Consider the following 56738-nt stretch of genomic DNA (forward strand, 5'->3'; position numbering starts at 1 on the left):
ATAGTTGTATTTTGTTTCGCAACATAAATCTACAACTATAGGGTGAAACCTTCGGGCGGTAACCCTTATTTTATTTTTTGTCGGTCAGTAGTGAAATAAAATCAAACCTTCCTAACACGGGCAACTCCCAGCGACAAAACGAACAATAAGGGAGAATGGTAAAAATCGCCGGCGATTTTTACCATTCTCCCTTATTGACATCGTGTTACAGCAAACAACCTTCACCGTATTTCAAACAATCCATCGCCAATGCAACCGGGCTGAACAACCTATGTTTGCATCATCAGCGTTGTCATCAATCCCTTGATGGGTGATCAACTTAAATATCATCAGAAAAAATCCAACTCATGAAAAGAATTGTTGCATTATCGTTTGCAGCCCTAATGTTATTTGCAGGCTGCCAAAAAGAAACCGAACAGGACGAACTGATTGAAACAGGCACCGCAAGTTTAAAGGCAGCCACCACCGTCACCACCGAAGCTGCGCTTAAAAGCGCCGTTGCCAACGCCAAACCCGGCGATGTGATCACCGTCAGTGGCACCATCTACCTCACCAGCACGCTTCAATGCCTCAAAAGCGGAACCGCTTCGGCCAAAATCAACCTCTCGGGCGGCACCCTCAATTGCTCCAAAATGACCTCGGGCTGGGGCGTAAAAGTGAATGGCAGTTATTGGAACATTACCAACATGAATATTTGCTATGCCCCCGATTGCGGACTGGTATTCCAGACAGGGGGGTACAATTACGTCAACAAAGTCAACACTTTTGGAAACAAAGATTCCGGCCTCCAGATTTATAACGGTTCACACAACAACAGCATCAACAACTGCGTGTCGTACGACAACTACGATGTGGCCAACGGAGGCGAAAACGCCGATGGCTATGCCTGCAAACTGTCGGCCGGAAAAAACAACCAGTTCAACTACTGCACGGCTTACAACAACTCCGACGACGGATGGGATTTGTATGGACAGCCCTACACCGTCACCATTAAAAACTGCAAAGCCTACAAAAACGGTTACGGCACCAATGGCGATGGCAACGGCTTCAAACTGGGCAGTGCCGGACAAGTGGTTCCTCACACAGTCACCTACTGCAACTCATATAATAACATTGGATGCGGTTACGACGGCAACGGCAACACCGGCCACATCACCATTACCGGCAGCACCGGGTATGGAAACGGGAAAAGTTTGTTTTATCGCATCTACTAATTTTAATTACGAACGCTGACGGTCAACACAACATTAATTGAATGAGCGATGAAACAATCGCCACTTCCAATAAGAAACAACGCAATATCATTCATCAAGGGTCAACGCAGAGAAGCAGCACACAACGCTTCTCTGCGTTTTTTTACATCATCACGGAATGCTCACCCCAAACAACACCTCGCCAAACCAGTTTCCCGATTGCGGCAACCAGGCCTGACGGTAACCAATGTTCACCGGGTAGATGAATCGAAACAAGTGCATATCGGCACGCAACTCGTACCCCAGCGAATGATAATCATTGGCCAACTGCTGCATTTCGCCCGAAGCAGCCTCTTGAAGCTCCCGGCGGGCATGCGAATAATCATAAAACAAATTGGCACGCAAGCGCTTCACATAACTGATGCCCCCCAATGACACATCGGGATAACACAATGGCAACTGATAATCGCCTTTGAACGAATAAAGCCTTTCGGCATTGGACGTGGCAAAACCACGTGGCATGCTCACGATGCTCGAATAGGAATACGCCTGCCGGTAAATTCCATTAAGATAGGTGTCGCCCATGCTCTTGTACTGAAAACTATTTTCGAGGCGAATGGCATGATGGCGCCCGATGCCGGGCAGATACAACCGGGTAAACAAGGCCGTTTGTGCCCCCCGGTCGATGGATCCACCCGTATTGACCCGATGATTGAACTGCACCATTTGCCCCCAGCGGGTGGCCACATCACGACTACTGCCCCGGCGCAGGTGATGAGCGTACACATCGAACTCGAGTCCCTGAAACAGGTAATCGGGCTGCGACACCGTGTAGGTATCACCGGGCACAAAGCGATTATTGACCACTTCGCCATCGGTGCGCACATATTGGTAACCCTCACTTTTGTAGAAAGTAAAACGCGCCGACGGTTCCAGGCGACGATACCATGCCCCGCTTGATAAATCGAGTGGTAGGCTCACCCCGGGCTTCAACTGAATGATGTTTTGCGATGCATGCGCCGACAGGTAATAGACCTTCCCCGACGAGGTGTAATACCCCTCCATGTCAATATCTTTGTCGCCCCCCTTCACATCGAGCGAGAGCACGGGCAACCAGCCACGCCAGCTCAGCAACAGGTTGTATTTCTCACTTTGGTAGTTGCGGTCGCCGTTATAGCCGGCAGTCACTGTGAAGGTGCTGAGCAGGTTTTGCGACATCACCGACACACCCCGACTTACGCGCGCCTCGTCGGTATTGACCAGAGCCGGGGCCCAGCTGTGTACATTCAAAAGGTTCCACTTGCAGTAAGGCTTGGAGATGTAGGTGGTGTCGAGCGAGTAATCGAACGCCGGCACCCCGGGTTCCTGACGAAGCAACGGCTCGTGCAGGGCGATGCTTTGAAACATCTCGGGGCTTGCAACCGATTGGCCGGTGTGGGTACGCACCACCTGCTGTCCGGTGGCCGTGTATAAATTATACACCAACGTGTCGCCCATGGTACAGGGCGCCGATGCCCCAAAACGCGAACGCGTGTGCTGCCAAATCACCGGCACTGAATCGCGCAAGGCAACGGAACAAATCTCCTCCTGCCCCTGCACGGTAGTGCTAAAATAAACGCGACCATTGCCCACGTGCAGGTGCCGTATCTCATGACGTACGGGGTGAAGCAACGTGCGCCACTGCCCCGAGGCCACATTCAGCAACGAAAGTTGTTTACCCTGCTCCGTCAGCACAACGGCTGCCAACTCATGCCCAGTGTCGCACCAGGCCATCGACAAAGGCATCTGCCGCCCCAAGGGGAAAGTGGCCGTGACCCGCCGACCGGCCACATCAAACAATTCAACAGCGCAGCGGTTACTGTCGCTCACGCACACCCAAGCCACCTGCCTGCCGTCGGGCGAGAGGGCGGGCGTAAAGTATTTGCCGCGCGAAGGCGACAGCGTCCATGCCTCGAGCGAGGAGAGATTGAGCATGCGGACGATGGAATTTTGAGCATTGCCCCAACGGGGATGCACACGGTACTCGGACCACACCATGCGGTTGGCCGCCACCGAAAAAGGTTCGGCAGTGCGCACCCCGGGAATGAGCAACGAGGACGAATGCCCCTGCGCATCGACCCGCACAAAACGCCCCTCATCGGACGGGCCGGTGACCTCGGCAATGAACGAACCATCGGGCATCCATTGGGGAAACAGATAACTTCGGTAAAACGACGCCCCGGGACTCACCCTTTCAGCCGGTGTGGGCTGCACAAGCGTATCGAGCCGATGCCACTGCACCGCCAACGAATCGAACACACTGCGATAAAGCCGCGTTTTGGAACGTCCGGTTTGTTGACGCAACTGACGACTGAACTGAAACGGCCACCAGCTATTGCGCGCCACCCCGTCGACCACCTGAGTCCAAACCGAAGTACCATATTGCCCTCGTACGCCGGCCACCAGATGATAACCCATTTCGTAGTAATTGGGCACAAAATGGCGGTACGACCCAAAGTAGGCCTTGTCGTAACTGTAGATGCCCAGATCGGTCACCTGAGCACGGAGGCGCTGCTCAAACCAGGGCATGCGCCCGCGTCCCGACTCGGAGTGGAGTGTCTCGGCCAGGGTGGCATCGCCCTCGAGAAACCACATGGGCAGGTGCAACCCCAACATGCCGCCCGCGGCCTGTTGTCCAAAACCATAATACAGGAATCGGGTAAACCCCTGATTCATGCGGTCAATTTGCACCACGTGGCGATATTCGTGCATGCCCAGTTGCTCGAGCCAATCAACCGAAATCTGCCCGGTGCCGCCCGTGGGATAGAGCTCCATGCGGCGGGGCGCCCAGGCCACAAAGCCATTGGCATAAGCCGAGCGGCCGTGCATGAGCACCTGAAAATGCGCCGGCACATGATTGGCCGAGAAGCGGTTGACACCCCGGATGCCATCGAGCACCACTGCCAGGCGACGGGCATCGGCCTCCATCTCCGAAGGAAAAACAACGGTAAAATGCGGGGTGGCGATTTGCCGCCAACGGATGGATGCCGGGTCTTCGCCCGAGGTATAATACTGTGAATGCACAAAGGAACAGATCCCCAACAGGGCGACAATCAAAACCGGAAAACGCATGAATGGTTGAATTTAAGAGTGCTAAAGATAACGCTTCGCATCATTCATCGGGTCACAGCAACCGACACTTTTCAACCAACGTGCGGAAAAAGGGAAGAAGGGAAGAAGGGAAGAAGTGGAGGAGTGGAAGAGTGGAGGAGTGAGAAAGTACAAGAGTACAAGAGTGCAAAAGTACGATATGAAAAAGTACGATAGTGCGGGGGTACCGGATTTCATCCTCGAGACGATGAAAAGGTGATGACACAAATTGGCGCATCATGGTTCATATTATTTACATCATCAAAAAAATACTTCAAAACCCCAAGACTCAAAACAACCTAACCCCTACAATGATAACACATCTGCCCCCAAACAGCAATCCCCGTCCCCACTCTCCTCTTTGCCGCAAAAACAACCTTATTTTTAACCATTGAGATGTAGAATATTCTCATAAAAAAGTGGTTATTTCGCACCTTGTATCAAACATTTAAAACAGACTGACAGAAATGAGGAAATGGCGTATTGAGGATTCTGCAGAACTCTACAATATCAACGGCTGGGGGGTGGATTATTTCCACATCAACGAGGACGGCAATGTGACCGTGACCCCTAAGGCCGGTGCTGCAGGGGTCGATTTGAAAGAATTGATGGACGAGCTCATGGTCCGCGATGTTTCAAATCCCGTGTTGGTTCGTTTTCCGGACATCCTGGACAACCGAATCGAAACCATCTCAAAATGCTTTAAAACGGCGGCCGAGGAGTACGAATACAAAGCACAAAACTTTATCATCTACCCCATTAAGGTGAACCAGATGCGCCCCGTGGTAGAGGAAATTGTGAGCCACGGCAAGAAGTTCAACATCGGTTTGGAGGCCGGGTCGAAGCCCGAGCTGCACGCCGTGATTGCCATCAACACCGACCCCGATTCGCTCATCATCTGTAACGGTTACAAAGACGAAAGCTACATTGAGCTGGCTCTGCTGGCGCAAAAAATGGGCAAGCGCATTTACATCGTGGTGGAAAAACTCAACGAGTTGCGCCTGATTGCCAGTGTGGCCAAACGCCTGAAAATACGTCCCAACATCGGCATCCGCATCAAGCTGGCCAGCTCGGGCAGCGGCAAGTGGGAAGAGTCGGGAGGCGACAGCAGCAAGTTTGGTCTCAGCTCGAGCGAACTGCTGGAGGCGCTCGACATCCTCGAGAAACACAAAATGGAAGATTGCCTGCAGCTGATTCACTTTCACATTGGCAGCCAGGTAACCAAAATACGCCGCATCAAAAACGCCCTGCGCGAGGCGGCCCAGTTTTACGTGCAGCTGCACAAAATGGGCTACAAAGTGAGCTTTGTGGACATTGGCGGCGGACTGGGCGTGGATTATGACGGCACCCGCTCGTCGAACAGCGAAAGCAGCGTGAACTACACCATTCAGGAGTACGTCAACGACTCCATCTTTTCGTTTGTGGATGCCAGTAACAAAAACAACATCCCCCACCCCAACGTCATCACCGAATCGGGACGCTCGCTCACGGCGCATCACTCGGTGCTGATATTCGAAGTACTGGAAACGGCCACCGTGTCGTCGTGGCAAGACGATGAAGAGATTGCCGACAACGACCACGAACTGGTGAAAGAACTCTACTACCTGTGGGAGAACCTCAACCAGCCCCGCATGGTGGAGACCTGGCACGATGCCCAGCAGATTCGTGAAGAAGCGCTGGACCGTTTTAGCCTGGGTCTCATTGACCTGACCACCCGCGCCAAGGTAGAACGCCTGTTTTGGTCGGTGGCACGCGACATACAGCAAATGGCCACCGAAACGCGCCACGCCCCCGACGAGTTCAAGCACCTCACCAAGATGCTTTCCGACAAGTTCTTTTGCAACTTCTCGCTCTTTCAGTCGCTGCCCGACTCGTGGGCCATCGACCAGATATTCCCCATCATGCCCATTCACCGGCTCGATGAGAAACCCACCCGCTCGGCCACGTTGCAGGACATCACCTGCGACTCGGACGGCAAAATCGACAACTTCATCTCGACCCGCAACTTTAGCTATTACCTGCCGGTGCATTCGCTCAAGGGCAAGGACAAATACTACATTGGCGTGTTTTTGGTGGGCGCCTATCAGGAGATTTTGGGCGACCTGCACAACCTGTTTGGCGACACCAACGCGGTGCATGTGACCGTGGACAAAGAGGGTTACGAGATTGACCAAATCATTGACGGCGAATCGGTGGCCGAAGTACTCGAATACGTGCAATACAACCCTAAAAAGCTGGTGCGAACGGTCGAAACCTGGGTGACCAGCTCGGTGAAAAACGGCATCATTTCGACCGAAGAGGGCAAGGAGTTCCTCTCAAACTACCGCTCGGGATTGTATGGTTACACCTATTTGGAATAGACACCGGTTAAACGCTGAGACGCTAAGTCGCTGAGAGGTCGTCGAGAACATCTTGCTTTTAAACCAAAATGCCGATCGCTCATCTTCCTCGGCAAAACCAACGAAGAACTGACGCTGAGTGGCAGTGAGTGAAGATGAGAACCGGTGAGAAGACGAAAAACCAGCTAAAGCGTCATGTCGTTCTCGCAGAGGACTTTTTAAACCCGGACAGGGTTCAACAACAATATCCCCTTAAACGCCAAACGCCGGAAGTGATTTCCGGCGTTTGTTGTTTGAGACGAAAGCGATGAGCAGGCATCAACCGGGCCACAGCAGGAGGAAAACAGCCACCACCACACCGATGCCGGCAAAAATGAGCCCCCGACGAAACAAAAGGGTGCCGGGCTTGTACATCCACAACGACGAGACGGCCAAAAACAACAACAGCACACCGTACACCAAGCCGGCCCAATGCACCAAACTTCGGCTGGCCGATTTGTGCAAGGTGTTAAACTTGCGCAACACGTCCGGCAGTTCTTTGGACGTATAACGGATTTCGCCGGTGGCAGCATTGTAGGTGCCCTGCTCAAACTCCATCACACTGCCGTGTGTGGCAGTGATTTTAAAGTGTCGTTTTCGCAGTACCTGCCCCAACGCTTCGGCATCCAAATTGGGATCAATGGTTTTTTCGACGGTGACTTCGCGCTTGAGAAAATCGGTGTCGCGATAAATGAGCACAATGCCGCTCAGGGCATAAATTACCGTGAGCCCCAGCACCAAAAATCCAATGTCGCGGTGCAACAAACGCATGATTTGCTGCACACTCTTTTTTTGTTTCGTTTCCATTAACGCAATTCATGTTTAAAGTTCAACGGTTTTAGATGTCAACGCAGCGCCATTCCTGCTGTGTCACCCAACAAAATATATTCAAATGAGCATTGGCACACGCCATTTGTGCAGTTTCAGAAGGGTAGCTGTAGAGATTTCCCTGGCTTGATGAATCCTAAATGGGGGCGATGCACATGGCAGAAGCCCCCCACCTCATCCCCACAATCTCCCTTTGGGCAGCCATTTGACCATGAACGGAGCAAAGCGATCGACAGCACCGAGGCTTTCGAACGCACTGAGTCGGGCGATCGGCTCACACTGAGTCGAGCGATCGGCTGACACTGAGTCGGGCGATCGGTTGTCTGCGAAAGCCACGCTAACGGATGGAGACAACCTCCGGGTGGAGGCGTGGTGTTCCCGGCTGATTTGTCATCAGTGACGTTGACGGATGCCGTGCTTCCAAATTCAAAGAATCGACAAAACTCGCCCCGCGCTTTAACGGTAATCAACCTCATCAAAAAAAAGAATGCCCACCCCGGTGAACCCTTCCCCAACGCCAATTGTTCATTCATAAAACCCAATGCCATGCGCCCCGCAACTGCTTTGCTCGCCCTGTGGCTGCCCCTTGCCGCCTGCACCACGGCTCAAACACACACCACGCAAACGCCCACAGCCATGAAACACGACACCACTTTTACCCTCCGCCCGCTCACGCCCGACGAACAACGCGTCATTCTGCACAAGGGCACCGAGATGCCCTTCACGGGGCAATACACCCGTCACCGCGCCAAAGGCACCTATGTGTGTAAACAATGCAGCGCCCCCCTCTACCGCTCGGCCGACAAGTTTGACGCCCACTGTGGCTGGCCCAGTTTCGACGAAGAAATTCCCGGCGCCGTGCTGCGCCTGCCCGATGCCGACGGCCACCGCACCGAAATTGTGTGCGCCCGATGCAAAGGCCACCTGGGTCACGTGTTCACAGGCGAAGGATTCACCCCTAAAAACACCCGCCATTGCGTCAACTCCATCTCGCTGGGGTTTGTGGAAGAGTGAAATTGGGTGGGATTAAACGCTAAGACTTCCAGTCCAATCAACACATCTTCAACACTCAAATTTGATGAAGTTTACAATCATTGATTATCCATAGATGCCTCCAAACCTCTTCCAAGTGAACTAAAAAAGCAGATGGTGACAACAGATAGAGGATTGGCACTAACGTGAGCTAATTGAAGGTCTCATTCTTTACTTAAATGCAAGGAGTTACAAGCCTACTCTGCGTCTTGGCGCCTTTGCGTTTAAAGAGTACCCCTCATTCCATTTCAACCACCGGTAATTCCATCCAAAACGCCCCGGCAAAATCGCGTTGCACCACACCGCGTATCACCTCCCGGGTATCGGCAGCCATGGCCTGCGGTGCCGGGGGATATTGATTAAAGATGATGCCGGCCAACGGCATGCCACGTCGGTGAATGGCCTCGAGCGACAACAGCGTGTGGTTGATGCTGCCCAGCCGCGCCGAAGTGACCAGCACCACCGGCCACCCCTGTTGCGCCACCCAATCGATGAGCAACAGCCCGGGCGCGAGAGGCTCCACGAGGCCGCCAACACTCGGTACAGACAGGGCATGCCCTGTCTCCCGAACTCGCGTGAGGGGCACCATGAGGCCGCCAACGCCCTCCACCACCACCCGATCGTAGTCGCCACTCAAACGCGCAACACACGCCTCAATGTGCGCCGGATCAATAACCTGCCCCGCCAAGGCCGCCGACAGATGCGGCGATGCCGGAAAAGGAAAGAGATACGGGCAGGTATCGCCCCGCACATCCTCGGGCAGCAGGTCAATGCCCATCAGACGACGATGCGTCACAATGTCGTCGCTCATGCCCGTGCAGCCCGTTTGAGCCACCTTCATGGTGATTACGCGATGCCCCTGCTGCATCAGTTGACGGGCATAAACCCCCGTAGCAATGCTCTTGCCCGCATCGGTGTCGATGGCCGTGATGAAATGAATCATGTGGTTGGGTTTTTAATGATGATGAATTTTAAACGCGGAGACTTAGCCCTGAAGGGGCGAGAGCCGATTTGCTTACGCACTTTTGGCGCTTCCCTAACGGCATTCATCCATCGGGGCTGCGCCCGATGCTTTTGCCGGCGCCCCTATGGGGCTTCACGAAACGACATTATTCCCTACGCGACAGGGCATGCCCTGTCGCTACATAAAAATGGTTCAACGAAACGTCTCCGCATCTTTGCGTTGAATATCCATCCCGTCATACCCCTTCGCCCGCCACACGCACACCAACGGATGATACGTGAGGGGAAACCCCTGCGGCGTTTCATACTGCTCGTACCCCCGGCAAAAACGGCTGAGTTGCTGCTTGCACCACACCGTGCGGGTCACGCCCCCCACGCCGGTGGCTTTGATATGACGCAGCACCGCCACCGGATCGGCAAAATACCGCACCTCGTGCCACTGCCGCATGACCAGCACCTCGTAACGAGCATCGGCCATTGCCTGCCACGCCCCGGCCGTGTGGTACGTCAGCCCGCTGCCGGTGAGGGCACGTATCTCGCAGTAGTTGTCGGGGCCAAAAGTCGAAAAGGCAAACACCCCCCCCGGCACCAGCGCCGCGGCCACCTTGTCGAGCATGGCCGGCACATCGGCAAACCACTGCAGGGCGGCACCGCTCCACACCACCTGACACCCCTGCGGTAACGCCATCGCCCCCGCGTCGCCCCCCGCAAACCGAAACCGCCCAATGCCCCCCTGCGCCGCCAGGTGTGCCAGGCACGGCTCGTGAGATGCCACCAAGTCGTTGGCCACCCACTCCTCGGGGCGCCATCGTGTCAGCCACTCGCGCGTCAGCATCCCCGTGCCGCATCCAAATTCAAACCAGCGCCCCCCGCCCGTCACATAAGGCGACGCGGCATCCACCAGGCACGCGGCCATCTGACGCTGCACCACCGCATGGGTGGCATAGGTATGAGCCGCCCGGGCAAAACGCTCGGCCACCGGCGACAACGTTTCAATGCCCATCTTCAACCAGTTGTATCAATGAATCCCAAAGGGGATAATCGAAAAACACAAAATGGCTTACCCCGGTCACCAGCGTATCCACCCGCTCCTGCCAAAATGCCACCTGATGGATGGCCGGAAAAATGCGATCGTGATGCCCGATGAGCGCCCGGGTGAAGATGACGTTCTCCGATGCCGTCAACAGCCCGGCAAAGCAGGTCAGCTCATCGTGCACCGCATCGAAGGGACGGTGAAGTGCAGCTTGGAGGATATGCAACGTGTGCGCCTGATCGAGCACCATGCGGCGGTTGAACTTCTCCACCCCGCGCGGCGACAGCCCCTCGAGGGTGCCGTTGAAAATGGCCACGGGAATGCCCTCACGGTCGTCAATGGGATTGAGCGTGCCGTTGACAGCCAGGGCACCTGCCAACCGCCCGTCCAAATGGGCACACAACCGGTTGGCCATCCACACCCCAAACGACCAGGCCACCACCGCCACCCGGGAGTATTGCGCCAGCACCGCCTCAAAGTCGTCGGGCAAACGGGCATCGCGGTAATCATAAAACATCCACACGTCGCAATCGCGCGCGCTCATGTGCGTGAAATAAGCCGGTGAGCTGCCCCATCCGGCAAAAAATATCACCAGCCGCGATCGGTTGGCTCGATGTAACCAATGGTTTTGCATCTGTTTATAATTAGCCTCCTAATCCCCCGAAGGAAGACTTTGGAGTTGTTTCGTGATTTTTATTACACCTTCGTGTCTACAATATCTCGGTTGAGTTATCTGCTTTCAATGTCGTGAAGTTAAGCCCTGAAAGGGCGATAAGCAGTAGCGTTGGGCATCGCCCAACGATGAAGGCAAACTCAATCTCAGAGCCCTGAAAGGGCGCAAGCTTACGCCCTTTCAGGGCTTGAGTTTGTTTTCTTACATTTAACCCGACCCTATTGCTGGCGCCCCATTGGGGCTTCACGAAACGACATTGTATCTGCTTTTATAATTTAAACGCAATACGATAACCTAACTCAGCGCCTTTGCGCCTCAGCGTTATTATTTCTTGAAACCTCCAGCAAAGTCTTCAACACCCCTGCCATGCGGCTCAGATCATCGGGTTGCAGATTGGCCGTAAGCGACAGTCGCAGCCGGGCCGTTCCCGGAGGGACAGCAGGCGGACGAACCGACAGCGCCATGAATCCCGCATCGAGCAACCCGTCGGTGACCCGGGTGGCGGCATGGTTGTCGCCTATCATCACCGGCAAAATATTGCTCTGCCCGTCAACACTCACCCCGGCATGCCCGGCCAACTGCTGCACCATCGTCGCTGTTACCCGGCGCAACTGCTCCCGCAGGGAATTCATCGCCCTAATGCGCTCGAGCACCAGCAACGACCAGGCCATGTTCACCGGGGGCAGGGCAGTGGTAAAGATGAGTGTGCGGCATCGGTTGATGAGCAGTTGCTTCACCGTCTCATCGCAAATCACGTATGCTCCCACCGATGACAACGCCTTGCCCATAGTGCCTACCAGCAGGTCGATGTGAGGGAGACATCCCGTCTCTTCGCCAACGCCCAGCCCGTGCTCCCCCCGCGCTCCCACGGCGTGGGCCTCGTCCACCATCAGCAGGGCATCGTACTGTTGCTTGAGAGCCACCAGACGGGGCAAATCGGCCACATCACCATCCATACTGTACACCGACTCGGTGACGATAAACACCCTCCGGGAACGGTGACGATGCTCCCTGAGCAGAGCCTCTAACCGTTCGTAATCGAGATGGCGGTAACGCACATGCGTGGCCTCGCTCAGGCGGATGCCGTCGATGAGACTGGCATGCACCAGCTTATCGGACAATATCAGGTCGTCCTTGCCGGTGAGGGCGGGCAAGATGCCCATGTTAGCATGGCAGCCACTGTTGAAAAACAGGGCACTGCGCCCATACATGCGCTCCAGCTGCGCCTCCACCCGCTCGTAATAACTGTGGTTGCCGGTGAGCAGGCGTGACGATGAGGCCGAAAACAGGGCGTCGCCCATCGCCGGCAACACCTGCTGCACCCACTCGCGCTGCAACGCCGCATCCACAGCCAGCCCCAGGTAGTCGTTCGACGACAGGTTGACCACGGGGGTGCCGTTTAGCAGTGCCATGCCACCCTCTCGGGCATCGGTGTGACGCATCTGGCGTAACAACCCTGACTGTTGCAGGGTCGATAATTGATCGGAAAAATGATTCATGGTTCAATATTTTCGTAGAGACACGGCATGCCGTGTCTCTACCGTACAATTTCCACCACCGCCCGCGTCAACATGCCCAATTCGGCATCGCTAATCACCAACGGCGGCATTAAATATACCAACCGGCCAAATGGACGCACCCACACGCCGGCATCTACAAACTGTTTTTGAATGACGGCCATCGCCACGGGTTCGTGCAGTTCCACCACCCCAATGGCGCCCAGGCATCGCACGTCGGCCACGCCAGGCATTTGTCGGCAGGTCGACAAACCGGCCTCCAATTGCGACTCAATCGCCTTCACCCGTTGTTGCCAGTTCCAGCTCAACAGCAGCTCAATGTTGGCATTGGCCACCGCGCACGCCAGCGGATTGCCCATAAAGGTGGGGCCGTGCATAAACACGCCCGCCTGCCCCTTCGAGATGATCTCAGCCACCCGACGGGTGGTGAGCGTGGCCGCAAAACTCATCATCCCGCCCGTGAGGGCCTTGCCCAGACACATGATATCGGGCGACACCCCGGCATGCTCACAGGCAAACAGACGTCCCGTGCGGCCAAAACCGGTGGCTATTTCATCGGCAACGAGCAGCACATCGTGGTGCAGGCACAGGTCGGCCAAATGGGTCAGGTATTGGGGATGATAAAACCACATGCCACCGGCTCCCTGCACCACCGGCTCTACAATAAACGCCGCCAACTCGCGGCCATGACGCTCGAAAAAACGATTCAACGACGTCACACCCCCCTCATCCCACGGGGCATCCCAGCGCGCAACAGGTCGCTCCACGAAATAATGCACCGGCAGACTGCCATTAAAAAGCTGATGCATGCCCGTCACCGGATCGCACACGCTCATGGCATGCCAGGTGTCGCCATGATAACCGCCCCTCAGGGCTGCAAATTTGTTCCGGGACGCCATGCCCTGCGCCTGCTGGTACTGCAAGGCCATCTTCATGGCCACCTCCACGGCCACCGAACCCGAATCGGAATAGAATACCCAGTCGAGACCGGGAGGTGTGAGTGCCATCAGTTTCTCGGCCAACGCCACCGCCGGCCGATGCGTTATGCCGCCAAACATGACGTGCGACATGCGGTCGATTTGCGCCTTCATGGCCGCCGTGAGCACCGGGTGGCTATAGCCATGAATGGCCGCCCACCACGACGACATGCCATCCACAAGTTCGCGACCATCGTCGAGCACCAACCGGCACCCATGAGCCGCCGCAACCGGATAAACCGGCAACGGATGCGTGGCCGAGGTGTAGGGATGCCATATATGATCGCGGTCGAATTGTAATAGGTTGTTCATTTTTTGAAGTAGCAAAGTGGCAAAGAAACAAAGCGACAAAGTGAAGAAAGTGCAAGAGAGAGATAGTGCAAGAGTGAAAAAGGGAAAAAGTGCAGGTTGCATCAAAAAAAGACGAAACAACCCAAAGTCCCCCTTCGGGGGATTTAGGGGGCTTTTTCCCTCTCCGGCTGTTCATGCGTGTCACGCACCCGGGCAAACAGCTGCTTGTCCTGCTCGATGTTAGAGCCGATGGTGGTGAGGTAGTCGCCCACCAACGCCGCACTGATGCCGCACCGCAGGGCTTGTTCCTGAATGTGGGCAATGAGGTGGCGCCCCCCGGCAAAGCGAATCTGCGCCCTGGGGTTGATGAACCTGAACAGGGCGATGGTGGTGAGCACCTCCTCGTCGGTCAGGGGCGACTTGCCGTACAGGGGCGTCCCCTCAATGGGGGTGAGGATGTTCAGAGGGATGGAGTCCACACCCCACTCGCGCAGCTTCAGCGCCATCTCAATGCGCTGACCCATGCTCTCGCCCATACCGATGATGCCACCGCTGCAAATCTTCAGCCCCGCCGCACGTGCTTCGGCAATGGTGCGGGCTTTCTCGTCGAGGGTATGGGTGGTGCACAGCGTGGCAAAAAGCGAAGGCGCTGTCTCGATGTTGCAATGATAATGGGTCACCCCCGCCTCGTGCAACGCCTTCAGCTCCTCGCCCCGCAACAGCCCCATAGAAGCACACAAATGAATGTCGGAACGTTGCCCTATCTCTCGATAGATGGCACAGGCCTTTTGAACATTGCCTCGGCTCAATGCCCGCCCGCTGGTCACCAGCGAGAAACGGTTCACACCCTGACGGCTGTTTTCGAGCGCCAGTTGCACGGCCTCGTCCTGATTCACAAAGCCATACTCGGCCACCCCCGTCTGAAAGTGCTTCGACTGGGCGCACCACTTGCAATCCTCGGTACATCGCCCCGACTGGGCATTCATAATGGAGCACATATCGATGGCCTCACCCGCAAAATGCCGGCGAATGCGGTCGGCAGCCCCATACAGTGCCTCTTTGTCAGCCACACCGGCCAATGCCAGGGCCTCGGCTGCGCTGATGTCACCAACATGTAGAACCCGGTCACACAACTGTTCTATTTGAATTTTGTCCATATTTTTCAATTATGCTACAATGTTGTTTCATTAATGATATTCGAATAAAAGAGAAGAAGACAAATAGACTTGAGACAGATAGATTAGACTAAAGAGACGATGAGAACCGATCAAAAAAACATTCTTTGTCTCATCATCGGTCTTACGATCTGACATCTTCTCATCTCAATAAAAAACCATTCATCCAACTCATTCCGTTGTCCTCCCTTCGGGGAGATTGGGAGGGGCTAAAAAAAAAGCCCTGCCGGAAAAAATCCAACAGAGCCACATCACTATATCTTTCAAATAACAAGAGAATCGAATCACCAGCCACTTTGGCAGCAACGGGCACCACAGACAGCATCATCCACACAGCAACGGCATTCACAAGGGTTTCAACACCCGTCGTCATCACCTCCGGTTCATCAGAGGCATCGCCCACCGTGGCTTGAGGCTGCAGCACCACAGCCCCCTTGCGTTCCTTGCACGCAAAGGTATCCGACACGGCCAGCTTCAACACGGCAATGCGCACCAGCCTGCCCAGCGAGGCAAACACGGCATACCCTTTCCGGCTCCACTGGCGGAAATTGACCACTCCACATTGTTGACGTATTGCATTAACCATGCTGCAAAAATAGGAACAAAAAACCACACCACTCAACCACAGACCATAAAAAAAGCTGCATGCATCATCTGCACACAGCTTTTATATGTCGATTCAACAAAGAATCTTAGAACTTGAAACCGATTTTAAACATAGGGTTCGAAAGAATCCCGATGGTATGATTATCGGCATCATAAGCCTCTACACCGGCCATGGGCATCATTTTATTCACCGAATAGAGGTAATTAAAGGCTTTGATTTCAAAACCAATAAACATCCCTTCGGCCACATAATAATCGACTCCCCCAACCAAACTACCACCTAAACCGAAAGTTTCGAAAAAGCGAGAGCTCAACTCAACTCCGGCAGCGGTGGTCGGGTCGCTATCCGGCGCATAAAACTGGTGACGGCCATAATTGAACGAAGCCATGGCACCTGCATAGGGAAACACACGCTGTGAACCAACCGAGAAATAGTAATCACCACCGACATTGGCAACAAACCGATGTGTGGTTGTGGATTCAATTTCACGATACGAGGGCAATACGACGTTGTCAACACCGGCTTCCTGAAGTTTCTGCTGGGTATTATAATCGACCAGATCATAAAGATTCAAACCGGGAACAGCATCCTGAGCAGGTGTCAGGTCAATCATGCCCATCCCACTCAAGCGAACTGCTATTTGATCGGTGACAAAGTACTTGGCTTCCACTCCAATCATATTGACAAGACTATTGCTACTTGTTGAAACAGTTGTGGCAAAAGGAGTGTTTAAATAATAATCACCATTGTAGTAATTACTATTAACAGGACTTCTTACATACTGCAAATTATCAAACGACTCAGCTCGTCCTAACTGCATGGACACCGAAATATCACCTGCAGCCGGGCCAAAACCGTTTTGTGCAAAAGACAACGAACCTGTTCCCAGTGCTAAAAACAGTATTGATATTAACTTTCTCATAAGGAATTCAGGATTTTAGTTCATTAAATCAATTAAATGGGTGGCGGAAAACTTCCGCCACTTATTCCCAAAATCCTCAAATTACTTAATAGCAGCCTCCATCAAACCATAGTAGCGAGCCAATTCCAACTTATAAGCAGCCAATGATTGTTTGTAACCATCTACTTTAGCTTGAAGAGTGGCTTTACTGGCATTATTAAATACAATACCATTGTTGGCTTCTTTAATTAACTCATTTGCATCTGTAATTTGCTTGTTAATTGCTTCTACAGCAGCTGCCAGTGCACTCACACCATCTTCCAGAGCTTTGTAATCAGTAGAAATCCCTGCGGCAAGATTCTCTAAAGAAGTAACTAACGTTCTCAAATCTGTGTTTTTGTTACTCAACGCGACATAGGCAACATTTAATTCAGTATAAGCATCCAAAACAGCTAAATAAGCCAACCGATTAGTTTCTTCTGTTGTTACAGCAGCAGCAAACTTGGTTTTCAAAGAAGCCAACAGAGTCGTTGCGCTGGCTTTTTTCGATTCGTTCTCAGTTTTCTTAGCTGTTTGCTCTTCAATAATGGCATTATTAGATGATGCAGCTGCAGTTGCAGAATTGATAGCAGCCTGAGCATTTGCTACCTCAACAACAGCCTCGTCAAATACGGTTTTGGCTTTAGCATAAGCAGGTTGCTTCACATTATTCAAATCATCAGTTGCTGTTTGCAAAGCAGTTTGCGCAGCAGATGCGGTTGAGGTCGCATATTGGGCATCATAAGCCATTGCAGCATCATACTCTTCCTGACGCTGAACCACCAATGCTTTAGCAGTTTTATAGGCAGCTTCGGCTGTTTGATAAGCAGAAGTGTATGTAGATAATTTTGAATTCCAGGCATTGTAACGAGCCTGAGCATCAGCCAAAGTCTGGTTGTTGGTTAAAAGAGATGCTTTAGCTACATTAATGGCAGCAATATTGCTTAAAATTTGCTGCTCGTAATAATAAACTGAGTACGAAGGAATCGAAACGCTATTAACACCATCAAAAATCGGACTATTAGAAAGACTGCTACCAGAAAGGAAAACGATTGAAGTGTTCAAAGAACTGCGTTTATTTTGCGATGCAATATATACATCATAGGCTTCTTCAACGTCTTCGTACATTTTATTAACTTCAGCATTTTTCTCTTTCATTGCTCCTTCTGTTTGCTTCTGCTCAGTAACGGCAGCACTCAATGACGCAGCAACTGTAGAAGGATCTGCCACAGCCGTTTTGTAAGCATCCAACACAGCTTTTTTGTTATCGTGCTCAATTTGCTTGTACTTTTTATTGATTTCGAAACCAACAATTGCACGTTGTTGTTGGGTAATCACATACTCATTTGTGATATTGTCCCAGTTATTGATGGTTTTCTCATCATTGGCAATGGTGGTTTCAAGATTAACGATAGTACCAACAAGTTCCTGATATTTTGTCATATATCCTTGCAATTCTGCACTTTGAAAATCGGCCTGATCCTGAATCGCTTTAATCAAATCTACTTTTGCTTTCTCTAATTTAGCATTGATATTGGCAATTTCAATTTCATGTTGAATCTGAATCTTTTGCTGTTGCCAAGCAATTTGAGCTTTCAAAGTATCGGATACCGCTTTATACTTTTCCATATCCAAGGAATCCTCGATGGCTGTGTATTTTTGTAATAAATTTTTATAATACTTGCCATTTACATCCTCTAAAACTGATTTAGCATTCGCTAACACACTTTCAGACTGCGCATCAATCAACCCGGCCTGAGCCTCACGAAGGGCTTTCACGCCATCACTTTCTTCGTTTTTCACACAAGAAGACAAAACAACTGCACTCAGGGCAGCCATTCCGATCATTTTTTGAATTTTCTTCATACAGAACTAAATTTTTTAAGTTTAAATTTTTTGTTTTGCTTAAAGCGAAGCAAATGTATCAATATCCGACATTGACTCCAAATTTTTATTGATAAAACATGAGTATTTGATGATAAAATTCGCAAAACTGACAACAAACACCCCTTTGACATCACCCTTGCAACAAACTGACAAACAACATCATTAACACACAACCGTTACTAAAACAAATGGCTCAAACCCCTTAAAACACAACAAAATAACAACCAAATACAATAACCATAATAGCACTTTAAAATTTAAAAAAAACAACATATTTACACAGCGATACAAACACAATGCCCCTTCACATCAATCAAGCCCATCGCAATCGCAACGGGCTTGATTGATGTGAAGGCACTTTTGGATTTTTATGAGCAATCAAAGGGATCAACATCATTTAGCCATAAATTCGTGCCCTCGAGCCGGGCGGGCTCTTACAGGCTATTTGGCAGTCGTTTGTTTTCAGCAATCCTCATGACTTAGCGTCGCTGTGCTCCGCCGAATATGCAACAACCCAATATGTATTGAGTGTGGTTACGCACGACATAGTACAACAAATCAACAACGATTGAGCGCCACATGACATGATAGAGGGGTCTTCATCGTGCCAACTTCACACCATTTTCGATACCGCTTCGACTCCGGGTCGAAGCGGTATCGAAGCGGAGTCGAAGAACTGTCGAAGCAGTCCCGAAGCAGACCCGAAGAAAGGGCGAAACAGATGCGAAGGAACTCGATTAAATATCCACCGTGGGGCTTAAATGGTCATCTGTGTTTTTGCAAAACACAGATGATGAGTCAATTCACGGGCGTGCTTCATGACAGTAATATTACTGTCATTTGGTGTGCGGAAGAAGCCAATGATATTTGCATCACCTCTCGAGTACGGAGAGTATGTAATAGGATGCATTAACGAACAGGACTGCCAATTTCGAACATTGTATAAAATTCAACGTCAATGTCGTTCGGCTAACCTTACTCGTTTGAAATACTGTAAAATTTTTGAAAATTCAGTTAGATTAGGTCAAGGCAACAAAGAAAACAGATCAAAAACCATTCTTCATCTCATCATCAATCGAATCGTTGAAAGTCTTCTTAACTTATCGAAACAACATGATCCCTTCACCAGACCTCAAAACATCTTCCTGAAGCACCGCTTGCGTTTGTGCTGAATGTGGTCGAACGACTTCCACATTTGGATGGCCACGTGGTTGTTTTCGAGCATGCCGGTGGTTTCGACAAACTTCACGCCGTCGGCCTTGGCGGCCTCCCACAGGTCGTTCATCAACAGGGCTGCCACGCCCAATTTTTGTAGTTCGGGACGCACGCCGGTGAGCATCAAATCCATCTCCTGCGGATGATCGATGGCTTGTTTGAGGTGCCACCATCCAAACGGGAACAGTTTACCACCGGCTTTTTGCATGGCCTTGGAGAGCGATGGCATGGCAATAATGAATCCGGCCAACTCGTCCTCTTTGTCGAGAATCACCTTCACGTAACGGGGGTTGATGGCAGGGAAATATTTGTTGATGTAATACCAAATCAGCTCTTCGGGCAGCTCGTAAGTTCCAAACAGGCCGGCAAAAGCCTGGTTGAAGAGCTCAAAAATTTTGTGTTTGTAGGGCTCCAATTCAGCCTTGGTGGTGAAGTTGATGCTTTTAAGTCCGAAACGGGTTTTGAGCATCTCGGCCACCTTATAGGATTTTTCGGGCAGGGCATCGGGAAAAGTGATGCGAAACTCGAGCCAGTCAATCTCTTTTTGATACCCCAGTCGGGTAAAGTGGTCGTGGTAATAGTCAAAATGGTAATCCGAAGCCACCGAGGGTAGCCACTCTTGCCCTTCGATGAGCAAGCCCTGGTGATCGAGGTTCGAAAAGCCGAGAGGGCCCATAAGTCCGGTCACCTGTTGCTGTTTAGCCCAAGCCTCAACGGCAGCAAAGAGAGCATCGGCCACGAGCGGGTCGTTTTCAAATTCCACGCGGGTGAAACGAGCCAGGTTCTCGCCCGTTTTGTCGTTCCACAGGGGGTTGATAATCCCGCCAATGCGCCCCACGCAACGTCCGTTGCGATAAGCCAGCCAGAACTTCGATTTGCAAAATTTCATGGCCGGGTTCTTATCGGGCATCAACGCCGCGCGTTCATCGCCCTTCATGGCGGGCACCCAATAGGGATTGTTTTTATAAAGTTTCCAGGGCAAGTCAGCAAATGTTTTGACATCGCCGGCAGTCACTACTTCTTTGATGATGATACTCATAAGGTCAAATTAAAGCCGATGCGAAAAGCATCGGGGCGACGCAAATCTAACCCATCAATGTGAAATAAACAAAAGCCAAGGTCGAATTAAATGTGCCCCAAGAGGTTCACCAAGCGGTTTCAACGGAGCGGATTCCACATAAAATCAACCAATAAGCAATCATTATTCATTCCCCCACAAATCGTCCATTGATATGCAAGCGCACCTCATCGACATTAAAATTGGGGATTTGTTTACGTTTAAAGTAGTCGTCGAGCAAGGCATTGAGCTCATCGTCGAAGTAATCTTCGATGCGTTGCGAATCGGCACAATAAAGATGATGATGACAATGGGGCACATCGTCGTACCGCATCACATCACCATCGGTCTTTACTTTTTTGAGGATGCCTTTTTCGACAAACGTCTCCAATGTTTTATACACCGTTCCAATGGCGATATGAGGATGGGAACTCTTAACCATCCGGCAGACCTGATCGGGCGTGGGATGATTGTGCAACCGACGCAAGGCATCGAGCACGGCCAACCGCTGCGGGGTTATTTTCAATCCCTTTTCGGTTAAAATATGAATAAAATCATTCGTTTCCATGAACAACCATTTTCAAAAAAACAACCCAAACAAGCCTCACTTGCTGAAACAAACCAGATCACCTTGAGCTGTCAAAAATACCCCTTTTACATCAGCCATTGATATTTAAACAGGAAAAAGCTTCCGTTTGTTTAAACAATGCGAATTATGAGTAAAAAGGCAGAGGACTTTTGTATGAACGCACATAAACAATCAGAAAAAACGCCGAATCACGAAGGTTTGGTTTTGACTTATATGAAATTTGCAAACAAAACAATTGGATCCCCCCCTTAATTCGAATAAACGACACATTTATTCATCAAAAACGAAAGGGGATTCATCGCAAAAACAATCAAAATAGCCCAAAAGCGTTATCAAGAGAAACCCTATGGCTATTTTTGCGTAAATCAACATTCGTAAAGCCCCAGCCTCCCTGTCACCTTAATAAAACTGCACCATAAAGATGATAAAAGCGCCCAAAGGACAACGAGTCACTCTACTCATTCTATTTCTACTAAGTACCCTACCCTTATTTAGCAACACTGCTCAAAGGCCTCACACGCAAACTGAAACAACACCAACAACCGATTCGCTCATTATAAAGCCATTGATCGGCATCACGTCAATGCAATGGGACACACTCCCAGGCACGGTGTCGCTGATGTCCCGCCAGCAGACCACACTGCAAAACTTCATGTTGCTTAAAAGCAGTAGCCACGACACAAAAACCAATTGGCAAACCTATGCCAACGAACACAATCACAGCTATTCACTGAAGTTTCAGGCGCCCCATTATCCGGTCATCGAACCAAATGGCAAATACCTACAAGAGAATTATTTGCCACAAAACAATCCCACACGACTGTACAATTACCAGAATACACAGGAGAATCAAAACCTCAGCCGCTCGATCATAGAGAAAATAAACGACTCATTGATGGTTTACAACCCTTCGTTGGTGCGCTGGGATTGGAAAAAAATTCCGGCGCCACACCGCATCGTGCTCGATGGTGTGCTGCTCGACAAAAAGGCAGCCCAGGAGGCTTTCAGGGTAACCTACGTGGAGCCACCACGGAAAGTGGCAAAACCGCGCTTAGAGAAAAAACGTTGGAACTATGGAGGCTCCGAAGCCTTACAACTCTCCGAAGCATTTTTCGACAACTGGGTGAAGGGGGGGGAAAACTCCATTTCAGTATTGAGCGACTTGCGCGTGAATGCCAACTACAAACACAACAAAATAGAGTGGGACAACAAACTGTTACACAAACTGGGCATCATATCTCAACAAGAACAACGCACACGCATCAACGACGATGTGATACAGATGACCTCTAAGCTTGGGGTGAATGCTTCGAAAAAGTGGTATTACAGTGCCCTGCTCGACTTTAAAACACAGTTTTTTTATGGGCGCGACGCCAAAGATTACAGCAAAATCCTCTCGGGTTTCATGTCACCGGGATACCAGACCTTCGCCATCGGTATGGATTACAAGCGCAGCAAAGACTTTACGGTGCTGATATCGCCCCTGACCTCGAAGGTGACGTATGTACTCGACACGGTGAACGTGGATCCGGGGCGATACAACATCCCCGAAGGTCAGCGCTCCGACGCCAAAACGGGTCTGTCGGTCACCAGTGCCATCACCGCCAAAGTGTCGCACGAGCTGACCATCACCTCGAACCTCGATTATTTTTACAGTTACCTTGACGACGAAGGCAAATCGCAACTCGAATGGGAGGTAATTCTCAACATGCGCATCAACAAATACCTGTCGGCACGTTTGATTCCACACATTCGATACTATCAGAACGAATCGGAGAACGTGCAGTTTAAACAGAATTTGACCATCGCGTTTAATTATACGTTTTGACGCAGGGACAAGGCATGCCCTGTCCCTACCGCATGGTATGCCGGTTCACCAAATCGGTTTTGGTGCGTCTATACACGTTGAAATCAATTTCGTGCCGCGCCCCCTCAATGCGTCCCCGATGGCTGTATTGCCACATCACCCATCGCGCGGCATTGCCCGTGGGTTCCTCGTCAATGTCGCAAAACCACAGAGGATAGCCATCATAAATATCTTTGATAAAACGGCGATGACTCTCGCCATTGGTATAAATGATGGGCACCACGCCCAGCTCATCTTTAATGGTATTGAGAAACTTACCAATTTCGGTTCTCACCTCCTTATCAGATCGGGTACACAGGGTATTGCCCCAGGTCTCCACATCGACAACCGGCACCAGGTCGCCCTTTTGCAGCCTGGCATGCTTAATAAAATGAAGCGCTTGCTGACGACCGTCCTTGCAAAAGCGAAAAAAATGATAGGCGCCAAACAACAAGCCCTGTTCCCGAAGCGCTTTGTAGTTTTTCTTGTATAACGGATCCACATAGTCGATGCCCTCAGTGGCCTTGATGTAGGCAAAGTCGACCCCATTGGACTTTAGTTTACCCCAATCAATTTTGCCGGAGTGTTTTGACACATCCACCCCAAACACCTCGTAGGCCGAAGCGCCCACCGGATAACGGGGCGGCATCACCCAAACACGCACCACCACAAAAGCGGCAATGGCCACCACGGCCACCAATGACCAGCGCCAGGCGTTCTTCCCTTTTTTGGCCATGGGGTTACTTCACTAAGAAATCGAAAAATAGCTCATCACCGATATACCCCTTCAGTCGGTCATTGATTTTCACCGACCCCACACCTTCGGGTGTCCCGGTAAAGATGATGTCACCAATTTTGAGCGTGAAGAATTTCGACACGTGAGCAATGATGGCATCGATTGAAAACAACATGTCGCGGGTATTGCCTTTTTGACGGGTCTGATCGTTGATGTCGAGACGAAAGTCGATGTTCTGAACATCGGCAAAACGCTCCTTGGAAACAAACTCCGAGATGACGGCCGAACCGTCGAAAGCCTTGCATTTTTCCCAAGGCTGGCCTTTGGCGCGCAGGTCGTCCTGAAGATCGCGAGCGGTGAAGTCGATGCCCAAGCCCACCTCATCGTAGTAACGATGGGCAAAACGCTCATCGATATTCTTACCCAAGCGATTGATGCGCACCAACACCTCCACCTCGTGATGAAAGTCGTTGGCAAAATCGGGAATAAAAAATGGATTGTTATTACGAAGCAAAGCCGTGTCGGGCTTGCAAAACACCACCGGCTCGGGTGGCAGTGGGTTCTTAAGTTCGCGTGCGTGGGCCTCGTAATTTCGCCCGATACAAATGATTTTCATGTGTTGAAAGAAGTATTAAAATATAATTATCAAGACACAAGACAATGAATTTTATAAATCATCTCAATATCACCAACTCGAGCTTTATCGTTCTCACTCCTCCCCTTTGGGGAGGTCGGAAGGGGCTTTACTCACAATACCGATAATGGCCAATGATTTTAAAGCGAAAGAGGCAATCCTCGAGCACCTGTCCGGCACCGATGTTATGCACTATCAAATTGCGCTGTCCATCGGCCGAACGCATGGCCGACACGATGCCGATGTGGGTAATGCCGCCGCCCAAATCCCAACAAACGAGGTGACCGGGCAAATAATCGGAGGCCTTCTCGGAGATCGGAAGTTTTTCACCCTTGCGAGAAAAAAAGGTCATCAGATTGGGCACCCGTCGGTGGTCGATGTTGCGGTCGGTTCGCGTCAATCCCCAGTTTTTGGGGTAGAGGTGAAAATGGGCTTTCATGTCCTCGTGCACCTCCTTTTGCAGATCCACATTCAACTGTCGATAGCCACGTATCACCACATCGGAGCACACCCCCCTGTCGGCCGGCACATCGCCATTGGGGTAGGCCAACCGGACATACGACGGGTCATAAGTCACCTTTTGCCGGGTGAGATTCAGAACAGCATCGGCCAGCTCGGGCAAGCAATTCCATTGAGCCCCGGCTGCAAGAGACCACACCAAACAGACAACAAGAAAACCAACCCTCATCGCCCCAGTTATTTGCCCGTGAGTTTGCGCAGTTTTATGGCAGTGATGACTCTCTTGGTGTCCTGCGAAAAATCGCCATTCATCATCCAACCGTAATAACCATGATCGGTATCAAACACTTCGCTAACCTTGCGCCCTTTGTATTTGCCAAAATTGAACACTTCTTCGTTTTTCTCATTAAAGACAATGCGACCGGCCAAATCGGCGCTCTTATTGTGCGACGAGAAAGTGGATAAAAAGTCGATGTCGTTTTGCAACTCGGGATAACGTTCCAATTGAGCCAACAGCACCTCGTAAGTGGCCAGCGTGTCGGCCTGAGCACTGTGGGCGTTGTCGAGATTTTTGTTGCAATAAAATTTATAAGCAGCCTCCAGGGTGCGTTTCTCCATTTTGTGAAAGATGGTTTGCACGTCCACAAACTTGCACTTTTTCACTTCAAATTCCACCCCGGCACGAATAAACTCTTCCATCAACAGAGGAATGTCGAACTTATTGGAATTAAACCCGCCAATGTCACACTTCTCCATAAAGGCAGCCAATGAGCGGGCAATATCCTTAAACGGGGGACAATCTTTCACATCTTTATCATAAATGCCATGAATGGCCGAGGCCTGTGCCGGAATGTGCATCCCTGGATTGACGCGGTGATCGCGTGTCTCGCGGCTGCCATCGGGATTCACCTTCAGGATCGAAATCTCCACAATGCGATCGGTGGCAATGCTGATGCCGGTGGTTTCGAGATCAAAAAATACAATGGGGTTCTTTAAATTCAGTTGCATAACGGGATAAAAAAACTCCGGCAACCATCGTCCTTGACGGGTGCCGGAACGGTAAAATTTTAGGCTCTAAAAATAGAGAATCGATGGCAGCAGGCCAAATGTTGCTTCACTTTTCGACAACAATACCCAAAACAATTCGACGGTTTGATGGTTGTAGTTGATACAAATCAAACGAATAATCATGACAAAACTCATTCTTTCGCTCACTTGCTTGCTGCTGATGGCAGTGACCACACAAGCTCAAACCTCCTTTTATGACTTTAAAGTGAAAACCCTCGATGGCACCGACTTTGACTTTGCCTCCCTCAAAGGCAAAAAAGTGATGATTGTGAACACAGCCAGCAAGTGCGGACTCACCCCTCAATACGAACAACTGGAAGCCCTTTACAAGAAATACGGGGGCGAAACATTCATCATCATCGGTTTCCCGGCCAACAACTTCATGAATCAGGAACCTGGCAGCGCCCTGCAAATCGAAGAATTTTGCAGCCTCAATTATGGCGTTACCTTTCCCATGATGGAAAAGATATCGGTGAAGGGCAACGACATTCACCCCATCTATCAATGGCTAACCCAAAAAAGCCAAAACGGGGTGATGGACAGCCAGGTGAAATGGAACTTCCAAAAATACCTCATCAGCCCTGAAGGCACACTTGAAAAAGTGGTGGAACCCCGGGTAAAACCCAATGATGACACGGTGGTGGGGTGGATTGAGGGGAGGTGATGCTTAACTTGCCACATCCGTTCATTTACCTATTTTTGCGCACACACAAAAACTCTGCGCCCCATGTCCGACCCCCGTCTTCCCGTCACCATCATTACCGGCTTTTTGGGAGCCGGCAAAACCACGCTGCTCAATCATCTCATCAAGAAACACCCCGATAAACGCTTTGCCATCATCGAAAACGAGTTTGGCGACATTGGCATCGACGGGGCGCTGATCGTCGAAGGGAGCGATTCAATCTTTGAACTCTCCAACGGCTGCATTTGCTGCACGCTCAACAACGACCTGAATGACACGCTGACCAAACTCATGGCCATGGGCGAGCGCATCAACCACATTCTGGTGGAGACCACCGGCATTGCCGACCCGCTCACGGTGGTGCAGTCGTTCCTCACGGGCGAAGCGGTGCAGCGATACTTCCGCATCGACAGCGTGGTGTGCCTGGTCGATGCCGAACATTTGGCCGACCTGATGGAGAGCGAGCCCGAGGTGCGCAACCAACTGGCCATGTCGGACGTGGTACTGCTCAACAAAACCGACCGGGTGCATGCCGATTATCTGGCCACGCTGCGTAAAACCATTTCACAAATGAGCCCCATGGCAATGCTGCACGAGACCACGTTTGCCGACGTGAGCCACATCGATATCATTGACACCAATGCTTATGGCGGACGTCAGGTAGGCACCACCGTGCTCCGTTTCGATGCCACGCACCGCCCCCTGGTGGTGAGCAACGTAATGGCACCCGCTTTCGAGAAAAAGGCACACACACACCGCCACGACATCACCTCCGAGGGATTCGAATTCGCGGGGAGTTTCGACATACAGCGCTTCAACGCATGGATTCAGGGGTTCTTGTACTTCAACAGCAACACCGTGTATCGGGTCAAGGGACTGGTGAGCTTTGCCGGTTACGACCAACTGTTTGTGTTTCATGCCGTGCGGGGCACGTTCATGCTCGAGAAGTACGAAGGAAACTTTCCGGGGGGGGAAATCTGCAAAATGGTTTTTATCGGGAAATTTTTAGATCGCGAATTGCTGCAAAATAGCCTGGAACAACTGCTTGACGGCCCAATGCCGGGTTAAGCAATCTGATTGAGCCCCATTGAGTTCTGACTTTTGCACACAGGACACAGATCACAATAAGAACAGACCTCGTGATCACACATCTCTACATCAACCTTATCGCCGGGGCTGGGATAAACGGGTTGTTGCCAATAGTCGCGAAACAGGTTGTATTTGATGCGTTTGGGCAGATGGCGGGTAAAAACAGGGTAAAGGCCATGGGCACGCCATAACTGCGAAAAGGCCAGCGAGAGTTCCCACAACTCCTCTTCATCGAGGTACGAATCGGGCGGCAATGCCAACAGGTCAATGCCAAACAACTCTTCGGGGGTAATGCCGCCTTCGGCATCAGGATCCATCATATCTTCAATGGATGTCACCTCGTTACGACCGGCCCATAAGGCCAACGTCTCGTAACAGCTGTTTTGAGCTGCTTCAATATCTTCGAGAAGTTGTTCGACGTAACGCTTCATTATTGTAGTATCAATTTTTAATGATGTTCAAGCTATTCGACCGGAAAAGTTAGATAATACGCATGATCGGAATGATCGATTTTCTAAACAATACACTCCAATGTTCCAATATTAAATTTTCGGGTGATGAAATTACATCATTTAACGACATAAAAGTGCATTCGTTTCAAAATAAACGCTTAAAAATCGTTTTTATTGATTGAATATGTACTTTTGGGCAAAAATTGAGTCTATGATCATTGATTTATTCATTCCCTGCTATATCGACCAGTTGTACCCACAAACCGGATGGAATGTGGTGAAAATTCTTGAAAAAGTTGGCGTAACGGTCAACTACAACCCGCAACAGACTTGCTGCGGACAGCCCACCTTCAACAGTGGTTTTTGGAAACAATCGCGCGAACTGGCCGTGAAATTCATCAAAGACTTCCCCCACGACCGCCCCATTGTGGTGCCATCGGCATCGTGCGGGGGATATGTCAAAAAACATTACATCAAACTGTTTGAAGGCGATGCAGCCATGCAAAGCGAATGTGACCGCCTTGCGCGCAACATCATTGAGTTGTCGGACTTTTTGGTCAATCAGGTGAAAGTGCTCGAACTGGGCGCATCGTTTCCACACAAAATCACTTACCACGACTCCTGCTCGTCGCTACGCGAATACAAGCTCAAAAATGAGCCGCGCCAACTACTGGCCAACGTGCAAGGCCTCGAACTGGTGGAGATGGAAGAGAACACCACCTGCTGCGGCTTTGGGGGCACCTTTATGGTAAAATACGTGCCGATATCAACAGCCATGACGCAACAAAAAGTGGAGAATGCCCTGCGCACCGGTGCCGAGTACATTGTCTCTACCGACTCGTCGTGCCTGATGAACATGCAAAGCTTCATTGACAAACAAAATCTGCCCATCAAAACAGCACACCTGGCCGATGTGCTGGCCAGCTTTTAAATCATATTCGCCCCGAAGCAAAACTTCGGGGTTTTATTTTGCCCGTTTTCACAAAAAATCTAAATTTGACATCAACAAGCCGATATAGCTCAGCTGGCTAGAGCGGCTGTTTCGTAAACAGCAGGCCGGGGGTTCGAGTCCCCCTATTGGCTCTCTTGGGAATCTGCTTAAATAAAGGCTTCAACTAATGTTGAGGCCTTTTTTGTTGTCTGCAAAAATCGGTACTTTTGACCAGATATAACGATGTTTGTTTTACGAAGTCATTACGCGAATGTTTTACATGTTTCACGAAAATCATTATCTTTGAAATAAAAAAACATGAATAAAAATGATGTTGTAATCAACGCAAAAGAGATGGACTTAAAATCACTTGTGGTTAGTTCTGGCGTTTATTTCCTGTATAATAATGATGAGTTAGTTTATATTGGCAAGGCTCAGAATATAGCCAAAAGAATCCTTGAACATATAGTGGAGGGGACTAAGCCATTTAATCGAGTTATGTATGAATTAGTTCCGGTTGATTCGCTGAGCAGAGTTGAGACCATCTTAATTAAGGCATTAAAGCCTCCATTTAATAAATCACAAAATAACGACATCGAGCATTCTAATTACATCCCTTCAAGGTCTTCTGTATCTATTAGGCCAATTGCAATGGAGCATCATTTAAAAAGAGATGGGACAATGAATGTTAAAATTCGATTTACATACAAAAGGAGGAGTTTTTATGTAAAAACCAACTTCTTTGTTTATCAGGAAGACATCGATGCCGGTAATATTATTAATCCAAAAGTTAAAAAGGATATTGATGTAATCATTTCAAAATACCGGAATATAACTAAATACATATCATTTGACAAGTCTTTTGAGTATGTGCAGAATAAAATATTAGCAGCAAATATTTAAGATGGCAACATTTAAGGTCTGTGTGTTTGAGCATCAACAAAGGGAGGATGCTACATACCCCGTTTCGATTCGAGTAACATGGAAGCGTCAAAGTGCATACATTAAAACGGAATACCGAGTATCGAAAAAACAGATTCGTCAGGTCGGGAAGGGCTTCGAACTAAAGGATGCGTTTTTGTTGAGGGAGCTCAACAATAGAATTGCCGACTATGAAGACATAAAATTAAAGAAGCTAGGGTCTAAAATTGAATACTACACCGCGAAAGAGCTTGCTGATTTATTCGTTAAGCAATCGAAGGATTCCGGAGGCGATATCGACTTCATCGAGTTTGGACGGGACTACGCATCTAAATTAAAGTATAACTACACACGAATATTCCGATCGACACTTAATGCAATAGTGGATTACACTGGCAGGGAAAAGGTGATGTTTTCCGAAATCACATCAAAGTTCCTGATGTCGTTTGAAAATCATCTGAAAACGGAGCGAAAAGTCATCCGCGACAACCAATTGGGAGTCCCGGTTGAAGTGATTCAACCACCTGTTTCGGACATGACGATACGCAACTACATGTCAAACATCCGCACTTTATTCAATGCGGCCATCATGCAGTTCAATGATGATGATAAAGATGAGATAGTCATTAAACACTACCCGTTCAAAAAATACAAGATTAAACCACTCCAGGAAACCAAGAAACGGAACCTATCAATTGAGCAGATAAAGGCAATCCTAACTCTTCCTGATGACGGATTAACAGAAAGAGCCATCATTGCAAGGGATGTGTTTTTAATTTCGTTCATGCTTGTGGGCACTAACACGGTTGACCTATTTGGGATGCCAGCTAGTTCTATCAAAAATGGCCGAATTACATACAACAGAGAGAAGACATCTGACAGACGAAGGGATGATGCCCAGATATCAATCCGAATTGAACCAGAAGTAAAAGTATTGATTGACAAATACAGAGCCACACAAGGGGGGAAAGCCTTCAATTTTGCCGAACGCTACACAAATGCTCAAGCATTCAATAGCAACCTCAACAAAGGGCTCAAGGTTATCGCAGAGAAACTGGGGTTAGACATTCCTCTATCAACATATTACGCCCGCCACAGCTGGGCTACTATCGCCCGAAATGATTGCCGCATTAGCAAAGATGATGTTCACATGGCTCTCAACCATGTGGACGACAAAACAAAAATCACGGACATTTACATTGCCCGTGATTGGAGTATTGTGGATGATGCGAATCGGAAAGTGATAAAATTAGTCACAAAAACAGACTTACACCTTCCCCATCACTAGTTTTGAGATTTATAAACGAATCATTTAAAGACAGATGTGAAATTTTAGTGGATGAATCTTTTGAACTGATATAATTATCTATTCTACTTAATTCATCCGTATTCAAACTCACAATTAATTCAATTGTTTGTTTTTTCTCTCCACCATCAAATAATTCAAGTTTGGATGCAATATTATTTATTAGCAATTGTCTCATTGTTATTATTTATGAAGTTTTAATATCGACGTCATACAAACTATAAATTCGTTTGAGTATCATTAAAAGGTGGATAAATATCTCAATGGTAAGAAGGTAAATAAAAAATGAAATTATCCATTTAAAAAGATAATTAGCATTTAAACAACAACATGGCAGTATAAGAGTATCAGGGAATGGGCTCATGTTAAACAAAAACACCATAATTAGCGCAAAAACTCCAATTAATATTGCAAATGACACATTTTTAAAAGTCTGGCTAATTAACTCCTTTCGACCCTTTACATCCGAAATATTTTCACTTGCCTTGATAGTTGTCAATAATAAAACTAAAAGATTGAGGAACAAACCTACAAAAATAGATATTGAAACAGTAATAAAATCTATAATATTACTATTTGGGACTTTAACAAGTATAAACAATGAGATAGTTAATAAAATTGGGATAATAATAAATGTCCACTTATCCCCCCTCCGGAATTTTTTATTTGACATCCTAAAAGTTTCTCGATGATCCTTGTAAATATGCATAAAGCAAATTTTTGAATCAGCACATCTATCATTGAGCTCCATATCCTCTTTGGTTAATTAAATAAATCAAGATTCAAGCCGTTTAGCAATAAGATAGACTCGTCATAAAGTGACTCAAAATTAAAGTTATTAGCAGCATTTAAAGTTACATCTAATTCATATGAAGACCTAACCTTTTGATTTTCGATGTTGATTTTCTTTGGAACACCTCCAAGGTCGGAACGCACACTTATTCGAGTTTCTCTATTATCAAACCCAATTTCATTAAAAGCTGGATAAGTAAAGAACCCATCTGGATTTTGACTTACTATGTCTAGTATTTTATTTTTGGCAAGCAAAGATATGGCTCGCCCCCTTTTCGCTTTAATTGTTAATTGAATTTCAAAATCTTTGTTGTAAAAGTTCCCTAAATGATATCTAGCTGATATATCTGCAGGCAAAGATGATCGACTGAATGTAATTGATTTGTAAACACCTTCATTTAAATAATGCTTCGCAACTTCATCGTCAATGTATGGTTTAATTTCACATTTAAGTTTTACTTCATTATCGTTTGTGAAATAATAATTGAAAAATTGGATTAATAAGTTTCGAATTCTATTACTTATTGATCTCGTTCCTTTTTTTTCAGTTAGAATAAAAAGAGTATTTGATTTTCGTGGAGGAACTACAAGCATGAAAAAAAAGGGATCCAGTACGGTGTTGTCGATTGAAATATTGCCTTTATACTCCAAGCTCACTTCCCCATTTTCTCTATTTATTTCAGCAATTTTTCTTGTCTTCCCAAATTCACCTGCTTCAAGTATCCCGGAAAATATTCCTTTCTCCTTATTTATTTTAATCATTGACCTACCTTGATCGTCAAACGCAAAAGGATATGTTCTTTCCTCTTTTTCATCAATTTGTTTTTCACTACAGAAGCCAACAAACTTATCAATTAATAGGTCGAAAAAATTAAGACCATTAATATCTCGCAAATCATAGTAATGAATTGCTTTTAGGCGTTTTTCTTTTATTTTAAAGATGCTAATTTCAACATTTGCTGAAGCCATAGATCATATATTAAATTGGGTTTACCTAACAATTAACTGTAACATACATACCACAAGTTTCTATGCTTATATTCAGATATAGTTATATCTTGTACATCATGAATAAAATATGAAAATACATTATCTTTTCATCCCATCCAAAAACCTATTTATCTCCTCCTCCGTCCACTTGTCAACATCAGCCACATTGGGCATTGGCGGGGGCACATCTTCATCGGGGGCGTCGGAGAAAGGCTCAATATCGTGCTGAACGGGAGGGTTCGGAAGAATCATGTACGGCACATCAACAATACCCCTTTCGGTGACTTCGCTTCGGGTGAGAACTTGCCAGGTGTGATCGATGGTGATTTTATCGGGCAACTGATCCACAATTGCCTTAATGCTTTGCAGCGAGAAAACAGGACAAACAGATAGCCGTTTTAGCTCTGCCTCGGTTTTTAATGCCTGGAAGATGGCTCCTTTATCAATCATCCACTCCCCTGCCACATATCGTCCATACCGATACCAGTGCCGCACTGACTGCCACCTGTCGGCCGGCAGATAACGAAGCATTTTATTGAGATGCTTACATCCCCAGTCCGAATCGCAAAACTGCCCCCTAAAGGATGTCGATTGATAGCCGTTGTGGTAGCAGTAGTAAAGGCTGTCCTGAATTTTATAAAACAGTTCAGGAGTAAATGGTACCACATCATCGCCCATGAAGGTGGCCGACGACCCCGACAGCTTAGGCAAGCGGGTGGCCAACACCATGAAATCGGACCAGTGCTGAAGCAACTCGTTGGGACTGGTTATGGACAGTTGATAACGATCGCCGTCCTGACTAAAGCCATCGAAACGTTTGCACCGCGTCAACAACTCTTTGAAGTCTTTAGCTGTGGAACGACAAAACCGAAGGGTGACAAGGGAGGGCATGGGTTACTTTTGATTTATAGTAAAAGTCACTAATTAAGATGATTGACAGATGAAAATACTTTCCAACCATCTGACGTTTTTAGACACATAAACATCTGAACTGAACTCTGATTTCCAAAAGAAAGACGATATGTAATCTGACGAATTGGAGCAGGAGCCTCAGTGTATTTGATAATTGAATCATTAACCAGCGTTGCTCCATCTTTATTCATATATATATCTTTCACTATCTTAATGCCCTCCGTAGTAAGGTCACTAAAACTATTCAGATTGACATGCCTGATAAGAGTATCCATTCCAATCTCTTCTTCTGCAATGAATTCATAGCTGTCAAAGTTCTGGGGTATCATAATCCGACTCTCCATTCTAGAAGTGTCTTCTTTTGGCGGATGAGTGATTAAATCCCAATAATTAAAATGTATTGAATTTGAATTTCCTATTGCATAGTACAATCTGCCATCTTTTGCGGCATCCAAAACAGAGTCGCATGTGCGCTTAGCTGTGCATGATGAGAATAACAACATCAATAAAAAGAATGGTATAAATTTCATTGCTGAATAATGCTTATTGATTCACTTCAACTTCCTCAAGTTCTGACAACTCAATTTTATCAATTTCATTTGCTTGGCTTAGCATCCATTGCTGTTGCACAACTTCATTCTCTGCAAGTTCCTTTTCCAAGGCTTGCGTTTCCCTGTATTCTCTTGCTTCCGCGACCATCGTCCATTGCGCCTTTATATCTTTGGTATCCAAATGGTCTTTTATGTCCTTCAAGCCTAATTTAAAGAACTCTTTTCGCGGATTTATCTTATTCATTTGACGAGACACAAATGTCTTATGAAGTTCCTTTTCTAACCCAGGAGCGTCATCACTATAAATCAAGGCATGGACATCAAATTCAAAGGGGACGCTCGCGTCACCAAGTTCCTTGATTCTATCCTTAGGTTCTAATCGCCTTGTCATACCAATTTTATACACATCTTCTCCAAAAGAACCGATATTTGAAATAACGTAAACATGACCGGATCTTGTTTGTTGAGCCATCGATATTGCTCGTTGATTCTTTTCTTCGGCTTCTACCAATCGCTTATTTAATTCAGCTAGTTTTTCTTCATATTTAGCCCTCTGTTCTTCGGAGGCTGCAGATAGTTCTTTTTGAACTTTATCCATAGCCTTTTTGAGCATCTCTTCTTCTTTGGCAGCTTCCTTCATCGCCCGTTCAAACTCTCTTCTTGCCTTTTCCTCTTCTCTAATCTGTTCTTTTATTTGACGTTGCTCTTCTTGTTGTTTCATTTTCAACTCAATCGCGATACAAGCCCAATAAGCTTCTTGAATGCGTGCATTAAGATATGCAACTTTAATGCGCCCATTTTTAAATGGCTGGCCTAAGTGGTTTATCAATGCAAAGGCGTCTTTAATCTTTTGCTCGACAGTGCCGAAATTATCAGCTTTAAGACTGGACAGGATAGTATCCACTTTACCGTTAAATGCATCCACGGCAAAATTAATGGCTGCTTCACGTCGTTCTTTTTCAACATAATCACACATGCCGGCATTGTTCGATTCAATGAGGTTGCGTGTAATTTCGCGCGCCTTTTTTAATTCCGCACCAGCTTCAGTATAACCAAAGTCATCGGCAAGATCATCAAGGAACGAATGCATGGGAATAATGTATTTGTTCCCATAGCCATCAACGATGTTCTCGAGCGACTTCAATAAGTCCTGATAAAACTTAGTTTTCTCTAAAGATAGGTAAGCATCACCGCCTATTTCGACAGCCTTATTGCGAGCACCTTCAATGATTAAATCGGATTGGGTTGTAGCATTATTAATTTTAGCAAGTGCTTCTTCCTCTGCCTTTTCGCGAACAACAACAGCCTTTTGTCTAATAACTTGAGCTTCAGACTTAGCTTCGGCAACAATCTGCTTTGCCACATCCTTTGATTTAACGATTTCCTCATCAATCAAATCGGCAGCAATACGCATATCCTGTTCCGTTTTTTTTAACAGGTAGTTTGCTTTTAAGATTATTGCTTTTGACTCCTCTTCTGCATCAATTATTTTTTCGTATTTAATTAAGCGTCCTATCTTTTCGTTGAGCTCAGAAGCATAACGTTGCAGTTCAGAATTGTGACGTTGCAGTTCACTTATTTCTGTACTCTTATTCAAAGATTGACTTTGACACTCTTTTAGCTTCTTTTCTGCTTTACTTAAGTTAGTAGCCACTACAACTAAGACAATTGCAAGCACCGCGATGATAAAAATATACATAATTAAGGGTTTTGGGTTAATTGTTGAGTCGTTGTAATTGCATCAATCAATGAGCAGTTTTGTGTGTCTTTTACATAAAGCACAGCTCGTAGCAAGCTCGATTTCAATATCCTGTTTCTCACTTTATCGTCAAACGAAGTCGCACCGAAATCGAACTGTTTGTCTATTTTTTCTTGTTCCCTGGCTTTTTGCTCATTTATCTTAGCCACAAGTTTTGCATTTTGTTCTTGTTCCTTTGCGGCTAATCTCCCTTTTCGCTCAATCTCAGCATGAAGTCGGCTTTGTTCGCGTTCCTGTGCTTTACGGTTTGAGTTGTTTATTCGTTCCTGCTCACGAAATGCACGGTTTTGAGCAGCCGAATTAGCCTTGGCTCTTTTATCTGCTTCTCTGGACGCTGCTAAACCAGCTTTGTATGTTGCCTTACCAACAGCAAAAATTAGTTTTAAAGGGTCTGATTTGCGTGCCATTATGTGATATAAATAAAAAATGATTAAAATTCATAATCCTTTTCAATCGCCATTATTTCCCACTTCGGTAAGCATCAACATATTCATCTGAATAAAGATCCCAAAGTTCACTGGTTTCAGAAAAAAATGTAAAATGAATATCATCGAACGTCCCGTTCTCATACGTCCAAACACTTAATTGGTCTTCATTCAGTGTCGAAATATGAAATTCGACTTCCTTGGTACTCGTAACAAACTTCAATGTTTTACCATCCAAAATTTGCCATTGAAGCGTTGCCGGAAATAACCCGCTATTTTCAATAGACTTAACATCGCCATCTTTATCAAATGTCAAAATCCATTCGTTATCAGACTTTTTAAAAACAACAGTCCCTTCAATTTTGGTTTCTTTCTTTGCCAAAAACCACTTTTCTTTTGTAAGCATCTCTTCTTTGCTTACGCACGATGCAAGGAGGAGCGATAAACTTAAAAAAGTGTAGATTAATACGTTTTTCATTGGTAGTGTATATTTGATTGATTTATACAAATCTAAATCACATCCCTCTTAATCTCCTTCAAATAAAACAACTGCGCCACATCACGCAGATTTAAGGTAAAATCGCGGTGAGTTGAGTTCCAGCTATGGCAAACAATGTCACCAGTCTCTACATCGTGCTCAGTTATTTCTTTACAAGTGATTCCCTCTTCGCGATGTACAATCACGAACACTTTGGGGATGTGCAGTTTTGATCGCCAATAGTCCTTTTTCAACTCCTTTGCCAAAACCACATCGCCGTGGCAAATGGCTCGGCGTGTGTTATCGTCCATACTGTCGCCCCGTATTTCAAAGGCCACATAGTTACCACCCGAATACCTTTTTGAAGCCACATAAATGGGCTGCGCCTCCAAGTACTCGTGGTCGGCAAACCCGCTTAAATAACCGGCATAGGCGTACTGGCCAATGAGGGGGGCTTTGGTGACTTCGATGCTCTTATCAACAATGCGAACATTGGCATCCAAAGTCGGTGTTTTTAGCATTTCACCTACTCCTGTAACTAACCACACCCTTTCTATGTCAGTATAGAAGTTCAATATTCTTTCTATGGTTGCATCAGATAAATCGCGACCTTCTTTTCTGCTTTTCCCCAATGTGCCCACAGAAAGCCCCAATTGCACTGTAACTTTATTATCATTTAACCCATTGAGGGACATATACCTATCAAATCGATCTATTTTTCTTTCCATAAATGTTGAAAATATTTCAATATTCATTTTGACGATATTGAACTTTCTTCTATATTTGCATCATGCAACACCGCCAAAGGGCACAATGCAAAAAAGAAAACATAAACAACAAAACACTGTGACCATGACAATCAAAGCCACATTCACCAAAAACCCGGCCTTCTTAAGCGCCGAAATAGGGATGGAACTAAGCAGCCTGAGTGACTTCGACAAAGCCATTGAAGACGTAAAAGCGATCAGGGAAGCCTTCGCATTATTTCAACGCACTTCGGCATCTCTCGACAATACAAACACCACCGCACCTTCTGAATAAAAGGTGTTTTCGAGATGCCAGCCTTCGGCAAGCAACTGATTGGCTTTTTCAGGCACTTGTAACGACTGCCATTTATGATCAGGATTGTCGATAAAGTGCTTACAAAGAACTAATTCTTTCATAAGACAAGATTAAAGGGTAATTGCACAATGCAACACAAATATGAAAAAAATAAACGGAACAGGACATCCCCAACGCATAAAAACACAACAAAATGACAATTAAAGACTATTACGACAGCCTTGACGAGACGCAAAAGCGAGTTTTTCGCAGTAAGGTGGAACGCAAAACGCAAAAGAACAAGAGCACAGTGTACCGATGGATTAACCTCAAGCACCCTGCCAGCCCCATCGAAAAAGCCTACATGTCGAGAATCATTGGCAAACCCATCGAAGAGCTATTTCCTGAAATTGAGAAAGCATGAAGCCATCAGAATTTTACACAGCTCCCAACAACGAGGTGATGATTCAGGACGAATCAGGCACACACCAACTTAGCCAGGGCGACAGCGATTTTTTGGAAAAAATGGAGGGCATCATCCACGAGTTTTATCCTGATGCTGATAAGGCGCTATGCGAGAACTACAAGCCCAGCCGAAGCAACCCTTCATATTACCGATTCCTGAAAGTTCGCCGGTTCATCAAGTGCAATTTCGGACAGTATGACAATGTGATGGACATCGACCACCTGGGACGCATGAACTTCGAGTTTGTACCATGCCCCCTTCGAGGTGAATGCAAATACGACGGCATTATTTGCAACCCAAAGTTCAACAGCAGCCTGAGCCAGCGTGAAATGGAAGTGATGCAAATGGCTTACGAAGGTCGCACCGATGATGACATTGCCTCTACCCTTTTTATTTCTCTCAACACAGTTAACAACCATAGAAAAAACAGCTTCAAGAAGCTCAACATTCACTCGATGGCTGATTTTATCCGATACGCAAAAGATAAAAACCTATTTAAACGATGAACAATGCAGCTAAGCGACATTGAAATCAAAAGGCTGATGATTGACACCGCCGAAATGGCCGCCAAGAAAGCACTGATTGAAGTAGGTCAACTCAAACCATACCTGACACTAAAGGAAGCTCAACGAATACACGGCGAATACACCGTGAACCGATGGATTAACGAGGGCTTACTCAAACCAATAAAAGACGGAGCCCGAAACTGCAAAGTACGCATCGACAGGATACAGCTCGATGCTGTGGCCGCCACCAGTAACAGAGCCAGTTGGTACAAACACAACATGACTGAATAACCAATAAAAAACACATCTACCATGAACGCAACCGCACCGGGAGTTTGGGAAAAGGAAATCGCATCAGGCGTGCGCATGACCTGCAACACAAATTTGAACATGATATACGTGACCAACGACAACGGAAGCAACCTCCGTTATGAGTGCCCCGAGGGAATCTACCTGTCAGACATCGAGCAAATAGAGAACGGAATACTAAGAGCCCTGAACGCAGGGCACAAGGGGGCACAGGCATAAAGCCCTCACACTGGCACCAAGCCACCACGGTCTTTGACATGATGAAAAATAGTCGGTAAGCGCAATTCCGAACAGGGCAGCCATCTTGGGCGGTGACCCCTCAAGGCAAAGCTTATAGTGAGTCAACGAGCGACTATTACAGAGGGTGCGTTAGCTCTGGCGAGTATCCGCAAGGATAAAACAGGTTCGAATACTGTACGCACCACGCAGTGTAGAAACGGGAATTAAACACCCTCCGGTCTGAGGGTGTGACGACTGCATGCCATGTTTGCCGTTTCGGGAGAGTTTCACGCTCTTTTACTCCACATCATACAAACCAATGCAGCACATGACTGAGCCGGGGAATAACACCGGCAAACGGGGAGAAGTATTTAATTCCCCTTCTCCCCTTCTTGCCGGATTAGCTCAGTTGGCAGAGCCTTCGTCCTGGGGAAGAGACAGCGGTTCGATTCCGCTATCCGGCACTATTCATACACTCATAAAACTTTCAATTATGTACGCAAATTACGACAGTTGGCGCACCGAGAACCCGTGGGACGGGATGGCTCGGATGGCCGGATTCAGAGATGAAGAGGATTACATCAATTCGCTTGACGAGGACGAAGAGATGGACGACGAATAAGGGGGAGACTACGATTCCCCCTTTCTTTTTTCAGATACCAACAAATACTATAAAGATGGAAACAAAATTATCAATCCAAGACCTGACGGCGATGAAGCCCCTGCAGGTTTTTGACGATGAACGGGTGAAACAACGTGTCATCAGCATGTTCATGAAGCTGCACAAGGCCGAAGAGGACGAAGCGGTCAACTTTTACGAAAAGGAACGATACAACTTTTCGCGAATCATTCAGGATGCGGAACACCTCAAGCAGTGCACGGCCTTCTCGGTGTATGGATGTTTTCTCGATTTGGCATCCATGGCCTTAACACTTGAAAACGTCTCCCAACCGTTGGTTTATCTCCTATGGGGAAATGCCAAGGTGGGGAACAACTACGAAAAACGAGCCACGCTTGAAATCAGCCCATACGGCGAACTGGTGTTGAGGATGCAAGCCGGACAATTGCTTTATGCCGACAGCCCCGTGATTGTTTACGAAGGCGACAAGTTCAAACCCATTGTGAACGAACGAGGTCAAAAGATTTGCCTGTATGAAGCGGCCATCCCGCGACAGTCGAAAAAAATCATCGGGTCATTCATCCGGCTGACACGGCCTGACAACTCCTTTGATTTCTTCTACCTGTTGCCCGATGACATTGAACGCCTCAAAGGCTATTCAGCCAAGAAAAACAAAACATCAGGAGCCAACGCCCTCTATTCATCAAACGATGGAGACATTGACCCCGGCTTTCTTGCCGCCAAAACCATCAAACACGCCTTCAAAACCTTCCCAAAGGTGAGAATTGGCAACTTCTCGAAACTGCAGGAAACCGAACCACAAGCCATGGACTACGGGCTCACGGAAACTATCCCGCAAGATCAGCTACCTCCAAAGCCTGTCACACAGGTATTCCCCAACACACCACAGCAACAAATTGACCAGTTTGAGCAACAAGGTGTGACAGTACAAGATGACGACGATGTATTTTAAACCATACAGCCATGAGTAACGAATTAGCAAAATTTCAGGAAATAACAGCCTCAGCCCCCATGGTGCTTGAGCAAAACAAATCACGTGTGGTTAAAGCCACCGAAGCCGGCCAGGCGTTAATATTGAAGATGGCCGAAGGCATGAACGACCAAAAAGACGACGAAGCCAACGCCTATCTGGTGAAAGCGCGAAAAACACTGGAGCTGATCATGGAGCAACGCAAGCCCATCACCCAACTGTTGGACGCCTTTAAAAAAGAGTTCACCACCATTGAAGCAGCCCTCGACCCCAAACGAGCCGAAAGCGTGGTGGCACAGATACAGCAGGCACGTAACAACTTTGCAACGGCCAAACTGGCTGAACAAAAGAAAAGGGAAGCAGAAGCCGAACGCCTCAAAGCCTACGAAACGGAAAAGGCAACCGTTACTGCCGGTATCGAAACACAACTGGGCAGTTACATCACCAACGTCATCAGTGCGGCTGTGCAAACCTTACACGATTGGTTCAACGCCACCACCCTGAACACGCTCGACGAAACAGCACACCGCATTGCAACCATCCCCGAAAACCTCTCGCAGGCGGTTTACGATGCCTTCACGGCCAATGTGCAAACACAATTCGTCAGCAAAGAGGAAAAAGCAGCCATCAAGGCGCAGATCATGCAAGGCAAGGCCGATGAATACAAACAGCTATTCAAAGCCAAAGTAGCGGAAGCCAAAGCCGATTTGTCCACCAAAATCCCATCACGACGAACTGAACTCGAAGCCATCGCCGAAGCTGAAAAAACCAACCAGGCGGAAGCGGCACGACTCAAAGCCCTGCAAGACCAAAAAGCCAAAGACGATGCCGATCGTCTGGCCAAAGAGAAAGCCGAAGCAGATGCCAAAATCAAGGCCGAAGCCGATGCCAAAGCCAAAGCGGCCGAAATGCAAGCCCACTTTGACGCCACGGCCACAAGTGAGCCGGCAAAGGAACGCACCGGATACGAAATCATCGTGAAGCATCCGGCAGCCTATGGATTGATTTTCTCCTTTTGGTTTGAAAAGGAGGGTAAAGACCTCCCCATCGACCAATTGGACAAAAAGACCCTGGGGCAGATGAAAGCCTTTTGTGAGAAATACGCCCACAAGAACAGCGAAACCATCAAGACCCCTTACATCGAGTACAAAGAACAGGTCAAAGTACAGGCACGCAAATGAAAGACCCATACTACGGAAGGTCGGAGGTAAGCAACTCCGACCTTTCAGCTTTAAAAAAAATGCTCTATGCGGTTGATTCGCCCGATCCGACCAACGCCTACAAGTTCGGCACGCTGATCGATTGCATGATTACAGAAAGTCACCGCGTGAATTACTCTACGTTGGAGTGTTCGGGCGAGCCATACACCCAAGAGGATTTCGACAAAGCCAACGAGATGAAGAAAGCCTTTTTGCGCGACGACTTTTGCCGCAATATGCTTGAGCGTTCAACCCCTCAGAAGGTGATGATAAACCCAAACCAACGTTTCGTGACCGACGGGTTTGAATACTACCTCCCTACCCGCTCCAAGTGGGACTTGTTCATGGACGTGCTTGGATGGGGTGGCGACATAAAGTCAACCACAGCCACTACACACAAACAGTTTGTCGATGCCATTTACCACTTTGACTACGATCGTCAACGAGCTTGGTACATGGACATGGCCGGAAGCAACCAAGATGTGTTGATAGGCATTTCAAAAGTCAACTTCAAAGTATTCAAAGTACCCATCAAAAGGGGCGACGAACTATACCGAAGCGGAAAAGAGAAGGTCGATGATTTAGCCTTTAAATACTGGATGATGTTTGCATAAACCACAAAACCATGATACAGGAACTACACGCCATCAAGGCAGAATGCGAAAGCATCCAATCGTTTTTGGAGATTACGGTGGGCGATAACATCGAAGAGATTGCCGAACGGGGCAACGATTTGGCCGTGTACATTGCCCGAACAGGTAAGATGCTTGCCGATTCGAAGTACCACCGCAACAAAGCCCTCTCCACCTCCATCGTGAGGGAGATGGGAAAGCAAGCCAACATCCCGCCATCAGTTCTCAGCAAGTTGGTTGATGCAGCCACCTTCGATGAAAACTACGTTGCCGACTGGGTGGAACGCCTCAACCGGACCGCCACCCACCAACTGGATTGGATGCGAACCCTCACATCTAAAGCCAAAGAAGAAATGAGATTGTCAAACCCAATAAGCCAACGCTAATGCAAAAACAGATTTTAGCCACAGAGCCCATCCACCGACGGGCTGAGATTTTAAGAGACACCTGTTACAAGGTGCTCGAAAACGAACACTACACCCGCAAACTCGAACCCGACGAAGTGGTCGAATGCAAAACAGAACTCTACCAAAAAGACATGGAGGTTGAAGACCTGAAAGCACAACTCAAAGACGCAACAGCCGTGCTGCGAAAAAAGATAAAGGAGTTGAACGAACGGCGGTCGGAGCTGATACGAACCATCCAGTTTGAATCGGTAAGCCAGCGAGGAACGGTGTTCCTGATGGACGAACAGGAATCGAACCTCATGTTTATCTACGACGTGAACGGATACTGCGTGGGTACCCGCCCATTATTGCCCGAAGAAAAACAAACATCCATTTTAACCATCAAACGCAATGGCACAGATTACTAAAGAAGAGTTGGCAGATATGATTAACGGCCGCGAATACCGCAGAGAAATCAGACCTGACGAATGCCTTTTAGCAAGTGAAAACCATCTGGTGGTGGTGCTGGGGCGAAGCGATGATTACATGAACTTGTGCGGAGTCATCAACGATGAAATTCCGGCATGGGACGGCGGCACAGCTTACTTCAATGAACACGGCCTTTTACTGAACGAATGTGACGATGACAACTGCCCACATTACAAACGACTCATCGCCAATGCGGCAAAAGTAGATGCGGTATGGGGACCCAAAGATCCCGATTGCAGCTGGCTGATGAAAAGCGACATCCCCCACGCCACGTTCGACATTTTTGAAGACGGCGATTTGTACTGCCGTGGATTAGTTTTTAACCTTAAAGAATTAACAGCAAATGGAGACAATTAACGTGACCGTTGAGGGCGGTGTCAAAACCCTCGAAATCAGGCAAGGAAAAGCCTTGGAACTGAAAGAACCCAAGCCGGTCAGCATCCACGGCACCATCGACAGCGTGGCGCGATGGCTCGAAAAACGGGTAGATGTCATCACCCAGCTCAAATGTCACATACTGGTGAACAGAGCTGACATGAAGATTCTATTGGTGATGGATGAAACCAACCATTACCAGGACTGGGTGACAGGCAGCTTGGAGATGCATCCCGACTTCAAGAAGTGGAACATCAACACTGGCGAAGGGTGGACGACCAAACAACTGTCGGAATTTGTGAAGATGAACCGCTCTTGTTTCGAAAGCAAAGAGGTGGCCATGAAGCTCAGCAAGGAACTACAAGACATCCGAGTGAAGGTAGAGAAGGAAGCCGAAAAATCGGATAACAACCGAGGCGACTACAAGATGATGATTGCTCAAAAGGTGATTTCGTCCAGCATCCCCGAAAAGTTCTATCTGAACGTGCCCATCTTTAAAGGGCAACCGGCCAAACGGTTCGAGGTGGAGATTTACATCAGCCCCGATTCATATTCCTGTTCTTTCGTATCGCCCGAGGTGAACGACATCGTCCATAACCTTCGTGAAAGTGCGATTGACGAACAGTTGAAGCGAATCGAAGAAATTGCACCGGAGATAGTGATTATTGAAGAGTAACCAACCCCAAGAGAGGCCAAGCGCCTCTCTTTTCATTTTAAGCCCATGAACAAAACCCTCACCCGAAAGCTCGACACCGTTTTTTCCCAATTCATCCGGTTAAGGGATGCCAACAAAGACGGATACTTCATGTGCATCAGCTGCGGAAAGCTGGTGCATTGGACAGAAGGCGATTGCGGCCACTTCGTGAACCGCCAACACATGAGCCTTCGCTATTCTGAAAAGAACTGCAATGGCCAATGCCGAAGCTGCAACCGCTTTGACGAAGGGAACAACATTGGCTACATGAGGGGATTGATGAAAAAGTACGGGGCAAACGTCATTGACGACCTGTACGTGAAAAAGCATCACACAGCCAAATTCACCGACTTTGAAGCCAAAGCGATGATAGAGCATTACCAACGAGAAGTCAAACGCCTAAAGGAAGAAAAATGCACGCTATTGAGCAAAACGGTTTAATCGAGCTTTCGTTCCAGGACAAAGCCTCGATAGTTAACGACATCAAAACCATACCGGGCAGACGGTGGAACCCCACCAAAAAACTTTGGACTGTGCCTGTTTCAGAACGAGCAAAGGTTGACCGATTGATGGCCAAGTACGGCACACCAAAGGCAGCGCAAAAGCCCGAATTGGTTGGTGATATTCCTCCCATGCCCGAACTGACCATCGACATCCCGCTGAACATGACACCGTTCCCTTACCAAAAAACGGGAATAGCGTGTTCGTTGAACTTTAAGCGGTTGATTGTGGGCGACCAGCCGGGCTTAGGTAAAACAGGTCAAGCCATTGCAACCATCACGGGAGCCAACGCCTTCCCATGCCTGGTCATTTGCCCGTCATCATTAAAAATAAACTGGCAACGGGAATGGACAATGTGGGCAGGGAAAAAGGCCATGATACTCAACGACCGAAACCGTGATACCTGGCACCTGTTTGCCAACCCTAAAAACAACCTGTTCGGGGTGAGTGCCATGGTGGACGTATTTATCACCAACTACGAAAGTTTGAAGAAATACTTCGTGGCTTCCATCATCAACAACGGTGGTCCATTAAGACTCGACCAAATCAGATTCAAAGAGAATATCAACATCATAAAATCGGTAATCATAGACGAAAGCCACCGAGTAAAAGACGCATCCACACAACAAAGCAAAATTGTAAAAGGGGTCGCATCCGGCAAGGAGTACATCTTAGCTCTGACAGGTACACCCGTGGTAAACAAACCCCGCGATTTGGTTTCACAACTGGGCATCATCGACCAGTTGAAAGTGTTCGGCGGGCACAAGCATTTTGTGGATAGATATTGCCAGGAAGGCGGCACCAACTTGAAAGAGCTGAACTTCCTACTTAGAAAAAACTGCTTCTATCGGCGTGAAAAAACGGAAGTACTGAAAGACCTCCCGGCTAAGATGAGACAGATAGCCTATTGCGATATCACCACCCGAAAAGAGTACCGCGATGCGTTGGCCGACCTTGAAAAGTATCTGAAGCTATACCGCCAAGCCACCGACGAACAGGTTGCCCGTTCGATGAAGGGCGAAGTGATGGTAAGGATTGGGGTATTGAAAAACATATCGGCACGTGGGAAAATAAACGATGTGGTGGATTACGTGAAAGACGTGATCGAATCGGGCGAAAAGATTGTGGTATTCGTCCACCTAAAGGAAGTGGCTCAGATGCTTTTGAAGTTCTTCCCATCGGCTGTTACCATCCTTGGTGATGACGACATGCAGACACGGCAACGAAACATCGACTCATTTCAGAAAGACCCAGACACGCAAATCATTATATGCTCCATCAAAGCCGCCGGCGTGGGAATTACCCTCACGGCCAGCTCGCGGGTGGCCTTTGTAGAACAGCCCTGGCATCCGGCCGATAGTGAACAATGTGAAGATAGATGCCATCGAATTGGGCAGAAAGACAGCGTCCAATGCATCTATTTTTTAGGTAAAGACACCATCGATGAATGGATTTACAAAGTGATAGAGGAGAAACGGAGCATCGCCAACACCATTGTGGGTGCGGTTGACGAAGTGGAAACCTCCATCATGGAGTCGGTCATGAGCTTATTCAACCCGAAATAAAAAATGCCCCAATTGCCATCACACAAGGATACAGTCCGAGGTTGAACAAGAGGGGCACATTTTTACAATCCAAATACAAAAGTAATGTTTAACAAGGATTTTTACCCTACCCCCGAGCATGTTTTAGATACCATGCTCGCAGAAATCGACTTAAGCGGTCGAACGATTTTAGAACCAAGCGCCGGCAGCGGAGCCATTCTCGACTATTGCGCCAAGTTTGCGCCAAAGGAATTGCTCTGTTGTGAACTGCACCCCGATTTGTCCCGAATAGCGGCAAGCAAAGGGCGGTTCATTGGCAACGACTTCTTAAGAGTCACATCGGAACAGATAAGCCATGTGGATTTTATCATTATGAACCCACCTTTTTCGGCCGATGAAAAACACATCCTACATGCCTACGAAATTGCCCCGGAGGGATGCCGAATTATCTCTCTCTGTAATTCTGATACCCTGAGAAAGGATTATTCAAGGAGCCGAAAGGAACTATTGAAAACCATATCCGACCATGGCTATTCACAAGACATCGGCAGTGCGTTTTCGGATGCCGACCGAAAGACCGATGCAGAAGTATCGATTGTCAACCTTTTCAAGCCCCGCACATCGGAAGATACAGAGTTTGAAGGCTACTTTGATATGAACGACAGCGAAGAGGAGGATGGAGAAAACGGGGTGATGCGCTTCAATGAAATCAGGGACATTGTGAACCGATATGTTGGAGCAGTGAAGGTATTCAACAAGGTGATGGATGCTAACAACGAAATCACAAATCTGATTAAACCCATCAACGGAGCCAGTCGCATCGAGTTTGGCGCCTTTCATCAAAAAGGGAATTACCGCTCCGAAATCAACCGAGATGAGTTTAAAAAAGAATTGCAAAAATCGGCATGGCGAACCGTTTTCAATCGGCTCAACATGGACAAGTATATCACCTCCAAGATACGGGAAGACTTGAACTCCTTCATTGAGAAGCAATCGAACGTGCCGTTTACCATGGGAAATATCCAACGCATGCTACACCTCTTGATAGGCACTCACGCCGACCGAATGAATCAGGTGTTGGTACAGGCCTTTGAACGGATTTGCTCATTTGCCGACAGCAACAACTCAGCAGGTGAGGGATGGAAAACAAACTCAGGGTACAAGGTGAACCGACGTTTTATCCATCCATACATCTGTGAGTACGATAGCAGATGGCCAAGCGATAGTATTAAAATCCGTTACGACCGTGGAGACCGAATGGATGACATCATTAAGGCTCTTTGCCTTCTTACGGGTGAAAGCTATGATGACCAAATCCCTCTCCGCAATTACTTTGAATTTCCAATACATCTCCGTCGTGTAAGCAACGGGAAATTGATGGGTGGCCATCAGTATTCATTCAGAGACAGGGATGGTTACAATGGTGCACAAAACACCAAGGAATCACTTGCAAAGAGAGGAATAGAAGTGGAAATCGATCACACAGGTACCACATGGGGCGAATGGCACGACTGGGGTTTCTTCCGGGTACGTGGCTACAAGAAAGGCACCATGCACTTTGAGTTTAAAGATGAAAAGGTGTGGGAGCTATTCAACCGAAAAGTGGCAGAGATTAAAGGTTGGCGACTTCCCGCGCAAACTGACACGAAAAGGAAAGGCACCGAACGTGCACCCAAGAAAGGAATGGTGGTTTATGGATAAGCAAAAGAGTACAATCAGATACCGCATCCCGGTGAGCGTCAAGTTCCCGGGCACGCACCCCCGAAAAGGCGAAATTCATTTCACCCCATTCAGATATTGAAACATGACTCAGCTAACCCTCCGTTTTCCGGAACCACCGCCCAAACCCAAAGAACTGCCCTGGAAGGCCATATTCCCCCACTGGATGCCCGAACAAGGCGGCTTGGCACAAATGCACACGGTAATACTTACCGGGCAAGGCTATTGTTACGGCGACACCGTAAGGATAAATGAAATAAAAGGGGAACAGGTGGCGTGTACCGTTGAACACTTCAAAGACGATAACTGGTGGAAGAACGGCACAACGTACCAATGCACCCTGTTTGATTTATGGCCTATACCGGGCATACACTTTTAAACCCAAACACATGAAAGTATCAGAAATAAAACTGGTTTACAAAACCAAGCAACGGACTAAAGACAGGCCTCAGGTAAGATGCTCTAAAGATGCAGCAACAGTGTTTAAACCGTTTTTCGACACCGACACCATTGAGTTGAAAGAAGAGATTCACCTAATGCTTTTGAATGCTTCGGCAAAAGTGTTGGGTGTGGTGAACTTATGCCACGGAACGGGAGGATCGGCCTTTGTGGATAAACGCCTCATTGCGGCAGCTGCCATAAAAAGCAACGCCAAACAGGTGATATTGGCGCACAACCACCCATCGGGTAACAATACGCCATCGCCCGACGACATAATATCGACAAAAGAAGTGCGCAAAGCATTAAATCTTTTCAACATTAGTCTTAACGACCATTTAATCATAACCAAAACCGACTATTACAGCATGGCTGATAATGGTGAAATCTAAAACACATGGCAAACAAAGTCATCTTAACCGGCAACGTTGGCACCGACCCCAAAACAGGTGAAACCAACGGTATAAAGTACGCACAGCTGAGCATCGCCACCAGCGAACGCTTCACCGACAAAAACGGAGAACGAAAAGAGACCACCGACTGGCACAAGGTAGCCGTTTGGCGGCAGCTGGCAGAGGTGGTTGAGAAATATGTCAAGAAAGGGACAAAGCTGTATGTGGAGGGGAAATTGAAGTCCTGGTCCTACGACGACAAAGACGGCAACAAACACTACGTGACCGAGGTGGTGGCCGAAAAGATCGAGTTCCTTGGCGGACCACGCACAGAAACAACACACCCAAACGCCCAACAACCTCAGGAACCGATGACGGACAATACTGAGGACGATTTACCATTTTAATCTATCCAAGCCATGACATATATCGAGCGAATAAACATGTTCTGGGTTTTGCATGAAGGCAACCAATACAGCACTACGGAAATCGCGCTTTACTTTTATCTGATGAAAGTAGCCAACATCTGCGGCTGGCCGGATTCCTTCAAGCGGAACAACGCTAAAATCTGTTCCGATTTAGGCGTCAGCTTTAAAACGCTCGCGAATGCAAGGAACCGATTAAAGCAAACCAATGCGATTGATTTTAAAACAACCAACGGAGCGGCAAATGTCAGCTACACCTTTGGAGAATTTACCAGGGTTAGTGCCGAGGTTGAGGAAGAGGTTAAGACCTTGGGAAAATTTACCAAGGTTAGTGCCAAGGTTAGTGCCGAGGTTCGGGCGGAGGTTGGTGCCGAGGTTGGGGATGAGTTAAATAAGAGGAAAGAGGAAAGACTAGATAAAAAGAAAGAAGAACCCCCTTCATCCCCCAAAGGCGAATTATTCCCCGAAGAGGATAATGAAACAAAGGAAATGACTCCTGCACCCAAAAAGAAAAAAAAGGCCGAGGTATTGGACAAATCGTTCATCCCAACAGCTTATTTAGCCTTAGTTGAAGATTGGATTGCCTACCGAAAAACAATAGGGAAACCCTACAAAACACAGTTTGGATTGACACAATTCGTCAAGAAACTGGTAGAAATAAGCGGAGATAATCTGATAAAAGCCAAACAGATAGTAGAACACGCCAAGGGGAAGGAATGGCAAGACGTGTACCCAATCAATCAAGATAAGAAGCAAGGCGCACAACGCGCAGGCCAAATTCTTCAACCCAAAGATGAAACACACAAATCAGACTTGTTAAAACGATTCAACAATGGAAATACATCAAGCAATTGAAGCCCTGCACAAGCAAAAGGTGGATCCCCTGCGTCGGGGCTACAAGTTTTGGTGGGGAAACCACGACCAAAACCGAACGATGTTCCGCAAAACATTCATGGCGGTTGACAGCAGCGTGAAGGCCTACCAACACCTGCCCGAATACGAAGAAATCATCGACTGGATGAGCGACAGCAAAGGGAAAGGACTTTTTTTGATGGGAGCTTGTGGCCGTGGGAAATCAACCATCCTAACCGGCGTGTTACCTGTGCTGATGTTTCAACACCTGGGGCTGGTTTTACGACCAACACACGCCGATGATATCCCAAACAACGTTAACCAATTGGCTCGCTACTGGTCCGTTTGCATTGACGAACTCGGCGTGGAATCGATGGTCAACGATTACGCTGGAAATTACGAGGGATTTAATCGAATCATCAACGCTGCCGAATCGAAACTAAGGCCGGTGTTTATCTCGACAAACTTAAACGAAGAACAGCTCCTCGATCGATACGGCGAAAGAACCTTTGACCGAATCATTAGGCTATGCAGAGTGGTGAAGTTTAAAGGGGACAGTTTGAGGTGTTGAAACGATGCTAACGGACTACGGTATCACCAGTGCCGCACTTTACAGAACTGTCGATACGTGAACAGCCTTCTTGCGGCATTGGTGATACCGTGTGTTATCAGTCGTTAATTGTTTTACTCCTTATTATTTAGATCATAAAATGGAAAATCAAAATAGAGTTATAAAAGTTTGTCCAGATCCGCAATGTGATGCCGTTTGGCACAATATGCCTAAAAAAGAAACTCACTGTAAAAATTGTGGTGGTTGGGTAATGGCTATTAGTTTAGATCAATATTGGAAAAAGTTTTCAGAAGTTTGGTTTCAATATGATTTTGACACAGAGGAAATTTTCAGGCTTACAAAAAATGATCCTCAACTCAGTCTTTCTTTTAATGACTGATAACGGACTGCGGTATCACCAGTGCCGCACGTGTAGGACTTTCGATGTGCGAACAGCCTTCTGCGGCATTGGTGATAACGTGTGTTAGGGGCTGGCATTATTTCTAATCGTTAAAAATTTTCAAGATGAAAAGAGTAATAAAATTCAGAGCAATATCATATAGAACATGCGATTTTGTTTTTGGTAGTCTTGTTGAAGATAAAGAGGAGTTTTTTATCTTATCCGATGGCGAAAAGTTTCATGTCGTAAAAGAGTCAATCGACCAATTCACAGGAATGATTGATGGTTATGGCGTTGAAATATACGAATCAGATGTTTTGAGAAGAATTGGAAAAGGAACAAACGAATACTTTGTTTATTTTGATAATGGATTGTTTCTACTCCAGAATCAATTTGGCAGATGGGGAACGCTTGAAAAATATTTTGAAATATGTATTTCTTTCGATTTAAAAGCTGAGGTTATTGGTAATTTCTATGAAACGCCTGAATTATGCGAACATGCTCTACCTAATCAGTCGTGATGAATTCGCCCTATGCTTGCCCCTAACATACTAATATCCCCAGTTCAATTTATGAACCATGAAACAACTATCAGATTACGAGCGGTTATCACTCTCTAAATTGGGTAATAGCATCCATGCCGGGTATTGGAGTAACGACGGATTGGTTCAATTGATTGAACTATGCTGCATCTATCTGAATCCAATCCCAATACAGCAATACGCCAACGAGCGAAACAAAACGTACAACGGCATTAAAAAGACAGTCCCATCTGTCAGCATCCTTGGACATAAATACATTATCGACAACGACTAAAGCTCTCCCCAACCGGAGGGCTTTTTAAATCCCTTAAGCCAATGAAAACCGAAGTACTCAAAATCATCCAAGACATCCAGGAAGGCAAAGAGAAGAAACACATCTTCCCCACCCATGCACTACAATCAGAAATCCTGTATGTGGCTCGAAAGCGAATAGAAAAAGCCATTAGCCAGCTGGCGACAGAAGGCCAAATTAAGCAGGGTAACACCATCAACGAACCCTTTGTATCACTTAACACCCAAACCAATGAAAGAAAATCGAATTAACTACAAAAGAGTGTACCAACGGTTGGCGGAGAAATACCCGTCAATAGCCGACGAACTGAAAGCTGACGCACCTAAAAAGCTTGACGGATTGGAAATGCTCACCGTGTTCACCATCTTTTGCCGTATCAAGGGCATAACGCACCTGAACCTACCTCCTGATTCAGAAAAAAGTCACTTACAGGCATTGTTTGCATCTGTGTTTGTTCAGATTTATGACTCCGATTACTTCCAAGGCGATAAGCGCCCACTGAGAAAAGGGCTGCGTCAAAAGATGGCAGCACTCTTGAATTGCCATGCCACACAAATCTCTCACATTTTATCAAGTGTGAAGATATACCTGAAAGCCTATAAAAGCTTTCGCAGCGAGGCCGAATATATTTACAATGAAATCAGTAAAACACTATCAAATGGAAATAAAGTTGGACGAAAGGAATTATCGGAAACACAATGAGGCGAACAAGCAAATAATTAAGAAGTCTGTTGACGAGTTGGGGGCAGGGCGGTCGATACTGGTAGATAAAGAAGGGCAGATTATTGCTGGCAACGGAGTATTCGAACAATGGGGAGACAGGCCAGTGAAAGTGATTGAAACAGACGGCAACGAGTTGGTTGTTGTCAAACGCAATGATTTGTCACCCGATGATCCGAGAAGACAACAATTGGCATTTGCAGACAACCACGCATCCGACCTGAGTGAATGGAATGAAGATCTGCTGCGAGAAGATTGGGAGAAATTAGAACTTGATGGTTGGAATATAGAACTGACAGAGGATGACAAGAAGTTGGCAATAGCGAAACACGAAGAGGCTAAAGCCAGTCTGGCAGAGCGGTTCATTATTCCTCCTTTTTCAGTACTGGATTCAAGGCAAGGATATTGGCAAAACAGGAAAAACGCATGGATCAACCTTGGGATTCGAAGCGAAGAGGGAGGCAGGGACAAAATGAAAGTGTCTGGTGCTTTATCCGGGTCTGTGCCCCGCTATTATGAATACAAAACCATGGCTGAAACTAAAGTCGGTAGGAAATTATCCAACAAAGAATTCGAAGAGGATTATTTGATGGACATGATGCCAAAGGAATCAAATCTGGCTGTGACGGAAACAGGCGCTATGCTTTCAATATTCGATCCTGTATTGTGTGAATTGTCATACAAATGGTTTTGCCCAAACGGAGGAACCATACTCGACCCTTTTGCCGGAGGTTCCGTAAGGGGAATTGTTGCATCATACCTTGGTTATCACTATACAGGTATCGACCTGCGAGCAGAGCAGATTGAAGCGAACATTAAGCAGGGGCAAAGATTAGTCGCAAACAACATGCCCAACTGGATTATAGGGAACAGCTGTGACATACCTCAGTTGGTCAGCAATCAATTTGACATGGTCTATTCATGCCCTCCTTATTTCGATTTAGAGGTTTACTCTGAAAAGGAAGGTGACCTATCGAATATGGAATGGGAAGACTTCAAACGTGACTATGCAAAAATCATCAGTGAGTCTGTGTCACGACTAAAAGAGAACCGATTTGCATGCTTTGTGGTCGGAGACGTGAGAGACGAAAAAGGTTTTTACCGCGACTTTGTGGGTTACACAATCGAATGCTTTGAAAATGCAGGAGCAAAGTATTACAACGAAATGATTCTTGTGAACGTCGCAGGAAGTTTGCCTATCAGAGTAGGAAAACAGTTTAGCACATCGAGAAAGGTTGGGAAATGCCACCAAAATGTCTTGGTGTTCTTCAAAGGAGACCCAAAGACCATCAAAGACAATTTTACAGAGATAGAGGTTGATGGATTGGACGAACAATCATTTGAATAATTTACGATACAACTTTACAACATGGCACACAGAAGTAAAGGCGAAAGAGAAAGCGACCTGACCCTCATCGCCGAACTCTACACAAAAGGACGGTCATATCGTGAAATCGCCCACGAGGTAAATCATCGAACAGGGCGAAGCATCACACACACAACGGTGTCCAACGAGATTAAGAAACTATTGAAAGAATGGGAAGCAAGCCGAAATGAGCTCATCGACCATCAAAAATTTATTGAACTGGCGAAGATTGACCGACTTGAAAAAACATACTGGGATGGCTACGAAAAGTCGTGTCAACCTGTAAAGAAGTCTGTCACAAAGAAAAAAGGCACACCCAACCAAGTCAACGACATTGAAAAAACAGACAATGAAGAAAGTCGTGTTGGAGATCCCAGATTCTTAGATGGCATCAAGTGGTGTATTGAGCAACGATGCAAAATATTTGGCATCAACGCCCCTCAAAAGTTCGATGTAGAGACAAATCTGTTTCAGGAATTAATGAAATCAGCCACAGGAGAGTGATAAAAGAGCAATACATAAAGCTATTCAAGGCATGGCAGGCAGACTGGAACAAGTTTGCCTGTGATGTTTTAAAGGTGAACCTAGACCCGGAACAGCAAGCCATTCTTTCGGCTGTGCAAAACCAACCTAGGGTGTCGGTTTGCTCGGGAACCGCTCGGGGGAAGGACTTCATCGCTGCCGTGGCTTCCATGTGCTTTATGTACCTCACACCCCGATACAATGCTGCTGGAGAGATGGTGGAGAATACCAAAGTGGCCATGACAGCCCCAACCGACCGTCAGGTGAAGAACATCATGTTCCCGGAAGTATCACGGCTGTATTCACGAGCCAAGGTTTTGCCGGGACGGCTGGTCGGGTACGACATCCGTACAGAAAACGAGGAATGGTTCTTAACAGGCTTTAAAGCGTCAAAGGATAACCACGAAGCGTGGTCTGGTTTTCACGCCGCCAACACCATGTTCGTCATTACTGAGGCTTCGGGGATTGAGGAAACCATCTTCAACGCCATTGAAGGAAACCTGCAGGGAAACTCACGAATACTGATAGTATTCAACCCTAACAACACAACAGGCTATGCGGCCAAGTCCCAAAAATCACCCAGATGGAAGAAATTTCGATTGGATAGTTTGAGTTCTCCCAACGTCATTCAAAAGAGAATTGTCATTCCAGGACAGGTCGATTACGAGTGGGTCAAAGATAAAGTGGAAGCTTGGTGCCAAAGAATTGAAGAGTCGAACTTCACCGAAGCGAAGGGCGATTTCGAATTTGATGGATTGCTTTATCGTCCCAACGACCTATTCCGGGTCAAGGTACGAGGTATGTTCCCCGAAGTGGCCGAAGATACCCTTATCCCATTGGAATGGATTGACCTGGCACAGGAACGATGGAAGCGAGCCAGAAAACCGGTAACACCCGTCCGCATTGGTGCCGATGTGGCCGGCATGGGACGGGACAATTCAATCTTTTGCCATCGCATGGATCACTTTGTCGAGAAACTTGAAATAGTGGGAACGGCCGGAAGTGCTGATCACATGTTGGTAGCCGGAAAGCTT

Annotated in this window: 64 protein-coding genes and 2 tRNA genes (1 of these 66 running past the window's edge); 39 read left to right on the top strand and 27 right to left on the bottom strand. The window is 47.4% G+C overall.

All coding sequences use genetic code 11. From position 1 onward, the window contains the following. Nucleotides 1-347 precede the first annotated feature (347 nt). Nucleotides 348-1214: a right-handed parallel beta-helix repeat-containing protein gene (locus LX69_RS05230; protein WP_111444781.1), complete on the top strand. Its 867-nt coding sequence runs from the start codon at nt 348-350 to the stop codon at nt 1212-1214. A 150-nt stretch (nt 1215-1364) separates the two neighbouring features. Here the strand turns inward: LX69_RS05230 and LX69_RS05235 are convergent, their stop codons facing one another. Then, complete coding sequence (locus LX69_RS05235) at nt 1365-4304, bottom strand: TolB-like translocation protein (RefSeq protein WP_111444782.1); 2940 nt, start codon at nt 4302-4304, stop codon at nt 1365-1367. Nucleotides 4305-4789: 485 nt separating this feature from the next. On the opposite strand from LX69_RS05235, the gene speA reads away from it, so the two are divergent. Further along, on the top strand, nt 4790-6682 hold the full coding sequence (gene speA, locus LX69_RS05240) for a biosynthetic arginine decarboxylase (protein WP_111444783.1): 1893 nt from the start codon (nt 4790-4792) through the stop codon (nt 6680-6682). A 297-nt stretch (nt 6683-6979) separates the two neighbouring features. On the opposite strand, the gene LX69_RS05245 is transcribed toward speA, so the two are convergent. Beyond that, nucleotides 6980-7507, bottom strand: coding sequence for a hypothetical protein (locus LX69_RS05245; protein ID WP_111444784.1), 528 nt, complete (start codon nt 7505-7507; stop codon nt 6980-6982). A 390-nt stretch (nt 7508-7897) separates the two neighbouring features. Between LX69_RS05245 and LX69_RS18120 the strand changes: the two genes are divergently transcribed. Continuing rightward, nucleotides 7898-8542, top strand: coding sequence for a methionine-R-sulfoxide reductase (locus LX69_RS18120; RefSeq protein WP_245934946.1), 645 nt, complete (start codon nt 7898-7900; stop codon nt 8540-8542). Between the two features lie 256 nt (nt 8543-8798). Here LX69_RS18120 and bioD read toward each other — a convergent pair whose 3' ends face one another. The 11 genes from bioD to LX69_RS05305 form a co-directional block, all read right to left on the bottom strand. After that, on the bottom strand, nt 8799-9503 hold the full coding sequence (gene bioD, locus LX69_RS05255; protein ID WP_111444785.1) for a dethiobiotin synthase: 705 nt from the start codon (nt 9501-9503) through the stop codon (nt 8799-8801). Nucleotides 9504-9716: 213 nt separating this feature from the next. Next, the gene (locus tag LX69_RS05260) at nt 9717-10526 is read right to left on the bottom strand and encodes a malonyl-ACP O-methyltransferase (protein ID WP_111444786.1); all 810 of its coding nucleotides are present in this window, start codon (nt 10524-10526) and stop codon (nt 9717-9719) included. Then, nucleotides 10516-11190, bottom strand: a complete 675-nt coding sequence (locus LX69_RS05265; protein ID WP_111444787.1) for a pimeloyl-ACP methyl esterase BioG family protein — start codon at nt 11188-11190, stop codon at nt 10516-10518. Before LX69_RS05265 ends, LX69_RS05260 begins: the two co-directional genes overlap by 11 nt. Before the next feature lie 338 nt (nt 11191-11528). After that, entirely contained in the window at nt 11529-12728 is a 1200-nt protein-coding gene (locus LX69_RS05270) for an aminotransferase class I/II-fold pyridoxal phosphate-dependent enzyme (protein WP_111444788.1), read from the bottom strand. A gap of 38 nt (nt 12729-12766) precedes the next feature. Next, nucleotides 12767-14035, bottom strand: coding sequence for an adenosylmethionine--8-amino-7-oxononanoate transaminase (bioA, locus tag LX69_RS05275; protein ID WP_111444789.1), 1269 nt, complete (start codon nt 14033-14035; stop codon nt 12767-12769). A 143-nt stretch (nt 14036-14178) separates the two neighbouring features. Next, complete coding sequence (gene bioB, locus LX69_RS05280; protein ID WP_111444790.1) at nt 14179-15171, bottom strand: biotin synthase BioB; 993 nt, start codon at nt 15169-15171, stop codon at nt 14179-14181. 160 nt (nt 15172-15331) lie between these two features. Then, nucleotides 15332-15775 (bottom strand): hypothetical protein, encoded by a 444-nt coding sequence (locus LX69_RS05285; RefSeq protein WP_146260642.1) that lies wholly within the window; start codon nt 15773-15775, stop codon nt 15332-15334. Between the two features lie 106 nt (nt 15776-15881). Continuing rightward, entirely contained in the window at nt 15882-16718 is an 837-nt protein-coding gene (locus LX69_RS05290; RefSeq protein ID WP_111444792.1) for a BT1926 family outer membrane beta-barrel protein, read from the bottom strand. 81 nt (nt 16719-16799) lie between these two features. Next, nucleotides 16800-18602, bottom strand: coding sequence for a hypothetical protein (locus tag LX69_RS05295; RefSeq protein WP_111444793.1), 1803 nt, complete (start codon nt 18600-18602; stop codon nt 16800-16802). Nucleotides 18603-19755: 1153 nt separating this feature from the next. Further along, nucleotides 19756-20877 (bottom strand): GNAT family N-acetyltransferase, encoded by a 1122-nt coding sequence (locus tag LX69_RS05300; protein ID WP_111444794.1) that lies wholly within the window; start codon nt 20875-20877, stop codon nt 19756-19758. A gap of 166 nt (nt 20878-21043) precedes the next feature. Then, nucleotides 21044-21463: a Fur family transcriptional regulator gene (locus LX69_RS05305; RefSeq protein WP_111444795.1), complete on the bottom strand. Its 420-nt coding sequence runs from the start codon at nt 21461-21463 to the stop codon at nt 21044-21046. A 604-nt stretch (nt 21464-22067) separates the two neighbouring features. Here LX69_RS05305 and LX69_RS05310 point away from each other — a divergent pair. Continuing rightward, nucleotides 22068-23312 carry a DUF3078 domain-containing protein gene (locus LX69_RS05310; RefSeq protein ID WP_221621284.1) on the top strand — a complete coding sequence of 415 codons (1245 nt, stop codon included), beginning with the start codon at nt 22068-22070 and terminating at the stop codon, nt 23310-23312. A gap of 25 nt (nt 23313-23337) precedes the next feature. On the opposite strand, the gene LX69_RS05315 is transcribed toward LX69_RS05310, so the two are convergent. The 4 genes from LX69_RS05315 to LX69_RS05330 form a co-directional block, all read right to left on the bottom strand. Further along, complete coding sequence (locus tag LX69_RS05315) at nt 23338-24066, bottom strand: glycoside hydrolase family 25 protein (protein WP_111444797.1); 729 nt, start codon at nt 24064-24066, stop codon at nt 23338-23340. A 4-nt stretch (nt 24067-24070) separates the two neighbouring features. Further along, nucleotides 24071-24682 carry a fumarylacetoacetate hydrolase family protein gene (locus LX69_RS05320; RefSeq protein WP_111444798.1) on the bottom strand — a complete coding sequence of 204 codons (612 nt, stop codon included), beginning with the start codon at nt 24680-24682 and terminating at the stop codon, nt 24071-24073. Nucleotides 24683-24809: 127 nt separating this feature from the next. Next, the gene (locus LX69_RS05325) at nt 24810-25388 is read right to left on the bottom strand and encodes a DUF1287 domain-containing protein (protein ID WP_111444799.1); all 579 of its coding nucleotides are present in this window, start codon (nt 25386-25388) and stop codon (nt 24810-24812) included. A gap of 8 nt (nt 25389-25396) precedes the next feature. Next, nucleotides 25397-26167 (bottom strand): 3'-5' exonuclease, encoded by a 771-nt coding sequence (locus LX69_RS05330; RefSeq protein WP_111444932.1) that lies wholly within the window; start codon nt 26165-26167, stop codon nt 25397-25399. 181 nt (nt 26168-26348) lie between these two features. On the opposite strand from LX69_RS05330, the gene LX69_RS05335 reads away from it, so the two are divergent. Both LX69_RS05335 and LX69_RS05340 read left to right on the top strand, forming a co-directional pair. Further along, complete coding sequence (locus LX69_RS05335; protein ID WP_111444800.1) at nt 26349-26891, top strand: glutathione peroxidase; 543 nt, start codon at nt 26349-26351, stop codon at nt 26889-26891. A gap of 63 nt (nt 26892-26954) precedes the next feature. Next, a complete protein-coding gene (locus LX69_RS05340) occupies nt 26955-27977 on the top strand; it encodes a CobW family GTP-binding protein (RefSeq protein ID WP_111444801.1) in 1023 nt (340 codons plus the stop codon). On the opposite strand, the gene LX69_RS05345 is transcribed toward LX69_RS05340, so the two are convergent. Further along, entirely contained in the window at nt 27974-28429 is a 456-nt protein-coding gene (locus LX69_RS05345) for a hypothetical protein (RefSeq protein WP_111444802.1), read from the bottom strand. The two genes, LX69_RS05340 and LX69_RS05345, sit on opposite strands and share 4 nt — an antisense overlap. Nucleotides 28430-28661: 232 nt before the next feature. On the opposite strand from LX69_RS05345, the gene LX69_RS05350 reads away from it, so the two are divergent. The 4 genes from LX69_RS05350 (at nt 28662) to LX69_RS05365 (ending at nt 31590) form a co-directional block, all read left to right on the top strand. Beyond that, nucleotides 28662-29381 carry a (Fe-S)-binding protein gene (locus LX69_RS05350; protein ID WP_111444933.1) on the top strand — a complete coding sequence of 240 codons (720 nt, stop codon included), beginning with the start codon at nt 28662-28664 and terminating at the stop codon, nt 29379-29381. Nucleotides 29382-29459: 78 nt separating this feature from the next. Further along, nucleotides 29460-29533: transfer RNA gene (locus LX69_RS05355), tRNA-Thr, on the top strand. A gap of 166 nt (nt 29534-29699) precedes the next feature. Further along, complete coding sequence (locus tag LX69_RS05360; RefSeq protein WP_111444803.1) at nt 29700-30284, top strand: GIY-YIG nuclease family protein; 585 nt, start codon at nt 29700-29702, stop codon at nt 30282-30284. Between the two features lies 1 nt (nt 30285). Then, entirely contained in the window at nt 30286-31590 is a 1305-nt protein-coding gene (locus tag LX69_RS05365) for a tyrosine-type recombinase/integrase (RefSeq protein WP_111444804.1), read from the top strand. Here LX69_RS05365 and LX69_RS17515 read toward each other — a convergent pair. From LX69_RS17515 to LX69_RS17705, 9 genes are all read right to left on the bottom strand, one after another. Next, nucleotides 31556-31786 (bottom strand): hypothetical protein, encoded by a 231-nt coding sequence (locus LX69_RS17515; protein WP_146260643.1) that lies wholly within the window; start codon nt 31784-31786, stop codon nt 31556-31558. The two genes, LX69_RS05365 and LX69_RS17515, sit on opposite strands and share 35 nt — an antisense overlap. A gap of 584 nt (nt 31787-32370) precedes the next feature. After that, nucleotides 32371-33369, bottom strand: a complete 999-nt coding sequence (locus LX69_RS05375; protein WP_111444806.1) for a hypothetical protein — start codon at nt 33367-33369, stop codon at nt 32371-32373. A gap of 120 nt (nt 33370-33489) precedes the next feature. Continuing rightward, entirely contained in the window at nt 33490-34281 is a 792-nt protein-coding gene (locus tag LX69_RS05380) for a hypothetical protein (RefSeq protein WP_111444807.1), read from the bottom strand. Between the two features lie 29 nt (nt 34282-34310). Then, a complete protein-coding gene (locus LX69_RS05385; RefSeq protein ID WP_111444808.1) occupies nt 34311-34832 on the bottom strand; it encodes a hypothetical protein in 522 nt (173 codons plus the stop codon). A gap of 13 nt (nt 34833-34845) precedes the next feature. Next, on the bottom strand, nt 34846-36552 hold the full coding sequence (locus LX69_RS05390; RefSeq protein WP_111444809.1) for a DUF4041 domain-containing protein: 1707 nt from the start codon (nt 36550-36552) through the stop codon (nt 34846-34848). A 2-nt stretch (nt 36553-36554) separates the two neighbouring features. Beyond that, nucleotides 36555-37019 carry a hypothetical protein gene (locus tag LX69_RS05395; protein ID WP_111444810.1) on the bottom strand — a complete coding sequence of 155 codons (465 nt, stop codon included), beginning with the start codon at nt 37017-37019 and terminating at the stop codon, nt 36555-36557. Nucleotides 37020-37071: 52 nt separating this feature from the next. Next, the gene (locus LX69_RS05400; RefSeq protein WP_111444811.1) at nt 37072-37515 is read right to left on the bottom strand and encodes a hypothetical protein; all 444 of its coding nucleotides are present in this window, start codon (nt 37513-37515) and stop codon (nt 37072-37074) included. Nucleotides 37516-37547: 32 nt separating this feature from the next. Beyond that, entirely contained in the window at nt 37548-38243 is a 696-nt protein-coding gene (locus tag LX69_RS05405; protein ID WP_146260644.1) for a S24 family peptidase, read from the bottom strand. A 258-nt stretch (nt 38244-38501) separates the two neighbouring features. Continuing rightward, complete coding sequence (locus LX69_RS17705; protein ID WP_170124249.1) at nt 38502-38678, bottom strand: hypothetical protein; 177 nt, start codon at nt 38676-38678, stop codon at nt 38502-38504. A gap of 92 nt (nt 38679-38770) precedes the next feature. Here LX69_RS17705 and LX69_RS05410 point away from each other — a divergent pair, with 92 nt between their 5' ends. From LX69_RS05410 to LX69_RS17710, 29 genes are all read left to right on the top strand, one after another. Then, entirely contained in the window at nt 38771-38980 is a 210-nt protein-coding gene (locus LX69_RS05410; protein WP_111444813.1) for a hypothetical protein, read from the top strand. Then, complete coding sequence (locus tag LX69_RS05415; RefSeq protein ID WP_111444814.1) at nt 38977-39528, top strand: helix-turn-helix domain-containing protein; 552 nt, start codon at nt 38977-38979, stop codon at nt 39526-39528. The genes LX69_RS05410 and LX69_RS05415 overlap by 4 nt, the downstream gene beginning before the upstream one ends. 3 nt (nt 39529-39531) lie before the next feature. Beyond that, nucleotides 39532-39819 (top strand): DNA-binding protein, encoded by a 288-nt coding sequence (locus LX69_RS05420; RefSeq protein WP_111444815.1) that lies wholly within the window; start codon nt 39532-39534, stop codon nt 39817-39819. A gap of 21 nt (nt 39820-39840) precedes the next feature. Further along, nucleotides 39841-40056, top strand: a complete 216-nt coding sequence (locus LX69_RS05425) for a hypothetical protein (RefSeq protein WP_111444816.1) — start codon at nt 39841-39843, stop codon at nt 40054-40056. 394 nt (nt 40057-40450) lie between these two features. Further along, nucleotides 40451-40520, top strand: a tRNA-OTHER gene (locus LX69_RS05430). A gap of 29 nt (nt 40521-40549) precedes the next feature. Next, entirely contained in the window at nt 40550-40678 is a 129-nt protein-coding gene (locus tag LX69_RS18225) for a hypothetical protein (protein ID WP_262509750.1), read from the top strand. A gap of 55 nt (nt 40679-40733) precedes the next feature. Continuing rightward, the gene (locus tag LX69_RS05435) at nt 40734-41648 is read left to right on the top strand and encodes a serine/threonine protein kinase (RefSeq protein WP_146260645.1); all 915 of its coding nucleotides are present in this window, start codon (nt 40734-40736) and stop codon (nt 41646-41648) included. An 11-nt stretch (nt 41649-41659) separates the two neighbouring features. Then, complete coding sequence (locus LX69_RS05440) at nt 41660-42847, top strand: hypothetical protein (RefSeq protein ID WP_111444818.1); 1188 nt, start codon at nt 41660-41662, stop codon at nt 42845-42847. Continuing rightward, nucleotides 42844-43479, top strand: coding sequence for a PD-(D/E)XK nuclease-like domain-containing protein (locus LX69_RS05445; protein ID WP_111444819.1), 636 nt, complete (start codon nt 42844-42846; stop codon nt 43477-43479). The genes LX69_RS05440 and LX69_RS05445 overlap by 4 nt, the downstream gene beginning before the upstream one ends. 11 nt (nt 43480-43490) lie before the next feature. Further along, a complete protein-coding gene (locus LX69_RS05450; protein ID WP_111444820.1) occupies nt 43491-43883 on the top strand; it encodes a hypothetical protein in 393 nt (130 codons plus the stop codon). Next, nucleotides 43883-44311: a hypothetical protein gene (locus LX69_RS05455; protein WP_111444821.1), complete on the top strand. Its 429-nt coding sequence runs from the start codon at nt 43883-43885 to the stop codon at nt 44309-44311. Before LX69_RS05450 ends, LX69_RS05455 begins: the two co-directional genes overlap by 1 nt. Further along, nucleotides 44295-44729: a hypothetical protein gene (locus LX69_RS05460; RefSeq protein ID WP_111444822.1), complete on the top strand. Its 435-nt coding sequence runs from the start codon at nt 44295-44297 to the stop codon at nt 44727-44729. The genes LX69_RS05455 and LX69_RS05460 overlap by 17 nt, the downstream gene beginning before the upstream one ends. Next, entirely contained in the window at nt 44716-45423 is a 708-nt protein-coding gene (locus tag LX69_RS05465; protein ID WP_111444823.1) for a DUF2303 family protein, read from the top strand. Before LX69_RS05460 ends, LX69_RS05465 begins: the two co-directional genes overlap by 14 nt. Nucleotides 45424-45468: 45 nt before the next feature. Next, on the top strand, nt 45469-45882 hold the full coding sequence (locus tag LX69_RS05470; protein ID WP_111444824.1) for a recombination protein NinG: 414 nt from the start codon (nt 45469-45471) through the stop codon (nt 45880-45882). Beyond that, on the top strand, nt 45855-47507 hold the full coding sequence (locus LX69_RS05475; protein ID WP_111444825.1) for a DEAD/DEAH box helicase: 1653 nt from the start codon (nt 45855-45857) through the stop codon (nt 47505-47507). The genes LX69_RS05470 and LX69_RS05475 overlap by 28 nt, the downstream gene beginning before the upstream one ends. Before the next feature lie 84 nt (nt 47508-47591). After that, complete coding sequence (locus tag LX69_RS05480; protein ID WP_146260646.1) at nt 47592-49187, top strand: DUF4942 domain-containing protein; 1596 nt, start codon at nt 47592-47594, stop codon at nt 49185-49187. Between the two features lie 103 nt (nt 49188-49290). Further along, a complete protein-coding gene (locus LX69_RS05485) occupies nt 49291-49584 on the top strand; it encodes a hypothetical protein (RefSeq protein ID WP_111444826.1) in 294 nt (97 codons plus the stop codon). Nucleotides 49585-49594: 10 nt separating this feature from the next. Next, nucleotides 49595-50035 carry a JAB domain-containing protein gene (locus LX69_RS05490; RefSeq protein WP_111444827.1) on the top strand — a complete coding sequence of 147 codons (441 nt, stop codon included), beginning with the start codon at nt 49595-49597 and terminating at the stop codon, nt 50033-50035. 5 nt (nt 50036-50040) lie between these two features. Further along, nucleotides 50041-50442 (top strand): single-stranded DNA-binding protein, encoded by a 402-nt coding sequence (locus LX69_RS05495; RefSeq protein WP_111444828.1) that lies wholly within the window; start codon nt 50041-50043, stop codon nt 50440-50442. A gap of 12 nt (nt 50443-50454) precedes the next feature. Further along, nucleotides 50455-51315 carry a hypothetical protein gene (locus LX69_RS05500; protein ID WP_111444829.1) on the top strand — a complete coding sequence of 287 codons (861 nt, stop codon included), beginning with the start codon at nt 50455-50457 and terminating at the stop codon, nt 51313-51315. Continuing rightward, nucleotides 51293-51883, top strand: coding sequence for a P-loop NTPase family protein (locus tag LX69_RS05505; RefSeq protein ID WP_111444830.1), 591 nt, complete (start codon nt 51293-51295; stop codon nt 51881-51883). Before LX69_RS05500 ends, LX69_RS05505 begins: the two co-directional genes overlap by 23 nt. Nucleotides 51884-52022: 139 nt before the next feature. After that, entirely contained in the window at nt 52023-52262 is a 240-nt protein-coding gene (locus LX69_RS05510) for a hypothetical protein (protein ID WP_111444831.1), read from the top strand. A gap of 125 nt (nt 52263-52387) precedes the next feature. Beyond that, complete coding sequence (locus tag LX69_RS05515) at nt 52388-52783, top strand: YopX family protein (RefSeq protein ID WP_111444832.1); 396 nt, start codon at nt 52388-52390, stop codon at nt 52781-52783. A gap of 58 nt (nt 52784-52841) precedes the next feature. Continuing rightward, nucleotides 52842-53078, top strand: a complete 237-nt coding sequence (locus LX69_RS17520) for a hypothetical protein (protein WP_146260647.1) — start codon at nt 52842-52844, stop codon at nt 53076-53078. 41 nt (nt 53079-53119) lie between these two features. After that, entirely contained in the window at nt 53120-53347 is a 228-nt protein-coding gene (locus LX69_RS05520; RefSeq protein ID WP_111444833.1) for a hypothetical protein, read from the top strand. Further along, a complete protein-coding gene (locus LX69_RS05525; protein ID WP_111444834.1) occupies nt 53328-53798 on the top strand; it encodes a hypothetical protein in 471 nt (156 codons plus the stop codon). The genes LX69_RS05520 and LX69_RS05525 overlap by 20 nt, the downstream gene beginning before the upstream one ends. After that, nucleotides 53755-55164 (top strand): SAM-dependent methyltransferase, encoded by a 1410-nt coding sequence (locus LX69_RS05530; protein WP_111444835.1) that lies wholly within the window; start codon nt 53755-53757, stop codon nt 55162-55164. Before LX69_RS05525 ends, LX69_RS05530 begins: the two co-directional genes overlap by 44 nt. Nucleotides 55165-55185: 21 nt before the next feature. Beyond that, entirely contained in the window at nt 55186-55686 is a 501-nt protein-coding gene (locus LX69_RS05535; protein ID WP_111444836.1) for a helix-turn-helix domain-containing protein, read from the top strand. After that, nucleotides 55683-56738: the 5' portion of a hypothetical protein gene (locus LX69_RS17710; RefSeq protein WP_221621285.1), read on the top strand. It continues 444 nt past the right edge of the window; the window shows 1056 of its 1500 coding nt (coding positions 1-1056); it begins with the start codon at nt 55683-55685; the stop codon falls past the right edge of the window. The genes LX69_RS05535 and LX69_RS17710 overlap by 4 nt, the downstream gene beginning before the upstream one ends.

It is taken from the genome of Breznakibacter xylanolyticus (assembly GCF_003254275.1).
GTDB lineage: Bacteria > Bacteroidota > Bacteroidia > Bacteroidales > Marinilabiliaceae > Breznakibacter > Breznakibacter xylanolyticus.

What these genes read in the sequence shown, in the direction of transcription:
- LX69_RS05230 (WP_111444781.1), top strand. Translation starts at nt 348, where the DNA reads ATGAAAAGAATTGTTGCATTATCGTTTGCAGCCCTAATGTTATTTGCA.
- LX69_RS05235 (WP_111444782.1), bottom strand. Translation starts at nt 4,304, where the DNA reads ATGCGTTTTCCGGTTTTGATTGTCGCCCTGTTGGGGATCTGTTCCTTT.
- speA (WP_111444783.1), top strand. Translation starts at nt 4,790, where the DNA reads ATGAGGAAATGGCGTATTGAGGATTCTGCAGAACTCTACAATATCAAC.
- LX69_RS05245 (WP_111444784.1), bottom strand. Translation starts at nt 7,507, where the DNA reads ATGGAAACGAAACAAAAAAAGAGTGTGCAGCAAATCATGCGTTTGTTG.
- bioD (WP_111444785.1), bottom strand. Translation starts at nt 9,503, where the DNA reads ATGATTCATTTCATCACGGCCATCGACACCGATGCGGGCAAGAGCATT.
- LX69_RS05260 (WP_111444786.1), bottom strand. Translation starts at nt 10,526, where the DNA reads ATGGGCATTGAAACGTTGTCGCCGGTGGCCGAGCGTTTTGCCCGGGCG.
- LX69_RS05265 (WP_111444787.1), bottom strand. Translation starts at nt 11,190, where the DNA reads ATGCAAAACCATTGGTTACATCGAGCCAACCGATCGCGGCTGGTGATA.
- LX69_RS05270 (WP_111444788.1), bottom strand. Translation starts at nt 12,728, where the DNA reads ATGAATCATTTTTCCGATCAATTATCGACCCTGCAACAGTCAGGGTTG.
- bioA (WP_111444789.1), bottom strand. Translation starts at nt 14,035, where the DNA reads ATGAACAACCTATTACAATTCGACCGCGATCATATATGGCATCCCTAC.
- bioB (WP_111444790.1), bottom strand. Translation starts at nt 15,171, where the DNA reads ATGGACAAAATTCAAATAGAACAGTTGTGTGACCGGGTTCTACATGTT.
- LX69_RS05285 (WP_146260642.1), bottom strand. Translation starts at nt 15,775, where the DNA reads ATGGTTAATGCAATACGTCAACAATGTGGAGTGGTCAATTTCCGCCAG.
- LX69_RS05290 (WP_111444792.1), bottom strand. Translation starts at nt 16,718, where the DNA reads ATGAGAAAGTTAATATCAATACTGTTTTTAGCACTGGGAACAGGTTCG.
- LX69_RS05295 (WP_111444793.1), bottom strand. Translation starts at nt 18,602, where the DNA reads ATGAAGAAAATTCAAAAAATGATCGGAATGGCTGCCCTGAGTGCAGTT.
- LX69_RS05300 (WP_111444794.1), bottom strand. Translation starts at nt 20,877, where the DNA reads ATGAGTATCATCATCAAAGAAGTAGTGACTGCCGGCGATGTCAAAACA.
- LX69_RS05305 (WP_111444795.1), bottom strand. Translation starts at nt 21,463, where the DNA reads ATGGAAACGAATGATTTTATTCATATTTTAACCGAAAAGGGATTGAAA.
- LX69_RS05310 (WP_221621284.1), top strand. Translation starts at nt 22,068, where the DNA reads ATGCAATGGGACACACTCCCAGGCACGGTGTCGCTGATGTCCCGCCAG.
- LX69_RS05315 (WP_111444797.1), bottom strand. Translation starts at nt 24,066, where the DNA reads ATGGCCAAAAAAGGGAAGAACGCCTGGCGCTGGTCATTGGTGGCCGTG.
- LX69_RS05320 (WP_111444798.1), bottom strand. Translation starts at nt 24,682, where the DNA reads ATGAAAATCATTTGTATCGGGCGAAATTACGAGGCCCACGCACGCGAA.
- LX69_RS05325 (WP_111444799.1), bottom strand. Translation starts at nt 25,388, where the DNA reads ATGAGGGTTGGTTTTCTTGTTGTCTGTTTGGTGTGGTCTCTTGCAGCC.
- LX69_RS05330 (WP_111444932.1), bottom strand. Translation starts at nt 26,167, where the DNA reads ATGCAACTGAATTTAAAGAACCCCATTGTATTTTTTGATCTCGAAACC.
- LX69_RS05335 (WP_111444800.1), top strand. Translation starts at nt 26,349, where the DNA reads ATGACAAAACTCATTCTTTCGCTCACTTGCTTGCTGCTGATGGCAGTG.
- LX69_RS05340 (WP_111444801.1), top strand. Translation starts at nt 26,955, where the DNA reads ATGTCCGACCCCCGTCTTCCCGTCACCATCATTACCGGCTTTTTGGGA.
- LX69_RS05345 (WP_111444802.1), bottom strand. Translation starts at nt 28,429, where the DNA reads ATGAAGCGTTACGTCGAACAACTTCTCGAAGATATTGAAGCAGCTCAA.
- LX69_RS05350 (WP_111444933.1), top strand. Translation starts at nt 28,662, where the DNA reads ATGATCATTGATTTATTCATTCCCTGCTATATCGACCAGTTGTACCCA.
- LX69_RS05360 (WP_111444803.1), top strand. Translation starts at nt 29,700, where the DNA reads ATGAATAAAAATGATGTTGTAATCAACGCAAAAGAGATGGACTTAAAA.
- LX69_RS05365 (WP_111444804.1), top strand. Translation starts at nt 30,286, where the DNA reads ATGGCAACATTTAAGGTCTGTGTGTTTGAGCATCAACAAAGGGAGGAT.
- LX69_RS17515 (WP_146260643.1), bottom strand. Translation starts at nt 31,786, where the DNA reads ATGAGACAATTGCTAATAAATAATATTGCATCCAAACTTGAATTATTT.
- LX69_RS05375 (WP_111444806.1), bottom strand. Translation starts at nt 33,369, where the DNA reads ATGGCTTCAGCAAATGTTGAAATTAGCATCTTTAAAATAAAAGAAAAA.
- LX69_RS05380 (WP_111444807.1), bottom strand. Translation starts at nt 34,281, where the DNA reads ATGCCCTCCCTTGTCACCCTTCGGTTTTGTCGTTCCACAGCTAAAGAC.
- LX69_RS05385 (WP_111444808.1), bottom strand. Translation starts at nt 34,832, where the DNA reads ATGAAATTTATACCATTCTTTTTATTGATGTTGTTATTCTCATCATGC.
- LX69_RS05390 (WP_111444809.1), bottom strand. Translation starts at nt 36,552, where the DNA reads ATGTATATTTTTATCATCGCGGTGCTTGCAATTGTCTTAGTTGTAGTG.
- LX69_RS05395 (WP_111444810.1), bottom strand. Translation starts at nt 37,019, where the DNA reads ATGGCACGCAAATCAGACCCTTTAAAACTAATTTTTGCTGTTGGTAAG.
- LX69_RS05400 (WP_111444811.1), bottom strand. Translation starts at nt 37,515, where the DNA reads ATGAAAAACGTATTAATCTACACTTTTTTAAGTTTATCGCTCCTCCTT.
- LX69_RS05405 (WP_146260644.1), bottom strand. Translation starts at nt 38,243, where the DNA reads ATGGAAAGAAAAATAGATCGATTTGATAGGTATATGTCCCTCAATGGG.
- LX69_RS17705 (WP_170124249.1), bottom strand. Translation starts at nt 38,678, where the DNA reads ATGAAAGAATTAGTTCTTTGTAAGCACTTTATCGACAATCCTGATCAT.
- LX69_RS05410 (WP_111444813.1), top strand. Translation starts at nt 38,771, where the DNA reads ATGACAATTAAAGACTATTACGACAGCCTTGACGAGACGCAAAAGCGA.
- LX69_RS05415 (WP_111444814.1), top strand. Translation starts at nt 38,977, where the DNA reads ATGAAGCCATCAGAATTTTACACAGCTCCCAACAACGAGGTGATGATT.
- LX69_RS05420 (WP_111444815.1), top strand. Translation starts at nt 39,532, where the DNA reads ATGCAGCTAAGCGACATTGAAATCAAAAGGCTGATGATTGACACCGCC.
- LX69_RS05425 (WP_111444816.1), top strand. Translation starts at nt 39,841, where the DNA reads ATGAACGCAACCGCACCGGGAGTTTGGGAAAAGGAAATCGCATCAGGC.
- LX69_RS18225 (WP_262509750.1), top strand. Translation starts at nt 40,550, where the DNA reads ATGTACGCAAATTACGACAGTTGGCGCACCGAGAACCCGTGGGACGGG.
- LX69_RS05435 (WP_146260645.1), top strand. Translation starts at nt 40,734, where the DNA reads ATGGAAACAAAATTATCAATCCAAGACCTGACGGCGATGAAGCCCCTG.
- LX69_RS05440 (WP_111444818.1), top strand. Translation starts at nt 41,660, where the DNA reads ATGAGTAACGAATTAGCAAAATTTCAGGAAATAACAGCCTCAGCCCCC.
- LX69_RS05445 (WP_111444819.1), top strand. Translation starts at nt 42,844, where the DNA reads ATGAAAGACCCATACTACGGAAGGTCGGAGGTAAGCAACTCCGACCTT.
- LX69_RS05450 (WP_111444820.1), top strand. Translation starts at nt 43,491, where the DNA reads ATGATACAGGAACTACACGCCATCAAGGCAGAATGCGAAAGCATCCAA.
- LX69_RS05455 (WP_111444821.1), top strand. Translation starts at nt 43,883, where the DNA reads ATGCAAAAACAGATTTTAGCCACAGAGCCCATCCACCGACGGGCTGAG.
- LX69_RS05460 (WP_111444822.1), top strand. Translation starts at nt 44,295, where the DNA reads ATGGCACAGATTACTAAAGAAGAGTTGGCAGATATGATTAACGGCCGC.
- LX69_RS05465 (WP_111444823.1), top strand. Translation starts at nt 44,716, where the DNA reads ATGGAGACAATTAACGTGACCGTTGAGGGCGGTGTCAAAACCCTCGAA.
- LX69_RS05470 (WP_111444824.1), top strand. Translation starts at nt 45,469, where the DNA reads ATGAACAAAACCCTCACCCGAAAGCTCGACACCGTTTTTTCCCAATTC.
- LX69_RS05475 (WP_111444825.1), top strand. Translation starts at nt 45,855, where the DNA reads ATGCACGCTATTGAGCAAAACGGTTTAATCGAGCTTTCGTTCCAGGAC.
- LX69_RS05480 (WP_146260646.1), top strand. Translation starts at nt 47,592, where the DNA reads ATGTTTAACAAGGATTTTTACCCTACCCCCGAGCATGTTTTAGATACC.
- LX69_RS05485 (WP_111444826.1), top strand. Translation starts at nt 49,291, where the DNA reads ATGACTCAGCTAACCCTCCGTTTTCCGGAACCACCGCCCAAACCCAAA.
- LX69_RS05490 (WP_111444827.1), top strand. Translation starts at nt 49,595, where the DNA reads ATGAAAGTATCAGAAATAAAACTGGTTTACAAAACCAAGCAACGGACT.
- LX69_RS05495 (WP_111444828.1), top strand. Translation starts at nt 50,041, where the DNA reads ATGGCAAACAAAGTCATCTTAACCGGCAACGTTGGCACCGACCCCAAA.
- LX69_RS05500 (WP_111444829.1), top strand. Translation starts at nt 50,455, where the DNA reads ATGACATATATCGAGCGAATAAACATGTTCTGGGTTTTGCATGAAGGC.
- LX69_RS05505 (WP_111444830.1), top strand. Translation starts at nt 51,293, where the DNA reads ATGGAAATACATCAAGCAATTGAAGCCCTGCACAAGCAAAAGGTGGAT.
- LX69_RS05510 (WP_111444831.1), top strand. Translation starts at nt 52,023, where the DNA reads ATGGAAAATCAAAATAGAGTTATAAAAGTTTGTCCAGATCCGCAATGT.
- LX69_RS05515 (WP_111444832.1), top strand. Translation starts at nt 52,388, where the DNA reads ATGAAAAGAGTAATAAAATTCAGAGCAATATCATATAGAACATGCGAT.
- LX69_RS17520 (WP_146260647.1), top strand. Translation starts at nt 52,842, where the DNA reads ATGAAACAACTATCAGATTACGAGCGGTTATCACTCTCTAAATTGGGT.
- LX69_RS05520 (WP_111444833.1), top strand. Translation starts at nt 53,120, where the DNA reads ATGAAAACCGAAGTACTCAAAATCATCCAAGACATCCAGGAAGGCAAA.
- LX69_RS05525 (WP_111444834.1), top strand. Translation starts at nt 53,328, where the DNA reads ATGAAAGAAAATCGAATTAACTACAAAAGAGTGTACCAACGGTTGGCG.
- LX69_RS05530 (WP_111444835.1), top strand. Translation starts at nt 53,755, where the DNA reads ATGGAAATAAAGTTGGACGAAAGGAATTATCGGAAACACAATGAGGCG.
- LX69_RS05535 (WP_111444836.1), top strand. Translation starts at nt 55,186, where the DNA reads ATGGCACACAGAAGTAAAGGCGAAAGAGAAAGCGACCTGACCCTCATC.